Here is a 42112-nt window from a genome sequence, read left to right as displayed (position 1 = left end):
CCTCCAATCGCCCCTACAAGCACGCGTGGCCGTTTCAGGACGCACTGCACTACCTCCAGTCCGAAAGCGGCAAACATTTCGACCCCGCCTGCGTGCGTGCGTTCGAACTGCGCCTCGACGCCGTGGCGGACATCATGCGCGAGCTGGGCGACACCCAGGCGTAATCGGCGCATGAAGGCCATGCTTCAGACGTCATTGCCCGGGTTTTTACAGCGTCTGGTCAAACGGATTCGCAGCCGGCCGGATACGGAGTTTCAGCAAGCGCTGATACGGGTCGTTATCGGGCTTGTCTTTCTGGCGTACTTCTCCAGCGATGTTGCGCCGCTCGATGGTGCCACGCGCGGCACCGCCCAGCTTGTCAGCGTCGTGTTCACCGGGCTGGCGGGGCTGATCGTTGCACTCTCGCTGGTCAGCCTCGCCGCATCACCGTCACGCCGCATTGTCGCGATGTTGATGGACTATGCGACATGCTCATTTCTGCTGACCTACACGGGCGAAGCCGGCAGCCCCCTGCTGGTTGTTTATCTGTGGGTCACGCTTGGCAACGGCTTCAGATATGGTGTTGCTTACCTGTACGCCGCCACGGCCATGGCGATTGCAGGCTTTTTGCTGGTTCTCGCCTACTCGCCTTACTGGAGCACTCACATGTCCATTGGGGTGGCGTTTCTGCTTTCCATGATTGCCGTGCCGCTCTATTCGGCCTCGCTGCTGAAGCAGGTCCATTCTGCGATTCAGCGCGAGCGGAAAGCCAATCAGGCAAAATCCGTTTTCCTTGCCAACATGAGCCACGAGTTGCGTACGCCGCTGAACGGCGTCATCGGCGTCGCCGACCTGCTGGCGGAGACGAAACTCGACAAGGAGCAGCAGGAATTCGCCCAGATCATCCGTGCATCGGCCAACACCCTGCTGGAACTGATCGACAACGTGCTCGACATTTCGCGCATAGAGGCAGGGCGCATCGTCAGCACCGACGAGGACTTCGACCTGCACCGCCTGGTCAACGGCACGGTCGCCATGATGCAAACCCTGGCCCAGGGCAAGGGCATGGTGTTGGCGGCGCATATCGCACCGCAGACGCCGTTTCACCTGCATGGCGATGCGCGCCACCTGCGCCAGATCCTCATCAACCTGATCGGCAATGCCATCAAGTTCACCGAACATGGCCGGATAGACGTGTATGTCCGCCCGGTCGGGCAAAGCCAGCCACAACGGCTGCGCTTCGAAGTCGTCGACACCGGCATCGGCATCCCGGACGCCGCGCAGGCACGCATCTTCGACAGTTTCACCCAGGCCGATCCGTCGGTCACCCGTCGCTTTGGCGGCAGCGGGCTGGGCACCACCATTGCCAAGCAGCTGGTGGAAACCCTGGGCGGGCAAATCGGCCTGCACAGCCGAGAAGGCGAAGGCACGACCTTCTGGTTCGAGCTGCCGTTCGCCCTGCAGGCTGCCCCGGCCACAGCATCCGACGAACATTTCGACGCGCCGATGCGGGTCGCCATCCTGGCGGGGAGCGAACTTGCAACCCGCCTGCAAACGGTCATTCGACACTGGGGCGCCGAAACCGTGACGGTGGACAGCACCAGCCGGCTCGCCGCCGAGCTGTCCGCCAATGTAGGGGGGGAAACGCTGGTGGGCGCGGTGGTGGTGGAACGCTGCGCGCTGCCGGGTGACCCGGTGGCCTTTCTGCGCCTGCTGCACGACGGCCCCAGCCTGGCTGCACTCCCGGTCATCCTGATTGAATCCGACGCCAGCATCGCCCTGCCACACGACGCCCTGCTGATGCGCGAAGGCTATGCCTCGGTGCTGCGTACGCCGGTCAACACCACCCTGCTGTTCAACGCCATCCATGCAGTCGTCAGCCACGGCATGCCGCCCAACGTGGTGTCGCTGGCCAACCGCTTCCAGGCGCAGTCCGGCCAACACGCCCACCTGCGCATCCTGGTGGCGGAAGACAACCCGGTCAACCAGCGGGTAATCCGCGGCCTGCTGGAGCACGCCGGCCACGAGGTCCACCTGGCGCGCGGCGGCGAGGAAGCGCTGGCCATGCTCGAAGCCGCCGAGCAAACCTATCACCTGGCCATTATCGACATGCATATGCCGCAGCTGTCCGGGCCCGAGGTGGTGCAGCGCTGGCGCTTCATGGAAAACGGCCACCTGCCCATCATCATGCTCACCGCCGACGCACGCGCCGAGGCACAGGCTGCCTGTGAAGAGGCGGGGGCCGACGCCTTCCTCACCAAGCCGGTCAACAGCCGCGATCTCATAGATGCCATTGCCCGGCAGGTCGCCCGGCAGACGCCACCGACTGCGGGCAAGGCAGCGTCACCGGAACACTGGGAAGAGGAGCTCGATGAGAGCGTGCTGGACGGTCTGGCGCAATTGGGGGGTGCGGCCTTCGTGGAAGACCTGCTCGCCAGCTTTGAAGAGGAGAGCGGACGCACGCTGCGCGACATCGAACGTGCGCTGGCCGCCCAGGATTACGGCCAATGGCACCATCAACTGCACCTACTGAAAGGCGGTGCCCGCGACGTCGGGGCCAACCCGCTGGCCGAGCGATGCGCCGAAGCCGAGCGCATCAAGGCGTTCGAGCTCGCAACCCGGCTGGCGCATGACAGGCTAGACGCCGTGCGGTCTGCGCTGGTCGCCACGCAGGCCGCACTGGCCGACTATCAGGCCAACAAGCTACGCGCTGACCACAGCTGATCCGCCGCTGTTCACGCTGTCCGCTTTGCCGGTCTGACGCGCAACCAGACGCTCCATCATGCGCAAATCCTTGGCCTCGAGCCGCAGCGCCGCGTCGACCCAGATTTCGGCAATCCGCATCAGCTCCTCATGTGCAATCGGTTGCGACACCTCGCGCGCCGCGCGCAACGCCAATGCCCCGTTGCGCTGGCGAGCCTCTTTGCGAACGAATTCGTTGACTGCCTGCTCGCCGCCCCCCGGTTCGGCAAGAATATCCACCGCGCCCAGTTCGTACATTTCTTCTGCACTGTAAAGCTTGCCGCTCAAGATAACCTTCTCGGCCTTGCTGTAGCCGATCCTTCGGCCAAGCAAGCTCATCGCCCCCATCCCAGGAAACAGATTGAACAGGATTTCCGGAAATCCCATTTTGGATCCGCGCTCGGCAATCAGCACATTCCCTGACAACGCGCACTCGAAGCCCCCGCCCAGCGCATCGCCCTGCACCAGGGTGATGGTCTTCAGATTGGGATGGTTCAAATGCAAGGCATTCAAGAACAGGGGGCGAATGCAGGCTTCCGCATAGGTGTACAAGCCGTCACGATCACGCGCCTCGATCAACTGGCGAAACAAATTGAGATCGCCCCCCAGGTTGTAGATTCCGGGGTGCGCCGAGGCCACCACTGCATAGTTCACATCGGAACATTCCGGGTCATCCAGCCGCTTGCTAATGCTCCCAAACCAGTCAACGATTTCCCGCAGCAACACGTCGGTAAAACAGGGGCGGGGTGCGGCATTCATGTAGCCCCAGGCAACCTGGTTGTGCTCGTCGTAATAGGTCGCGAGTTGGCTGTAATGGTTCTGCTGCGGTTGCAGCATGGGGTGAACGGCTTGCAGTTGTGCCATGTGTATCTCCACGGGTTAGGAAAGCGACCATGCGACTAAAATCGACATGTGTCGAAAGACTAACGCGGGCAACACCGCTGCTCAAGCGCCAAATTGTTACACGCAGCGCAGTTCGATTCGTGCCGGAATCAGGCGCGCAAAGTGTCGCCTAGAACGTCCACACCATGCGCAGCGCCAACGCCAGCAACAGCAGCGCAAAAAACCGCTTCAGCGGCCGCACCGGCAGGCGATGCGCGGTGCGCGCGCCGAGCGGGGCGGTCAGCACGCTGCCGAGGGCGATGCCGGCGAGCGCTGGCAGGTAGACGAAGCCGAGGCTGCCGGCGGGGCGGCCGCCGACGTCCCAGCCGCCCAGCAGGTAACCGGCCGTGCCGGCAATGGCGATCGGGAAGCCGATCGCCGCCGAGGTGGCGATCGCCCGGTGCAGCGGGACGTTGTGCCACAGCATGAATGGCACCGACAGGGTGCCGCCGCCGATGCCGACCCAGCTCGACACCGCGCCGATCACGCCGCCCGCCAGCGTCGTCCCGCCGCGCCCCGGCAATTCGCGATGCGGCGCCGGCTTGAAGTCGAGCCACATCTGGATGGCGGCGTAAAACAGGAAGGCGACAAAAAACAGCTTCAGCACCCGTGCCGGCATCTGCGCCGCCAGCATCGCCCCGGCCAGCGTGCCGAGCACGATGCCGGGCGCGATGCGCCGCACCAGCGGCCACTCGACCGCGCCGTGGCGATGGTGCGCGCGCATGCTGGCGAGCGAGGTGAACAGGATGGAGGCAAGCGAAGTTCCGAGCGCCAGCTGCGGCTCCATACCGGCTGCCAGGCCCTGCGCGTGCAGCAGCAAAATCAGCACCGGCACGATGATGAGCCCGCCGCCGACGCCAAGCAGGCCGGCGACGAAGCCGACCGCCAGCCCGAGGCCGACGTAGGCCGCGAGCAGGGCAGGCGCCAGTTCCGGCATCAGAGGTGCTTGACGATAAAGGCGTATTCGGCCGGATCGATCGGGGTGATCGACAGGCGGTTGCCCGTTTGCAGAATGCGCATATGGGCGAGCTCGGGATAACCGCGGATTTCTGACAGCGGCATCAGCCGCGTCTTCTTCACCAGCTTGACGTCGACGTTGAACCAGCGCGGCGTTTCCGGGGTGGCCTTGGGGTCGAAATACTTGTTCTTCGGATCGAACTGGGTGGCGTCGGGATACGCCGGCACGCCGACTTCGGTTAGCCCGGCGATGCCCGGCTCGGCGCACGACGAATGGTAGAACAGCACCTTGTCGCCGGGCTGCATCTGGTCGCGCATGAAATTGCGCGCCTGGTAGTTGCGCACGCCGTACCAGGCGACGCTTTGGTTCGGCATGGCGGCGAGGTCGTCAATGCTGACGTCGCTGGGTTCGGATTTCATCAGCCAGTAGCGCATGCTCAAACCCGCTTGATCAGGGTGCCGACGCCTTCCGGGGTCAGGATTTCCAGCAGCAGGGCGTGTTCGACCCGACCGTCGATGATGTGCGCGGTCTTCACGCCGCTGTTCACCGCGTCGACCGCGTAGCCGACCTTGGGAATCATGCCGCCGGAGATGGTGCCGTCGGCGATGCGCTCGTCTACCTGCCGCGGCGTCAGGCCGGTGAGGAGGTTGCCCGCCTTGTCCAGCACTCCGGGGGTGTTGGTGAGGAAAATGACCTTCTCCGCCTTCAGCACGCCCGCCAGCTTGCCGGCCGCGACGTCGGCGTTGATGTTGTAGGCGTTGCCTTCGGCGTCGGTGCCGAGCGGCGCGACCACCGGAATGAAATCGCCCGAGTCGAGCAGCTGGATGATTTTCGGGTCGATGCTGGTGATCTCGCCCACCTGGCCGATGTCGAGAAACTTGCCGAGCTCTTCCTGGCTCGCCACCAGCATCTTCTTGGCGTGGATGAAGTTGCCGTCCTTGCCGGTCAGCCCGACCGCCTTGCCGCCGTGCTTGTTGATGAGGGTCACGATGTCCTGGTTGACCAGGCCGCCGAGCACCATTTCCACCACGTCGAGCGTTTCCTCGTCGGTCACCCGCATGCCCTGGATGAAGTCGGACTGCTTGCCGATTTTCTTCAGCAGGTTGGCGATCTGCGGGCCGCCGCCGTGCACCACCACCGGGTTCATCCCCACCAGCTTCAAGAGCACCACGTCCTTGGCGAAGGCCTCCATCAGATGCCGCTCGGTCATGGCATTGCCGCCGTATTTGATGACGATGGTCTTGTCGTAGAAACGCTGGATGTAGGGCAGCGCCTCGGACAGGATGTGGGCCTTCTCGGCGGCGGTATGGAGGGGGATCATGGCGGCTCCGGGTTGAGTTTGGGGCGGATTTTACGCCAATAAAAATGAAGGCGCCCCTCAACCGCGATGGCCGGGGTTGCCGCATTCTGTGGCTACCTCTAAAGTGCCCCCACCTCGCGCATTGCAGACAAGGATCATCGATGGATACGCTCGACACGCACGCCTGGCTGGCCGACCACGGGGACTATCTGTTCCGGATGGCGCGCCGCCAGCTGCATTCGGACGAGCTGGCCGAGGATGCGGTGCAGGAAACCCTGCTCGCCGCGATCTCGGCGCAGGCGCGCTACGCCGGCCATGCCAGCCCGCGCACCTGGCTCACCGGCATCCTCAAACACAAGATCGTCGACCAGATCCGGCGCAATGTGCGCGAAGTCGAACTGCCGCGCGACGAAGACGGCGAGGAAGCCGTCGACAGCCTGTTCAAGCAGGACGGCCACTGGGTCGAGCCGCCACGCCCGTGGGGCAACCCGCACGCCGAGGCCGAATTGAGCCAGCTGCGGCGCGTGCTGGACGAATGCGCCGACCGCCTAAAGCCGGTGATGGCGCAGGTATTCAGCCTGCGCGAGGTGGCCGGAATAGAAACTGAAGAAATCTGTAAGGAACTGGATATCACGCCGACGAATTGCTGGGTACTGCTGCATCGGGCGCGATTGTTCATGCGGCAATGCCTGGAATTGAACGGGTTCTCGAAGGCGGGTGCGGCATGAAATGGATCGTGACATGCAAGGAAACCAGCATGCTCGCCTCGCGCGCCATGGACGAGCGGCTGCCGTTTGCCGACCGCTTGGCGTTGCGAATGCACCTTGCCATCTGCGAAAACTGCGCCCGCTTCAACCGGCAGTTGCAGGAAATGCGCCGCCTGTTTCGGGTGGAGACCGGGGCCGACGAGGATGTCGCCCCGGGCCTCACGTCCGAAGCCCGGCAGCGCATCGAAACCGAAATGCAGAAAAAGCTCGGCGCGTGAGCCTTTCGCATCAAGCCGGATTCGTCCGGTAATTTTTGACCGTCGTTAAACCTGTTAGGAGAGCAACACCATGTCCAGGAAATCCCTGATCGCCGCCGCCGTCGGCACCGCTTTCGTCGCCAGCATGACCGCCGCCCCCATTGCGTCGGCCGCCGGAAACCCCTTCGCCCTATCCGGCCTGACCACCGGCTACCAGGTGGCCGACAATCACGCCGAGATGAAGCCCACCGACAAGAAAATGCCGGAAGGAAAATGTGGCGAAGGCAAGTGCGGCGCTACCAAGAAAGACGCCAAGGCCACCGAGATGAAGCCCAGCGACAAGAAAATGCCGGAAGGCAAGTGCGGCGAAGGCAAGTGCGGCGCCACCAAGCCCGCGCCCAAGAAGTAAGTCGCTCGCCTGATGAACCCCCTGCGCCTTGCCGGCGCGGGGCTGGGGTTTCGGCGCGAACTCATACCCGCGCTGAAATCCCGGGTCCCCGACGCCATCGATTTTTTCGAGCTCGCTCCGGAAAACTGGATCGACCTGGGCGGCGCGTTCGGCCGCGACCTGCGCGGCTTCACCGAACGCTACCCCTTCGTTTGCCACGGCCTGTCGCTATCGCTCGGCGGCCCCTCGCCGCTCGACGAAATGCTGCTGCACAAGACGCGACAATTCATGGATGCCCACGGCATCCAGCTCTACACCGAACATCTGTCGTACTGCTCGGACGACGGGCATCTGTACGACCTGTTGCCGATTCCCTTCACGGAAGAGGCAGTGAAATACGTCGCTGCGCGCATCCGCCGCGCGCAGGACATTCTGGAACGCCGCATCGCGATCGAAAACGCCTCGTACTACACCCCGTCGCCGGTTGCCGAGATGGACGAGATCGCGTTCATCCGCGCAGTGCTGGACGAGGCCGACTGCGACCTGCATCTGGACGTCAACAACGTCTACGTCAACAGCGTGAACCACCGCTACGACCCGCTCGAATTCATCCGCGCGTTGCCGACCGAGCGCATCGTATATATGCACATGGCGGGACATTACAACGAGGCGAACGACCTGCTCGTCGACACCCACGGTGCCGATGTGATCGATCCGGTGTGGGCGCTGCTCGACGCGACCTACTGGCTCCACGGCGTCACCCCGACGCTGCTGGAGCGCGACTTCAACATTCCGCCGCTGGCCGAACTGATGCGCGAGGTCGAGCACATCGCGCGCATCCAGGCGCAACCTCATCGACATGAAAACGCCATCCGCGCTTCCTGAATTCCAGCGCTACCAGCTCGCCTTCACCGCGCACATCCGCGACCCGAAGTCGCACCCGCGGCCGGCCGGGGTGGAAGCGCGGCGGATGAAAATCTACAACGCGCTGCTCTACAACAACATCGAGGGCTTTTTGCTGGCGTGCTTTCCGGTGCTGCGGCAGGTGCTGGGCGCGCGCAAGTGGGCCAAGCTGGTGCGCGCCTTCTTCAGCACGCACCGCAGCCGCACGCCGTACTTCCGGCAGATTCCCGACGAGTTCGTGCAGTTCCTGCAGAACGAATGGACGCCGCCCGAGGGCTATCCGCCGTATCTGCTGGCGCTGGCGCATTACGAATGGATCGAGCTGGTGCTGTCGGTGTCGAATCGAAGCCTGGATCGCGCGGTCGATGCGGCAGGCGACCTCCTCGACGGCGTGCCGCTACTGAACCCGGTGCTGGCCAACCTGCGCTACGACTGGCCGGTGCAGCGCATTGCGCCGCGCCGAAAAGTCGTGCCAATGGAAACCTGTCTGCTGGTGTTTCGCGACGCCGAAGACGCGGTGCAGTTCAGCGAGATCAACGCCTTCACCGCGCGGCTGCTGACGCTGCTGGAACCGGGCACCCTGAGCGGGAACGCGGCGCTGCAAACCATCGCCTCCGAAAGCCGCCATCCCGATCCGGCGCTCGTGGTTCAAGCCGGTGGCACGCTGCTTGACGACTTGCGCGCGCGCGGCGCCATTCTTGGAACGGCTCAGTGATGGTGGTGCTGCATGGGCATGGCGCCGCCCATGGGCGCACGGGCTTCCGCCTTCACCTCGACGGTCTGCCGCTTGCCGCCTGACTCCACCGTCAGGATCAGCGGGATGACGTCGCCGGCGGCAATCGGCTGCGGCAGGTTCATCAGCATGATGTGAAAGCCGCCGGGCTCGAGCGAAACCGTCTTGCCTTTCGGCAGATCGATCGCCTTCACTTCGCGCATCCGCATCACATCGCCGTCCATCCTCATTTCATGCATCTCCACCCGCGGCACCGCCGGGCTGGATGCACTGACGAGACGCGCGTCGGCATCGGACTGAATCCGCATGTAGGCGCCGCTGACTTTCTGCCCCGGCATGGTGGCGCGCGCCCAGGCGTCACTCACGCTGATGGTGGCGGCCCAGGCCGATTGCATGGTCAGGGCGCCGACAGCAGCGAGCATCAAAACCTTCAAGTTCATTTTTTTCTCCATTTGAAAACCGAAACAGAATCGGCGCGCCTGGGTGCAAGGCACGCTGCGCGATCGGATTCTTTAGACCGGTCGTGAACGATATGCAATCGCGACACAAATTACGATGCGGCAAATCGTCGCATCGTAAATTTCACAGCCCGCTCGCGCCTGCACCACAAGTCCCCCGTCATGCGCAGCAATCCTGTCCCCCTGCCGGTTGATGCAATCCCGGAAAACAGTTTGTTGCGGCAATTTGCCACATTCTCGCGCACCAGCGACTTCACTAGACCCGGAAAGGTTTCAACAATTCCGAGAAAAACATGCTGTTATCCCGAAAACCCCTCTCCCTCGCCGTCTCGCTTGCCCTGTCGGCAATGTGGGCGGCCAATGCTGCCGCGCAGGACGCATCCCAGGATACGCCCCTCATGACCGTGGTCGTCGTCGGCTCGGCGCCCACGGACGCCGAGCCCAACAGCCTGACGCTCGACGCGGCCACACTGCTGCCCTTGCGCGCCGCCACCAGCGATACGGCAACCCTGCTGAGGGAGGTCCCCGGGGTCAGCTTCTACGGTGCCGGCGGCGTTTCCAGCCTGCCGGCAATTCGCGGCCTGGCCGACGACCGCCTGCGCATCAAGGTCGACGGCATGGACCTGATCGCGGCCTGTCCGAACCACATGAACCCGGCCCTTTCCTACATCGATCCCGGCCGTGTCGATCAAATCAAGGTCTACGCCGGCATCACGCCCGTTAGCGTCGGCGGCGACAGCATCGGCGGCACGATCCTGGTGGAGTCCCCCGCGCCACAATTTGCCAAGCCCGGCGAGGGACTCCTGACAAAGGGCCAGGCCGGTGCCTTCTACCGCAGCAATGGCAATGCGACAGGCGCCAACCTTTCCGCGACGGTTGCCGGCGAAAACCTGAGCGTGACCTATACCGGATCGACTGCGCAGTCGGACAACTACACGGCGGGTGACAACTTCAAGACGACCACCGCGACAGGCCAGGTCGGGCATACGCTGCCGCTCTACGAAGTCGGCTCCTCCGCCTACAAGTCGATCAACCAGGCGCTCGACATCGCGCTGCGCAACGAGAATCACCTGTTCGACCTAAAGCTGGGGCACCAGCACATCCCCTACGAGAATTTTCCGAACCAGCGCATGGACTTGACCGACAACACGAGCGATCAGGTCAATCTTGGCTATACCGGGCAGTATCAATGGGGCGTCCTGAAGGCGCGCGCCTACCACGAGGAAACCCGGCACGAGATGAATTTCGGCGATGACAAGCAGTTCCAGTACGGCACTGCACCCGGTATGCCGATGAACACCGAGGGAAAAACCAACGGCCTGGCGGTCAACGCCGAGGTCCTGCTTTCCGAGCGCGATACCCTGCGGGTGGGCGGCGAATATCAGGGCTATCGACTGAACGACTGGTGGCCACCGTCGGGGACAGGGGGCATGTCTCCGGGAACCTTCTGGAACATCAACAATGGCCAGCGTGACCGCTACGCCGTGTTCGGGGAATGGGAAGCCAAGCTCAACCCGCAGTGGACAAGCCTCCTTGGCCTGCGCCATGAGACGGTCAAGACGGATGCCGGCGATGTGATGGGGTACTGCACCAGCGGCATGTGCATGGGCAACCAGCTTGTCGACAGCGACAATTTCAACGCCCAGGATCACAGCAAGACCGACCGCAACTGGGACCTGACCGCGCTGGCGCGCTATACCCCGGACGCGACGCAAAACTACGAGATCGGGGTCGCGCAAAAAACCCGCTCGCCCAACCTCTACGAGCGCTACACCTGGTCCACCTGGTCCATGGCGGCAGTCATGAACAACTTCGTCGGCGACGGCAACGGCTATGTGGGCGACATCAATCTGAAACCTGAGGTGGCCCACACGCTGAGCTTCGTCGCCGACTGGCACGATGCCCGGAAAAAGACATGGAGCGTGCGGATCGCACCGTACTACACGCATGTCAGGGATTACATCGATGCCCAGTGCCTGCCGGGCACGACCTGCACAGTCGACAAGTTCAATGTGCTTCAGTATTTCAACCAGTCAGCCCGGTTGTATGGCGTCGATCTCTCCGGTCATTTCCTGGCCGCCAGCACGCCCGCTTATGGCGACTTCACCACAAGCGGTATCGTGAATTACACCCGGGGCGAGAACCGAGACACGGGCGACAACCTTTACAACATCATGCCCTTGAACGCGAAACTGGCCCTGACGCAAAAACGGGGGCGCTGGACCAATACGCTGGAAGCGCAGTTTGTCGCGGCGAAAAATGATGTCTCGGATGTCAGGAACGAGATCGAGACCGATGGCTACAGCCTGTTCAATCTGCGCAGCAGTTACGCGTGGAAGCAGGTTCGTCTGGACGTCGGGATCGATAACCTGTTCGACAAGGGCTATGCGCTGCCGCTGGGCGGCGCCTATCTCGGCCAGAGCATGACGATGTCGATCAACGGGGTTCCTTGGGGAACCGCCGTCCCCGGCCCCGGTCGCTCGATCTATGCCGGGGTGAACGTCCAGTTCTAGGACGCGTCGGCAGAAGCCCCTCCAGTTCCAGAAACCGAAGCCCCATGCGCTCTGCACGGGGCTTTTTCTATTCCACAGCCGCCTGATTCAGCAGTAACAGCCAAAAAAATCCCGCCAGAAGGCGGGAAGGAGCGGAATTGTTACGCGATGAAGCGTTATCACACTGTAGGCGAGACGATCACCGCGCACAATTGGACAAATTGTCGCAGCCCGCAGCCCGCGGCGGCGCGCGCATTACAATGCCGCCATGTTGTCCGCACCCTATTCCCCACTGCTCTCCACCCTGCCCGCGCGTGCCCTGCTGGGGCGCTTGCTGGCCGTTCGCGTGTCGCTGATCGCCGGCTGGGCGGCGGGCATCGCCTGGCTGCACTGGGGTCTCGCCATCCGCATGCCGCTGTTTCCGATGGCCGCGGTGCTGGTGCTGATGGGACTGTTCTCGCTCTCCACCGCGTGGCGGCTGCGGCTCGACGTTCCCGCCACGCAGATGGAATTTCTGGCGCATCTGCTGGCCGACCTCACCGCATTCGCCGTGCTGGTGTTCTTCAGCGGCGGCGCGACCAACCCCTTCGTGTCGCTGATGCTGGTGCCGGTGATCATCGCCGCGATCAGCCTGCGCCCGCGCTGGGTGTGGCTGCTGGCGGCGGTGGCCGGCGGCTATTACGCGCTGCTGCTGTTCGTTTACCAGCCGCTGGCGATCGCCGACCCGGTCGCCGCCTCCCGCATGCACCTGGGCGGCATGTGGTTCAACTTCCTCATCAGCGCGGGCCTGATCGCGTTTTTCGTCACCCGCATGCACGCCGCGCTGCGCGCGCGCGACCGCGAACTCGCCGCCCTGCGTGAAAAGCAGCTGCGCGACGAACGCATCGTCGCGCTCGGCACCCAGGCGGCGCTGGCGGCGCACGAGCTCGCCACCCCGCTCGCCACCATCCAGACTACCGCGCACGAACTCGCCGGCGAATTCGCCAACGACCCCGACATCGGCGCCGACTGCCGCTTGCTCGAACAGCAGGCGCAGGCGTGCAAGCGCATCCTCACCCAGCTCGCCGCGCGCGCGCAGGACAGCGCACCCTCGGCGCAGCCCCTCGACAGCTGGCTCGCCGCACTGATCGAACGCTGGCAGGTGTTGCGCCCCGATGCGCAGATCACGCCGGCGCTGCCGCCCGACCACCGTGCCTTCACGCCGCCCGACGGGCTGGAACAGGCGATCCTGAATGTGCTGAACAATGCCGCCGACGCCTCGCCCGCCGCCGTCGAATTCGGCGCGGAAGCGAAGCATGACGCGCTGGTCATCGACATTGCCGACCGCGGCCCCGGCTTCACCCCCGAGCAGAAAGCGCAGGCCGGCCACGTGCTGTTCAGCGGCAAGCCGGGGCGCGGCTGGGGCATGGGCCTGGCGCTCACCCACGCCACGCTGGAGCGGATGGGCGGCAGTCTCACCCTCATCGAACGTGACGGCGGCGGCACCCGCGTGCGCATCACCCTGCCCTGGAAGCGAGCGGCATGAACCGGAAACTGTTGATCGTCGAGGACGATGTCGATTTTGCTGCCGCCTTGGCGCGCGCCATGAAAAAGCGCGGCTTCGAAGTGGCGCTGGCGCACGACGCCAGCGCAGCCCGCACCGTAGCGAAAGCCTTCGCCCCCAGCCACGCCGTCGTCGACCTGAAGCTGTCCGGCGAATCGGGGCTGAAGGTCGTCGCGATGCTGGCTGCGCGTACGCCCGCCCCCGCCATCGTCGTGCTCACCGGCTATGCCAGCATCGCGACCGCGGTCGAAGCGGTGCGGCTGGGCGCACGGCATTACCTGGCGAAGCCGGCGAACGCCGACGAGGTGCTCGCCGCGCTGCTGCGCGACGAGCCGGATGCTGCGCTGGAAGTCAGCGCCGAACCCCTGTCCGTGGCGCGGCTGGAATGGGAGCACATCCAGAAAGTGCTGAACGCGCACGACGGCAATATCTCGGCCACCGCGCGCGCGCTGAAGATGCACCGCCGCACGCTGCAACGCAAACTCGAAAAAAATCCGCCCAAACCGGGTTGAGGACACCACGGCTCACGCGACGCGTCATTCTGTTGTCAGATTCCGGGAATACGGTGGCACCGTCGGCCTCGCCGATCATCCCCGTCAATCTTCACAGGAGTCTGTATGTTCCCCACCTTTGCTTCCCGGCAGGCCGCCGCTTCCGCCGCATTGCTGATCGTCGCCGCCGCACCCGCCTGGGCTGATGACAGGTATGAGCGCGACGATCAGCGCGGATCCGTCCGCGCCGCACACAGCGTCCAACTCGGCCCGCGCCCATTCTTCCTCGTCGAAGACATGCAGGACAGCAAGCTCAAGCGCAGCTTGCTGCAATGCGCCAACGGCCCGTTCCGCAAAAGCGATTTCTCGATCGGCCACCGCGGCGCGGCGATGCAGTTTCCCGAACACACCCGGCAATCCTATGAAGCCGCCGCGCGCATGGGCGCCGGCATCGTCGAATGCGACGTGACCTTCACCCAGGACAAGGAACTGGTGTGCCGCCATGCGCAGAATGACCTGCATATGACCACCAACATCCTCGCCACGCCGTTGGCCGCCAAGTGCACCACACCGTTCACCCCGGCTGTGTTGGACGCCAACGGCGCGCTTGTCGCACCCGCTACTGCCGAGTGCCGCACCAGCGACATCACCCTGGCCGAGTTCAAAACCCTGCGCGGCAAGATGGATGCGTCGGACCCGCGCGCCCGCACTGTTTCCGAATACCTGGGCGGCACCGCTAACTGGCGCACCGACCTGTACGCCGGCCCCAGCAGCGGCACACTGATGACGCACAAGGAAAGCATTGCGCTGTTCAAGAAGCTCGGCGTAAAAATGACGCCCGAGCTCAAGAGCGCCAGCGTAGCCATGCCGTATGACAGCGACGGCGACGGCGTCGGCGACTACACGCAGGAAGCGTACGCGCAACAGATGATCGACGAATACAAGGCCATGGGCGTGCGTCCGCGCGACGTGTGGGCGCAGTCCTTCGACATCCGCGACATGCGCTACTGGATCGCCAACGAACCGGCTTTCGGCAAGCAGGCCGTCTATCTGGACGACGCCAACGTTCCCGCCGAACTGCCGAACGCTGCCGAACTCGAAAGCTACAAGGCTGAAGGCATCAATATTGTCGCGCCGCCGATGTACGCGCTGCTCGACGTCGACGGCAATGGCAAGATCGTCCCCTCGGCCTATGCGCACAACGTCAAAGCCGCCGGCCTCGACATCATCACCTGGACGCTGGAACGTTCGGGCATCCTGGCCGACGGCAACAACGGCTACTACTACCAGACCATCGACTCGGCAATCAAACGCGAAGGCGACATGATGACCGTGCTCGACGTGCTGGCGAAGGATGTCGGCATCCTCGGCATTTTCAGCGACTGGCCAGCCACCGTGACCTACTACGCCAACTGCATGAACCTGAAATAAGCAGACTGGACTGGATTGCACCGACCGGGTTATCCCGCGTAAATCTTTACACCCCACCCTTCCGGCCGCAATTGCGGCCGGTTTTTTATCTGTGCTCCCTAAATCAATCCGGCCTGAACCATCGCGCCTGAACCATCGCGCCCCGCGCCTCCGGAAAAAACGCTGCTCAGTGCGCCAAACCCCAATCCACCAGCCCAAAATAAGCGGTTGCCAGCACCACCCCGCCAAACACAATGCGATACCAGGCAAACAGCGTGTAATCATGACGGCTGACAAATTTAATCAGCGTGCGCACTGCAATCAACGCGCTCACAAACGCCGCCGCCCCCCCCACCAGAAACAGTGGCACATCGTTGACATTGAACAGCTGCCAGTTCTTGTACAGGTCGTAGGCCGTGGCGGCGAACATGGTGGGGATGGCGAGAAAAAACGAGAACTCCGCCGCCGCCTTGCGCGACAAACCGAGAAACAGCCCGCCGATAATGGTCGCGCCCGAACGCGACGTGCCGGGGATCATCGCCAGCGCCTGCGCAAAACCCACCTTCAGCGCCGTCGCCCAGCCGATGTCGTCAATCGTTTCCGCCGTCACCGTGTGCTGCCGCCGTTCCGCCCACAAAATCAGCACCCCGCCGATCACCAACGCGGACGCCACCACAATAGGGTTGAACAGATAAAACTTGATTTGTTTGTAAAACAGAAACCCCAGCACCGCAGCCGGAAGAAATCCCGCCATTAAATTAGTCGCCAGCCGCCGCGATGCCGGCTCGGTGTACAGCGTCGCCGCCACATGCCCCAGCCGCACCCGGTATTCCCACACCACCGCAAAAATCGCCGCCAGCTGGATGGCGATCATGAACACCTTTTCCTTCTCGCCGTTGAAGCCCAGCAACTGCCCCGCCAGAATCAGGTGCCCGGTGCTGGAGATCGGCAGGAATTCGGTGACGCCTTCAACCAGGCCAAGAATGAGTGCGTACAGCAGTAGAGTAGGGTCGGTCATCGTTGGATACAAAAAAGCGCGCCAGAGCGGCGCGCTTGTGATTATAGGGGCGGCGCGTGTAAGCCCGGTTAACCCGCCTCATGCGCCGCAAATCTCCTTCAATACACCGTGTCGTGATCTCCCACATTCACCGGGATAATCTGTTCGTCCTGAATCAGGATTTCCAGGGTAATCCGGTAAGACAGATTGATGGAAACCGAATGCAGGGTGTGCAGCTTCCCGCTCAGAGAATGCAGGCGCAGCGACGGGTGGTGAGGATTCAGCTCAAGCAGTTGCAGGGTTTTGAGATACTGCTTTTCCAGATCAGGATGCCGCTTGAGAAAACGTGCGGCACGTTTGGTGTACTGATCGGTAAAAATCAGCCGATAACTCATGCCGATGATTTCACGCGCGCCAGATGTTCTTCCGGCGAAGCCTCGGTAAAGCGCCCCGCCGCCAGATCGGCTCGCGTCTCGGCCAACGCCGCCTCCAGTTCGCACTCGCGCAAATAGTGATACTGCGCAATATCCATCACCACAAAGCGCTCTTTGCCGCGCACCGAAACAATCGCTTCGGTATGCTCGGCAAGCGCCGATTCAATCGCGGCTATCCCTTTGGTTTTAAGGTCGTTTGCAGTGAGATGTGACATGGCGCGCACCCTAAAATACTGTTAATAATGTGCTGAATAATGCCCCGCACAATGCGATTAATCAAGCGGTAATTTGCAGACGAGGCCGAATCACTTCCCCCCTGCCGCGTCCGCCTTCACAAACGCCAGAATCACCTCGCGCACCACCTTGCGTTGCGCCACCGGCAGTTTGAGAAACGCCTCGAACACCTCGCGCTCCTGATAGCCGATGCCTTCGTCCCAGCGTTTACGCTGCTGCTGTATGCGTTTTCCTATCTCCTTGCCGTCGCGCAACTCCTCCGGCAACACACGTAACCACTCAGCCAGCGTCAGCAACTTGTCATGCGCAGGGAAGGTTTCGCCCAGTAACCAGCGACGCACCCCATGAAGCGTAACCGCCCGCCCCCAATATCGCTGGTTGAACTCTCGTTCGAGTACCGCGGGCTTGGCTTCGTAGCCCGCCGCTTCCATCGCATGACGTAACCGAAGCGCAAACTCTGCCTTAGATTTTTCCATGGAGTTACGTTAAGACGGCAGTGCAGCCCCGTATTTAACCGGTTATCATGGTTACGTTTTATGCGTAACTTTTGATTAACTTTCCTCCATGCCCAAGTCCCTGCTCGAACAACTGCCCGAAATCGCCACTAATGAGCCAGCCGATTTCCATGCCATTTATAACGGCCTCGTAGCGGACGTTCGCAGTGAATATCTTTCGAGTAGTCAAACCTTCCCTTGGATCGTTGGGTTTTCCGGCGGCAAGGACAGCACGTTGGTTGCACACCTGGTTTTTTCAGCGCTTTTGGATGTTTCACCCAGCCGTCAGATACGCCCGGTGCATATCGTCGCCAATGACACACTGGTGGAAAGCCCATTGGTTTCAGCTCACCTGCACCAGTCTTTACAAGAAATTCGCAATGCCGCAGACACGCTCAAACTGCCGATTACTGTCGCCACCACGACCCCCAAAGATGAACATACTTTCTGGGTTCTGCTGATTGGTAAAGGCTACCCCAGCCCAAACTCACAAATGCGCTGGTGTACCGACCGCCTGAAAATCCAGCCGACCAGTAATTACATTCGTAACCAAGTTGCGGCCTGCGGCTCAGCCATCATCCTGCTGGGGGTGCGGCGCGATGAATCCGAGGCACGCCGCAAGCGCATTGATAGTTACGGCAATGGGATGGATTCACGTTTGCACCCGCACAAAGACCTGCAAGGTGCTTTCGTCTACCGCCCGATTGTTGACCTCTCAACCGACCATGTGTGGGAGATTCTTGCCAGTCACGAGCCGCCCTGGGGCGGTACGCACGACCGTCTTATCAAACTTTATCGAGATGCCGCAGGCGGTGAATGCCCAATCGTTTTATCGCAGGAAGATGCGCCGGGCTGCGGCACTAATTCCAGTCGGTTCGGATGCTGGACTTGCACCGTGGTGGAAAAAGACAAGAGCCTGCAAGGCTTTGTGGATAGCGGAAATCGTCAGTACTCGCCGTTGATTGAATTTCGCGACTGGCTGCGTGAAATCCGTAACGACCCCACCCTGCGCCAAGGCAGACGCCGCAACGGCAAGATCACCGTCATCAATGACAAGCTGATTCCCGGCCCTTTCACGCTGGATGCGCGCCGCATGATTCTTGAGCGACTCCTGCAAACCCAACAGGCATACGGCGACACCCTCATCACCGAACACGAAATCGACACCATCCAGCGCATCTGGGTCAACGACCTGCTTGCCATGAATACACCGGGAGACGACGCATGACCCAAAACCCCAACGCCATTGCCCAGCAACACGAAGTCGATGACTTACCGCTGTGGAGGGATGCAGACGCCCACCAGGTATTGCAGCAAACACTTACACAACACGGCGTGGATGAAGAAGTCTTTGCCCGCTTGCTGTCAGCTTGCCGGGAGCGCGCTCACCAACAGCGTCATCGTGGCATCACGGCTGACTTCGATGAAATCTTCCAATCCATTGGTGTCGAGGTTTAATCCATGTGGCTTTCACGCGTCGAGCTACTAAATTTCAAAAGCTATCGCCAGCAGGTTTTTACATTTCCCCAACCGGGAAGTGGCAAGAATCTGGTCCTGATTGGCGGAATTAATGGCTACGGCAAAACCACCCTACTCGAAGCGCTATATGTCGGCCTGTATGGCGAAGAGGCCTTCAAACATAAGGCACTTGATAGCGCAGGGTTGAAGGCAAAAAGCTACGGTAGTTTTCTCGAAGTTGCCTTTCACCGGCTGGCACCGAACAACGGCGATGACCGCATGGAAGTTCAAGTCGAATTTACACGCGAAGATGGCGGCGCATTGCGCGTCACCCGCAAATGGTTTTTCAACGGACGGGGCAAATACAACGACCAGAAAGTGATAGTCGAAACATGCGCCCAAACCGGCGCGTGGATGCACCGCGCAGAAGACGAGTTGCCAGAACTCCTGGAGAGCTATGCCACCCCGCCTTGGCTTGCGCCTTTCTTCTTTTTCGACGGCGAAAAAATTGCCGGCCTGGCCGATGAAGATCGCACCGGCTGGGTTCTGTCTGGGCTGGAGAACCTGTTGGGCGTCAAGTTGGTGAAAGAGTTACGCGAGCAACTAACCGCCTATATCGACAAAAAGCTGCGTGAAGCGGGCGGGGTCGATGAGCAACGTATCGAGCAGATGAAAAACACTCTGGAAAAAGACAAGTCCAAGGAATCGGCGCTACGCGAATCCATGGCTGAGCTGAGACAACGACACGGCAACGCCAAGGATGAACGTGATCGTTTCAGCAACCAGCTTGCCGGGCTAGCCCAAGGTAGCGATGCACGTACCGTGGCAGAAGTCGCCCAAAGCCGCAGCCGCGCCGAGGCTGAGGTGGCGAAAAGCTGGAAACGGCTACGCGATTTGTATGCCGGACCATTGCCCTTGCAGTTGATTCGCCGCGAGTTGCAGGACTCACTTGCGAACACATTGGAAAGAGAAGACTCACTAAGCGAATGGGAACAAAGCAAATCGCGTATGCAGCCTAACTGGGAAAAGTTTCGTAACACATTCTTTAGCTCGCCCTGGATTGGCGGGCTCTGCCACCTACCCGGTGCACGGGATTCATTGGATAAAACGCTGTCCGAAGCGTGGGAAAGCCTGCATTACCCCCGCCCGGAAAACTGTTCAGATACCGTCTGGCACAGCTATCTTCAGTCCAATGAGCGCCGAAAGCTGGAAGACATGCGCGCGAAAAGCCAAGTTTCGTCAGCTCAGTTGCGTCAGGCGTTGGAAGCTTTTCAACATGCAAAAGCCGAAGAATGGCGCTTGCGGCAAGAGTTGATTGCATTAGAAGGTGTTGGTGGTGACGACAAAGCACAACAGATCGAAACGCTGAAATTGGAAATGAAAGAGGCACAGGATCAGTACGACGAGCTTGGGCGGCAACTGAACACCCACGAAAACGAGCTCACGGCTTTACTCGCGGAAATCAAGAATCAGGATTCGGTTTACGAACGCGAACGTAAGAAACTGGCGGCTGGTCACCCCGAACGGCAGGCAGCAGGCGAAGCCGAGAAGGTGGTAGAGATGATAGACAGCCTGTTACCAGCACTTTTCAACCTCAAATTACAGGCATTGTCAGAAGCTGTGACGCGAATTTTCAGGGCGTTGCACCACAAGGATCAAATCGCGCGAATCGATATTTCCAGAGAAGGCCGCACCACGCTGTACAGCCATGACGGCACGGAAATCAATCTGCCGAAATCCTCCGGCGAATCGCAGTTGTTCGTGCTGGCGCTGGTCGGCGCACTGGCCGAGGTCACGGGCTATCGGGTGCCGATGATTATTGACACGCCGCTGGCGCGACTTTCCGAGACGCATTGCCAAAATCTGTTGCGTTACTGGACATCCGACCCCGAACGCCAGGTGATTCTGCTGGCGCAGGACAAGGAAATCAGCGCGCAAGATTATGTTGGTTTGAACGGCTCGGTGAATAAAACTTACCTGCTACGTCACAAACAGATCAGCCAGGGCGTCGGCCAAAGCGAGGCGGTCGAGAATGCCTATTTTGGGGAAATGGCATGAGCACGATCAGTGAGGTCATCACAGCGAGCTATTCGACAAGCAAGGATGCCGAGCAGCTTAGTAAAGAAATCAAAAAATGGCTGGGATGTGAAACCAATTACGAAATCGCCCGCCTTGCATTGGGTCGCTCCATGATGCTGGAGGCTGCCCCGGACGCAGCCCCCGATGCCAAAGGCTTACCACTGAAGGGCACACAGCTTTTTGGCAGCGAGGCAGATGCCAGCTATCTGTGGATCGCTTTGCTGGGTGAGCAGTTACGCATTTACGGCCATCCAAAATTTACGCTGGTAGGTTTGCAGCAACTGGTTCGTGACCACTGGCATCGCGGTGTACTCGAACTGGAAAAAGACTGGTGGGTAGCCGGAGAGGATGAAGCGAAATTTATTAACAATTTGGCGCGCCGTGCAGCGTTGCCGGAAAACCTATCCCCGATACCGGTTGATGATGAATTCGATGGTGTTGCCATCACCCCGAATGCTGCGAGTGAAGCCGAGTGCAGCGGCCTGATCAAAAAACTGAAAGGCCTGGGCGTAATGGCTGAAATCCGTGATTCCGTGGTGGGGCCGCGCCTGACCCGTTACCGGCTATATCTATCCGACACAGGGGACTTTTCACAACTCGAAAACAAGCTGGATGAACTTGGGTTTTCTCTCGGCGTCCAACAGGGGAGCATCACCCTAAGCCAAGCGGATGAGCCGCAGACCTGTTTCCTCGCTCTACCGCGAAAACCTGCCGAATGGCTACCTGTTGACGTTCAGTATTTCGAATCCGCAGCGCGAAAATTTGCCGACTCGAACATGGTTTTGCCCGTCACGCCTGGACTAGATGTCGTCGGCGCACCTGTCATTTTCGACCTGGCGGATGCCCCGCATTTATTAATCGGTGGCACGACGGGTAGCGGCAAAAGTGTATGCGTTAACGCACTGTTGTTGAGCTTGTTACTGTCCGCGCGCAAGCAGCCGATCCAGCTTGCGTTGATCGACCCGAAACAAGTCGAGTTCAGCTTGTGGCAGGACTGTGGGATTTTGTATGCGGATATCGCCACCTCCGTTTCTGCGGCAACCCACTTGCTGGATGAGTTGATAGAGGAAATGGATAGCCGCTATGCGCAATTCGCCGACATGGGCGTCAAGAATTTGATGGAGGCGCGAACGCGCGGTTTTGAAGGCGGCTGGATTGTCGTTGCCGTAGACGAAATGGCCGAATTGGTGATGCAAGGAAAACCCGGCAAGGCGGCTGAAGAAAAGCTGGTACGTCTGGCACAAAAAGCCCGCGCCGCAGGCATACACCTTATTCTTGCAACCCAGCGTCCTGAGGCCGCCACATTTTCCGGGTTGCTACGCAGCAATTGCCCCGCCCGCATCGCGCTCCGCGTTCAAAAATCAACTGAGTCAAAAATCATTCTGGATGAGACAGGTGCCGAGTCCCTACTGGGAAAGGGGGACATGATGCTCAAAGGAACAGGCTTACAGACCCAACGGGCACACGGCTATCTGCTCAATGCGAATGACATTACAAAGCACTTCAGCCGTGCCTAAGCTGCGTCGATCGGTCGGTAAATCTTTATGCGATTTCCTGTTTGCTCTTGTTCAGCAATTCGATTTCAGCCGCCGTCAGATTGCGTGGTTGCGGGTTCTCCCCACCATTTTAGTCAGTTTCCGCGTTGATAGCGTAAGCGGGTCTTGGTCGTTTATTGGTTGCTGCTTCATTTCGATGCGCTCGCTTACGTTCCGATTATTTCCCACACTGCGGCAAAGCGTCCTTCATCTCAGCGGCAGCAACTTTCAGGTCGTAGGCGGTTTGCAGGTTGAGCCAATACTGCGGGGTTTGCCCCAGCACACGCCCCAGACGTAATGCCATATCGGCGGTCACGGGACGTTCTTCTCGGACAAGGCGCAAGATACGCATGGGAGAAACGCCGATCTTTTCTGCAAACGCGACTTGGGTCAGGCTCAGCGCCTCCAGTGCCTCGCGCAGATACTCGCCGGGATGGATGGGGGGCAAGCCGTTAACAGGTATTTTGATTTGCATGGTTTCGTTCCATGGATAGTAAATTTTCAACACTTCGTTGCACGCAGGCCTGTTTTAATCCCGCATCACCTGTAACGCCATTACAAGCCTTCGCGCGTTTGTGGCAGCGTGTCCTGACGGCCTTCGGAAAAGAAACCCTCCGGCATGCGCGCGGGATGCCCGGTCAAGCTGGCAGTTACCCGATCCCGGCCTTGCTGCTTGGACTGATACAGACACTCGTCGGCCGAGGCAATCAGGGCGTCCAGCGTGCTGTGGCCGCTCCTCTTTTGGGCGACCCCGAAACTGGCGGTGACGGCGGTTTTTCCCGTTGCGTAAGGAACACGCATTCCGGCTATCGCCGTGCGCAGCCTTTCCGCCAGTGCAGTCGCTTCATCCTGACTGGTTTCGGGCAGGAACACGATGAATTCCTCGCCGCCCCATCGGGCCAGGATGTCGCCCTGGCGGATGGATTGCTTGAGGATATTTGCCAGGGCCTTGAGCACCTCGTCGCCGTGTGCGTGACCATGGGCGTCGTTGATCTGCTTGAACAGGTCGAGGTCGAGCAGCATGACCGCGCTGTGATGTCCATGTCGAATTGCCTGACTCCACAGCGGGCTGGTCTTGTCGTAAAAGGCGCGCCGGTTGTTCAGGCCCGTCAGCGGATCCTGCTGTGCCAGGCGTTCGGCCAGGATCCGTTCTTCCTGCCCCATGCGCAACTGATAGGCCAGCGCCAGGGCAAGCAGGGTGGCATCGATCAGCATGCCGATTTCCACGGCGCGGAAGGTCCAGGTGTTATGCGGGATGAAGCCCCAGGTGGACAGCGTCGTCAACATCGCGCCCAGCATGGCGGCAAGGGCGGCGATGAGAAAGTATTTCGCCGGCTTCTGCCCGGCGCGCACCGAGATGACGCCGAGGAACAGCATGAGGCCGGAGAACAGGAACGCGAAGCTGAACGACGCGAGCAGCGCGACTGTCTGGCTGCCCGACAGGGTAGCCGCGCCCAGCAGGATGCCGAATGTCGCGCAAAAGCCAATGACAACCTTGCGAACGCGTGGGAAATACACCTGCAAATCCAGAAACCGGCTGGCGAACAGCAAGCCGCTGGCGCCGAAAAGGAACATCAGGACGGGGTTGGACCACTGCTGCCAATTCACCGAAATCGGCCAGAGCCAGGCGAAGCCATGACCGGTGTAGGCGACGTTCATCAGCACGAACATGCCCAGATAGACGGCATACAGCAGGTATTGCGAACCGCGCAGGCTGATGAAGAGGATGGCGTTGTAGGCCATCAAGGCCAGCAGGAACCCGTAGACGACGCCGTAACTCAGCTCCTGTTGCATTTGCCGGATCCGCGACGCCTCCAGACTCAACAAGCTGATGGGGACGACCATGGGATCGGGCGTTTCCACGCGGAGGAACACATCGGTGACGCCGGCCTCGAAAGCCTGATCAAACACAAAGTAGCGGCTCGCGACCGGACGCTGCGTGTAAGCCTGTTTGTCACCCACGCGGTAGGTCGCGGTGGTCCTGCCTTGGCGCTGAAAATAGACCTCCACCTGGTCGAGCCAGGCGGTCTCGATGGACAGCCGTCTTGGCTGGGCAGTCGCGGTCGGGTTGTCCACCGCGAAATGGATCCATACAGGCTTCGCGCCGATACCAAAACTCAACACCGGGCTTGTCCCGGGCAGGAATTTTCCCGCCTGGTAGGCGGCTATCGCATCGGGCAGCTTAAGCCGGCCGTGCTGCTCTTGCAGAAACTGCGTGGACAAGCCAATGGCGGATGCGTGATCCAGGGCTGCCGACAGCGGCGCGGCGGCAACCAGTGTGCTGCACAAAAAGGTGAGCAAACTAATGAGGCTGAACACAAGCCTGAAAATGGCGCGGCGCATTGCTGACATCTACGTCTGCGGTTGCTTGCCCTGCCTGATGTGCAATATTTGCCGCAGCCACGCCAGTCCGCCGCTTCGTTCCCAGATGTCCAGGTTGTCTTCGCGATAAAACCAGGCTTCGTCCTTGCCGCCCACGCTCACCATTCCTTCCCGAATCTGCGGGCGACGTGGGTTGGCTGCGACCAGCATTTTTCCAACTTCGGGAAAATCTGCATGGGTTTGTTTCAGCAGGGCAAGCGCTTCGTCCATACGCCCTGCCATGTAGAGCGCGAGGATATGACCGTATTGCATGATGGCCATGTCGCGGGGAAAGCGCGCAGCCAGGCGGAGCGCGTCGTCGATGCGATTGACGCGCAGGTAATGATGGATCAGCGGGTCGCGCAAGCCCTGATTGTCGTTGGGGTTGAGCGTGAGCACGCACCACTCCATCAAATCGATGGCGCGTTGCAGGTCGTCATGTGCGGCGTGATAGAAGGCCAGGCTGGCGAGCAGCCCGAGTGCCGGACGGTTTTCGCGCCAGCCCCACTCCAGCATCCGGCCTTCGGCGTGATGCTGCCCGATGACGAGCCGCAGCAAGGCTTCGGCGCGCAGGAGCAGCGGCAGCACAATGTCATCTTCCATCCCGCTGATGCGTGGCTCGGTGTCGTTTAGCGCCTGAACGATATCCCGCAGGATCTCGAAACTTTGCCAGGCCAGCGGTTGCTGCTCCAGCCAGGTCAGCCAGGGCAAGCGATCTTGCCAGTTGATGGCGGGGCTAGATTCCAGCAAGGCACGCGAATACGGTTCCCATTGCGCAAACAGCCGCTGCAATAATGCGTCCGGGTCAAGCGGGCCCGTGCTGTTTTCGGCAGGGTTGAGCGTGTAATGGCAGACAGGGGCAGGCAGACGCGTCATCAAATCAGCAAACTGCTGTAATGCGGGATGGTGTTCCTGCATGACGTTCAGCATGGAGCCGCCCAGATCGTCGGTGGCCTGGCGCAGGAACGCGATCAGATCCGCGTATTGCCCCGTCTTGTCTTTGGACAGACGGGCAATCCAGAACGCGGCACGCTCCTTGGCACGCGCATGTTCGCCCTGGCTTTTGAGTATCAGGATTTCGAGATGCGACAGGCCGGGATCATCGGGAGCAAGGCGCTGCGCCTGTTGAAACAAGGTCCAGGCCTGGTCGTATTCGCCACGGTCGGCATAAATGGTGCATTGCCGCTGCATAGCGGCGGCGCGCAGCGCTTTGTCGGGCGCGGCCATGGCGCGCGCCAGCAGGCGTTTCTTCTTGAGCGGGTTGTTCAGCCGCTCGTAACAGTCCAGCAGACAATAGAGCGCTGGCTCGGCGCGTTCGTCAAGCTTCTCCCAATCGGCAAACAGGCCTTCCAGCAGTTTGGCGGCTTCTTTGGCACTGCCATTGCTCATCCAGGTATTCGCCACATAGGCCAGCTCGTCCAGATTCATGTGCGCGAAGGGTAAATCCGCAAACTGTTTGGCGGGCACGGTCTCCAGCACATATAGCAGCATGCTGAATTCAGGCAAGCCCTGCTCCAGCCCTTCCACCGCCTGGCAACAGTGCTTGTATTTTTTGCCCGACCCGCACAGGCAGGGCTGGTTGCGCTCTGGCCTGGGCAGGGGACGCGGCCGGTAATGATTGCCGGGCAGCGGCGTCTTGTTCCAGATGGTTCTGGCAAACTGCATCAGGAAGCCGCGCCGAAAAACCGGGTCGTCCGGCAACTGGTCCATAAATTGCGGCGCAAGCAGCGGGGCATAAATCCGGAACCAGCCCATAAAACCCGCTGCTTCCTCGTCGAGCCCAATTCGCTGGGCAGCGCTATCGAGCAGAAACTCCAGCTCATCCACAATTCCGCCGGCATCGCCAGCGTGGAAATTTTCCACCGTTTCCCCCCTCTCACACTTTCCGATAGACCTCGGCGCCCTGCTTCACGAACTCCACCGCCTTCACCTCCATGCCTTTGGCCAGTGCGTCGGTTTCGCTCAGGCCTTCCTTGGCCGCATATTCGCGCACGTCCTGGGTGATTTTCATCGAGCAGAAATGCGGGCCGCACATCGAGCAGAAGTGCGCGACCTTGGCCGATTCCTTGGGCAGGGTTTCGTCGTGGAAGGACTTCGCCTTGTCGGGGTCGAGGCCGAGGTTGAACTGGTCGTCCCAGCGGAACTCGAAACGCGCCTTGCTCAATGCGTTGTCGCGAATCTGCACGCCCGGATGGCCCTTGGCCAGGTCGGCAGCGTGGGCGGCGAGTTTGTAAGTGATGATGCCTTCCTTGACGTCATCCTTGTTCGGCAGGCCGAGGTGCTCTTTCGGCGTAACGTAGCAGAGCATCGCAGTGCCGTACCAGCCGATCATGGCGGCGCCGATGCCACTGGTAATGTGGTCGTAGCCGGGCGCGATGTCGGTGGTGAGCGGGCCCAGCGTATAGAAAGGCGCTTCGTGGCATTGGTCGAGCTGGATGTCCATGTTCTCCTTGATCAACTGCATCGGCACGTGGCCGGGGCCTTCGATCATCACCTGTACGTCGTGCTTCCACGCCACCTGGGTCAGCTCGCCCAGCGTTTTCAGTTCGCCCAGTTGCGCATCGTCGTTAGCGTCGTAGATCGAGCCGGGACGCAGGCCATCGCCGAGCGAGAAGGCCACGTCGTAGGCCTTCATGATGTCGCAGATGTCTTCGAAGTGGGTGTAGAGGAAGCTCTCCTTGTGATGCGCAAGACACCACTTGGCCATGATCGAGCCGCCGCGCGACACGATGCCGGTCATGCGGTTGGCGGTCATCGGCACGTAGCGCAACAGCACGCCGGCGTGGATGGTGAAGTAATCGACGCCCTGCTCGGCCTGCTCGATGAGGGTGTCGCGGAACATTTCCCAGGTCAGCTCTTCGGCGCGGCCGTCGACCTTTTCCAGCGCCTGATAGATCGGCACCGTGCCGATCGGCACCGGCGAATTGCGGATGATCCACTCGCGCGTCTCGTGGATGTTCTTGCCGGTCGACAGGTCCATCACCGTATCGCCACCCCAGCGGATCGCCCAGGTCATCTTCTCGACTTCTTCCTGGATGCTGGAGCCGAGTGCGGAGTTGCCGATGTTGGCGTTGATCTTCACCAGGAAGTTGCGGCCGATGATCATCGGCTCGGATTCCGGGTGGTTGATGTTGTTGGGGATGATGGCACGGCCGCGGGCGATTTCGCTGCGCACGAATTCGGGGGTGATTTCGTTCTGCAGGCTGGCGCCGAAGTTCTGCCCCGGATGCTGCCGATTCATCATGGCGGCGAGCTTCTCGCCCAGTGGGCCGGATTGCTTCAGCGATTCCAGATAGGCGGCGCGGTTGTTGTTCTCGCGGATGGCGATGAATTCCATCTCCGGCGTGATGATGCCCTGGCGCGCGTAGTGCATCTGGCTGACGTTCATGCCCGCCCTGGCGCGGCGCGGGGTGCGGGCGAGATCGGGGAAACGCATCGCGGCGAGCGCCGGATTGGCGGCCTGCTGGCGGCCGTATTCCGAGCTCAGGTCACCCAGCACTTCGGTGTCGCCACGCGCCTCGATCCAGCGGGTGCGCAGCGCGGGCAGGCCCTGGCGAATGTCGATCTTCGCCGCCGGGTCGGAGTAGGGGCCCGAGCAGTCGTAGACGAAAATCGGCGGATTCTTCTCACCGCCCATGCTGGTGGGCGTGTCGTCCTGGCTAATCTCACGCATCGGCACGCGGATGTCGGGCTGGCTGCCCTGCACGTAAACCTTGCGCGAATTGGGCAGCGGCTGCACCGCGGCCTCGTCGACGTGGGCGGCGGCGGCGGTAAATGGGGCGGCTTGAGTGGGGATGGCGGCGTTCATGGTGGCGCTCCGGAAATCAGGAGGCGTCAGACGCGCCTCGCTGGTATTAAAGTCTGGAGGCTGTTGAACAGCCTCGCTGAAATAAAACGGAGGCCGGGAACGGCCTCCCTACGGCGGTTTCAACCGCATCAGGTTCAAAGGGTATGTCTCACTCCATCCGGAACAACATCCGGCTGGAGACCCCTGGCAAGCGGCTCAAGTTAGCCGAAATGTGGAATAATTGCAAGGCAAGACCCCATCTAACTTATTGATAATCAAGGGTACCGCATGGACATCGAGCAAGCGCGCTACAACATGGTGGAACAGCAGATCCGTCCCTGGGATGTGCTGGATCAGGACGTGCTGAACCTGCTGTTCAAGGTGCGCCGTGAGGATTTCGTTCCCGAAGCGCATCAGGCGCTGGCCTTCGTCGACATGGAAATCCCGCTCGGCCACGGACAGGCGATGTGGACGCCCAAGCTCGAGGCACGCATCCTCCAGGAACTCGCCATCCGCCCCACCGACCGCGTGCTGGAAATCGGCACCGGCAGCGGCTACCTCACCGCCCTGCTGGCCGCCCAGGCGGCCGGCGTGGTGTCGGTGGACATCCTCCCCGAATTCACCGCCGACGCGACGCACAAACTGCGCGCGCACGGCTTCGACAACGTGACGCTGCACACCGCCGACGCCGCCCGCGACTGGCCCGACGAAGCCGGCTTCGACGTCATCGTGCTGACCGGCTCGACGCCGCTGCTGTCGGATGCGTGGCTGCGCCGCCTCAAGGTCGGCGGACGGCTGTTCGCCATCACCGGCGTTGCGCCGGTGATGCTGGCGCAGCTGATCACCCGCACCGCGCCGGATGCCACCCGCAGCGTGACGCTGTTCGAAACCTGCGTGGCGTCGCTGGTCAATGCGCCGCAACCCGCCGCGTTCGTGTTCTGAGTCCGCTGCCATGCGCCAGTTCCGTCCCGCCGATCTCGCCGCCCATATCGAAACCGGACACACCCCGGTGCTGCTCGACGTGCGCGAACCGTGGGAATGGAACCTGTGCCGCCTGCCCGGCGCCATCCTGATTCCGATGCACGAACTGCCCGCACGTGTCGCGGAATTGAACAAGCAAGCGGAAACGGTGGTCATCTGCCATCATGGCGTGCGCAGTTTCCACGCGGCGCGCTATCTTGAAACCGTAGGGTTTGGCGACGTCATTAATCTGTCGGGCGGCGTCGCCGCCTGGGCCGACGAGGTCGATCCGGCCATGCCGCGCTACTGACCCAAACTTCAAGGACTGGATTCACCACCATGCAACTCAAGCCGCTTTTTATCGCACTGACGCTGGCGCTGGCGCCCGCCGCCCACGCAACGAACCTGGCCGATGTTTTGCGCGACGCGCAGGCCTACGATGCGCAGTACGCCGCCGCCCGCGCCGCCCGCCAGGCTGGCCAGGAAAAGGCGGTGCAGGGCCGCGCCGGCCTGCTGCCCAACGTCAATCTGGGCGGCAACGTGCGCTACAACAGCCTCGAATCCAGCCTGCCCGGCGGCGACGCCGATTATGATTCCAACGGCCTGTCGCTGACCGCCGCGCAACCCATCTACCGCAAGCAGAATCAGGTGCAGTACGCGCAGGCCAAGGAACAGGTGAAGATCGCCGACATGCAGTTCAGAGTCGCCGAGCAGGACCTGATCCTGCGTGTCGCGCAAGCCTATTTCGACGTGCTGGAGTCGCAGGACAACATCGCCTTCATCGATGCGCAAAAATCCGCCATCACCGAACAGCTGGCTTTTGCCAAACGCAACTTCGAGGTCGGCACCGCCACCATCACCGACACCCATGAAGCGCAAGCGCGCTTCGACCTCGCAGTCGCGCAGGAAATCGCCGAGCTGAACAGCCTCAACATCCGCCTGCGCGCACTGGAAAAACTCATCGGCAAGCCGGCCGGCACGCTCGACACGCTGGTCGACCCGGCACAGCTGAAAGCCGGGTCCGGCAACATCGACGATTGGGCCGCACGCGCCGCCGAAGGCAACCTGCAGGCCGAAATCCAGCGCATCGCCAAGACCATCGCCGACCAGGAAGTCGACCGCAACCGCGCCGGCCACCATCCCACGCTGGATGCCGTCGCCAGCTACGCCATCAACAACGGCCAGAATTTTGGCCCGCAGCAGGTGGACACCCGGGTCGCCAGCGTCGGCGTGGAGCTCAATCTGCCGATTTACCAGGGCGGGCTGACCAGCTCGCGCGTGCGCGAAGCCGTCTCCAACCAGGAAAAGGCGCGTCAGGAAGTTGAAGTCGCCACCCGCGAAGCCGGCCTGCAGGCCCGCCAGGCCTGGCTCAACGTCAACAGCGGCGTCGCCCGCGTGCGTGCGCTGGAACAAGCGCTGGTCTCGACCAAAGCGCAGCTCGATTCCACCAAGCTCGGCCTGGAGGTCGGCGTGCGCACCAACCTCGACGTGCTGAACGCCGAGCAGCAGGTGCTGTCCGCCCAACGCGACCTGGCCGGCGCGCGCTACGCCTCCCTGCTGTCGGGCCTGTCGCTCAAGGCCGCCGTCGGCAGCCTCAGCCCCGAGGACCTGGCCGAGATCGACCAGCACCTGCGTCCGCCAGCAGCGGTGCGATAAGCCCCGCCACCCGCGCCGCCGCGCCGCGGTGGCGCGCGGCGAAGGCCAGGCCGGCCTCGCCCATGCGGGCGCGCATCGACGCATCATTCAACAGTTTCAACGCATTCGCCAGCAGGTCGGCGGCGTCACTCACCCGCACCGCTGCGCCGGCTTTGATCGCCAGCCGCGTCGCCTCCTCGAAATTGAAGGTGTGCGGCCCCACCAGCACCGGGCGCCCCACGCTCGCCGCCTCGATCAGGTTCTGCCCGCCCAGCGGCATCAGGCTGCCGCCGACAAAGGCCACATCGCACGCCGCGTAATACGCGAACAGTTCGCCCAGGCTGTCGCCCAGCAGCACCCGCGTTTTCACACTCATTGCGGCGCCATCCAGCGCGCTGCGGCGCTGGTACGGCAAACCCACCGCTTCGATCAGCCCTGCCACCGCGTCGAACCGCTGCGGATGGCGCGGCACCAGCACCAGCAACACCTCCGACGGCGCCCTGTCGGCAAAGGCGCGCAACAGCGGCGCCTCTTCGCCCTCGCGCGTGCTGGCAGCAAGCAGCACCGGGCGCGGTCCCCATTTCGCTTTCCAGGCCGCGCCGCGTTCGAGTTGCGCTTCCGGCGGCGTGATGTCGAACTTGAGATTGCCGGCAACCTGGGGGGAAGCCGCGCCCCGTTTTTCCAGACGCGCGGCGTCGGCGTCAGTCTGCGCGGCAACGACCGCGATCCGCTGCAGGCAGGCCCGCGTCAGCGCCGGCAGCCGCGCGTAGCCGTGCGCCGAACGTTCGGACAGCCGCGCGTTCGCCAGCACCAGCGGCACGCCTGCCCGTGCGGCCGCATGGATGAGGTTGGGCCACAGCTCGGTTTCCATCAGGATGCCGACGCGCGGCCGCAGGCGGCGCATGAAGCGGCGCGTCGAACCGGCGTAGTCGTAGGGCAGATAGACGATGTGGGCAAAATCGCCGTAGAGCGACTCGGCAGTGGCGCGCCCGGTTGGCGTCATGCAGGTGAGCAGCACGGGGGCATCCGGATGCGCGTCGCGCAGCGCGGCAATCAGCGGCTCCGCCGCGCGCATCTCGCCGACCGACACCGCATGAATCCACAGCGCGCCGGTGACCGGCGCGGGGCCGAGCGCCAGCCGCTCATTCCAGTGCTGCCAATAACCGCGCTCGCGCCGACCGTGCCACAGCAGACGCAGCGGAATCAGCGGCGCGGCCAGCAGCAGGGCCAGCCGATACAGACTCCAGTCGAGTAACAGGCGCAGGGTGGGCATCGCCGGATTGTAAAGGGCGCGGTGCTAGAATCGATGCGACTTTGGAGGACCAACAATGAAAATCCTGCTCACCGGCGCCGCCGGGTTTATCGGCATGCACGTCGCGCAAATCCTGTTGAAGCGCGGCGACGAGGTCGTCGGCATCGACAACCTCAACGACTACTACGACCCGGCGCTCAAACTCGCGCGGCTGGAACAGCTGAAGCCCTACCCCAACTTCCGCTTCCTCAAGGACGACATCTCCGACCGCATGGTGATGGAAGACCTGTTCGAAAAGGGTCACTTCGACGCCGTCATCAACCTCGCCGCGCAGGCCGGCGTGCGCTACTCGCTGAAGAATCCGCACGCCTACGTGCAGTCGAACATCGTCGGCTTTGCCCACCTGCTCGAAGGCTGCCGCCACCACGGCGTCAAGCACTTCGTCTACGCCAGCTCCTCCAGCGTGTACGGCGCCAACACCAAGATCCCGTTCTCCACCCACGACCCGGTCAACCACCCGGTGAGCCTGTACGCCGCGAGCAAGAAGGCCAACGAGCTGATGGCGCACACCTACTCGCACCTCTACGGCCTGCCCACCACCGGCCTGCGCTACTTCACCGTCTACGGCCCGTGGGGCCGGCCCGACATGTCGCCGTGGCTATTCACCTCCGCCATCCTGGAAAACCGCACCATCGACGTCTTCAACCACGGCGACATGATGCGCGACTTCACCTACATCGACGACATTGCCGACGGCACCGTCAAAGTGCTCGACCGCATCCCGCAGCCGAATCCAAACTTCGACCACAAGAATCCCGACCCGGCATCGAGCCACGCGCCCTACCGCCTCTACAACATCGGCAACCACACCCCGGTGCAGCTGATGGACTTCATCGGCACCATCGAAGCCGCGCTCGGTCAGACCGCGAAGAAGAACTTCCTGCCGATGCAGGACGGCGACGTGCAGGCGACCTACGCCGATATCGACGAGCTGGTTCGCGACACCGGCTTCAAGCCGGCGACGACGCTGGAATACGGGATCGGGAAATGGGTGGAGTGGTATCGGGGATACAAGCGGCTGGGGTGATCCCCTGCTCGCCCTCGCTTCAAACAAATGGGATTAGAATCCCCTGACCGTATCCAACGATAGTGAGGTGTGCCATGCAAAAAGCGCTATTCATTCGTGCCGAGTGGGACGACGAAGCGTCCGTCTGGGTTGCCACGTCCGATGACGTGCCCGGACTCGCCACCGAAGCCGATACCCTGGAAGCCCTGTCCACCAAGCTGGAAAGCCTGGTGCCCGAACTGCTGGAGGCCAATGGATACCTGAATGTTGGCGATATCCCCTTTGAACTGCTTGCCAGAAAATACTCCGTCGCTCACGGCATCCACTGCTGATGGGTAGCAGCTTCACCCCGGAACTCATTCGCCTGCTACGCGAGGCGAGCTGCAAATTCGAACGGCCCGGCAAGGGCGACCACGATATTTGGTTTTCCCCCATCACCGGCGTGCGCTTTCCGGTCGACCACAAAATCAAGTCACGTCATACCGCGAACGCGGTGCTCAAACAGGCTGGTTTACCGAAGGGATTTTGAAACTATCGTGTCTGACCCTGAATCTCTGTCGGTACGCAAACGAACCAAGATAGGTGACACGATGAGCAAGAAGCAGACAGCACACGACGACGATATGCCAGCTGAGGTCGATTTCTCAAAGGGCGCGCGCGGGAAGTTTTACCACCCCGGCGCGAAATTCAATCTGCCGGTGTATCTCGATGATCAGGTGCAAACCCGCCTCACGGCGCTGGCCAGCGCCAAGGGGGTCGATCTGTCGACATTGGTCAATGATCTGCTCAGGAAGGATATCGAGCTGATCGAGATGGCGCGGTAGGGAATTAATGTGTGCCTGGCCCCTTTGATTTTATCAGGTGCAAACCCGCCTCACAGCGCTAGCCAACGCCAAGGGGGTCGAGTTGTCGACATTGGTCAATGATCTGCTCAGGAAGGATATCGAACTGATCGAGATGGCGCGGTAGTGCGTAATAAGGATAGCGTCCCTGCCCCTTCAGCATAGCCACGCCATGCAGATTTTTAATTCATGGAAATGTTGCATTGAAAGGCCTGACCCTGAACTTTTTTGGTTGCCCTATTGATTCTGAGTCCCCAGGCAAAGCCAGAGGGTTACTTCACGGAGTTAATGTGTGCCTGGCCCCTTTGATTCGATATTGACAGATTGATAAATTATCACCGAACATTAAAGGAAAAACCATGAATACCGCTGTGATCAAATCTTCGAAACTGACCCGCTTGAGCGGGGCCTTGGTGCTGGCGACGGCCGCGATGTTGGCGCTGCCAGGTTGCGTAGGGGTGGTCCATATGTTGAAGGCTGACATGGACCCCGTTGCCGGCAAGGTGTACCGATTTAAGCTGTATGACATCGGAGGCTATTACGACGAGGCCGGCTACGAGAAATCCGACACAGGACTCACACTTTATAAAACGGCCCAACTCGGGTTCAAAGTATTCGGTGGCGCCGCAACCCTAGAGCAGGCCGCGCCCTACCGGTGGACGGTCCCCGGGTCGGACGGCGCCTGGGAGGGGGTCAACGCGTTCAATAACGGGCCCATTGGAAAAATGGGCGCCTTCGTCAACGAAGGCGTTCCGTTGCTGAAGGCTGGCGATCTGGTAGACGTCTACGTCCCGGCAGCCTTGACCCTGAAAGACCGCAAAGGCCTGACGGTGATCCGCCTAGTCTGCATGGCCGAAGACAAAGCCTGCATCAAGCGTGAAAAAGGCAACCATCGCAAGGCCTACGGCTGGGTGGTCCAGCCCAAGGGGCAGTTCGACGAACGGCTCCTGAACGTAACTCCGCACATGGACCTGACCGGACACTGGCTGCCGGGGAAGGAACCTAAACGCCCCGTCTTGCCGGCCGGCGCGACGGGCGCGGCCCCCAAGGCCAGCGGCTGGGGGAGCTGACCCCGTCTTTATTGCTGGAGGTCCACGCCTCTGTCGTAAGGAAAATGGGGTCGAAGGAAAATGGGGTCGGACACGATTGTTAAACTTGCGATTGTTAAACTTGAATATCGTGTCTGACCCTATTTTGACTATTCCCTATTTTGACTATTTTGACGAGCGATGGAGCATCGAGACCGCATTTGCCGAAATCAAGACCACGCTCAAAGGCGCAGACATTGTGCTGCGTAGCAAAACGCCAGAGTTGGTGCGCCAGGAGTTCTGGGGGTTGTTGTTAGCCCACCATGTGGTGCGCAAACTGATGCTGGAGGCAGCGCTCTCACGCCAGCGAACGCCGGATACGCTCAGCTTCAAACACAGCCTGTCATTGATCCGCCGCAAACTTCCAGACAGCGGCGCCGTTCCCCCCAGAGGACTTCCAGAAGTGGTGGTTGGCGTTGATTAAAGCCGCAGCCAGCGGCAGGCTGACCAGTCCAAAAGGACGATCAAATCCTCGCGTGGTCAAGCGACGAACCAAGCAACATCCGCCGCGCAAGGGCGATGAAATTATGAATATCCGTCAGGATTGGACACCGGTGATTGTTAAGTGAACAGCATTGGGTCTGACCCCAATGCTGTTCCTATTTGGGTGTGGTGACCTGGCCCGGTGGGGCAGATATGGATCCAGCCTGGATGTATGAACAGATCAGGGAGAATAAATCGTGGTCTGTCCCGTTTTGATTATAACGACATGGAAATGGATTCCGGCGTGGGGACGTGTGGCAAGGAAGGGCAGAGCGTGCCGGTCGGCGTGGGGCAGCCGACGCTGAGGATCGATGGGTTGACGGTGGGTGGGACGGCGTAAGGTTGGCTTTGAGAAACATGTGGCGCATGCCCGTTGGTTATTGCCTTACGCTGGCTGGGCGTTTACGACTACTATTCGGCTTCAAACGTTCGGCGCATTACGCTTACGGCTAATGCGTTCTATGCGAGCTTCCGCAATCACATGAGGAAAAAACATGCCTAGAACAATCCGTTCCCGAAATCTCGATTTAATCCGCTGGCTCGATTGTGGGCATAAACATACAGCGAAGAAACTTGATGCGATTACAAATACAAATTACCTATCCAAGATGGCCACTGGCGAAATGGAGATCAGTGATCGGAAGGCTCGTTCAATAGAAAAGACGCTCGACTTTCCTGTTGGCTGGTTGGATCGGGACAATGTAGCCCTGATAATGACAGCTGCTATTGATTTTGAACTTCACCGACTGCTTGTGGATTACCCTGAGGACGCGAAGGCTGGGCTGGTGAAATTCCTCATAGCAGGGCCAAAACAGTAGAAGGGGCATGTTCGATTCTGGTCGATCCATTTTTAAACGTATCCCTGTTAGCCACGACGTACCGCACATGTCACACATTGAAGGTGGGAGAAAACTATGTTGAGCTTTAATAAGCGCGTTGGCCTCGTTGTGATGGTTGTTTCTGTGGTTGCCTCTGTAATAGCGTTTTTGATTTCGGGTTCGAACTGTCAATTCTGTGATTATAGCGACGTGAGCATGTTGAAGCTCGTGATGGATGTCTTCACCATCCATCTGTCAGAAGATATTGCTATCCCTACAAAGTACTTTCTCTTTTTTTTCCTAAGCACATTCGGAACTGGTCTTCTTTTCTATCTTGAAGCGTTGGATTTACTGTCGTGGTTAGCTCCCTCTGCGGAGACAGAGAACATAGAAAACAAATAGGGTTGCCAATAAACGAAACAACATGGGACAGACCACGACTTTCCGCATTCGACGAGAGCAATGACCATGCAGACCCCGCCATCGCCAGAAGTGAAAGTGCCTTCCCTCACTCGCGCAGTTGTTCTCGCGATACTTTTAATCATAATCGATGCGCTCTGGTTGAACCAAGGTGTCATAGCTATCCTGGTTGGCCTCGGCCTTTTGTTTATCGGGCTGCCACGCACGCTCCTTCGCAAATTTGTACCCGTTCGTTCGCAGCGTCTGAGAAACCTCGGTGTTTACCTGTCGGCTGTCGCCCTCGTTTTTCTCCTCAATACCTTGAACAACCGGCTCGCCCAAAGCCGCGCCGAAGTTCTGGTTTCTGCTGTGAAATCGTTTCACTCCGAGAATCAGCGTTATCCCCAATCACTTGAAGAACTCGTGCCCAGATATATCGAACAAGTTCCTCTTGCAAAATACACTTTGATGTTCAATCAGTTCGGGTATATCGCCTCTGATAACGGCACATATTTGGAATACATGGATATGCCACCGTTCGGCCGCCCGGTTTACTCTTTCTCTAGGAATGAATGGTTTTACCTCGATTAGCGGCTACTAATTAACATGAACGGGGACACGATTCTGCGCACTACTCGCGGGACGCCGTCTGGCCGCTCGACCCGGCAAAACGCATTCTTGAGCCAGCTCGTTATACGGCATAAAATCCCTAAGCAGCTTGCGCACAAAGGGACTCCGACCCATGATGGGATGAAGCCCATGCGGAATCGTATGCGCCACCTCAAAGGAAGCGACCATGTTGATAGCTACGGAAAATCTCTCGCGTATCGAAAAGCTTCGCATCATCGAACAGCTCTGGGACGAGCTTTCCCGCGATCCCGGGGATATCGAATCGCCCGCGTGGCATGCGGATGCCTTGCGTGAGGCCGAAAGGGCGGTTGCGAACGGAGAAACCGGGTTTTTGGACTGGGAACAGGCCAAAGCACGTTTGCGCCAAGGCGGGGCATGAAAATACGCATTCTCAGCCTGGCCGTCGGTGATCTTGAAGCGGGCAGAGATTTTTACGAGCGCCAACAACCCAACCTGGGCGTTTATTTCCTGGATACGCTGTTCTCCGACATCGAAGCCTTGTTGTTGCATGCAGGTGTTCACGCGCAATTTTTTGGCTATTTTCGTGCCCTGTCCAAGCGGTTTCCGTATGCCATTTACTACAAGTTCAACGGCGACGACATCGAAATCTGGCGGGTGCTGGATTGCCGTCAAAACCCCAAACGGACTGCGACCGCTTTACGCGGGTAAGCCATGGCCCCATTTGCTTCCTTCGACGCTGCCAATCACCTCAGTGGGATGAAAGCTTCGACCCGGCCGAGGATTTATCGAACCAGGGCAAGCATGGCGTTTCGCTGGCACTGGCGGTCGAGCTCGATTGGGAAGCCGCGCGGGTGTGGGTGGATGAACGGATCGAATACGGCGAAGCGCGCATGATCGCGCTTGCTCCGAAAACCGGCATCCTTTACTACGTGGCCTTTGTTGATCGCAGCAGGGCAAGACGCATCATCAGCCTGCGCCACGCCAATCGTCGTGAGGTGAAACATTATGTCCAAAGGTTCTAAGCGTCCTGCCATGGCAATGCCCACAGTGGAAGAAGACAAGGCGATCACCGCCGCTGCCCGCAGCGATCCGGATGTGCAACCACTCACGCCGAAGCAGTTGAAAAGCATGGTGCCTCTGCGCACGCTGCGTGGCCGGCCCAAGTCGGACAACAAGAAGCTGCTGGTTTCGGTGCGCTACAGCCCCGAGGTTGTGGCGTATTTCAAATCCACGGGTGAAGGCTGGCAGTCGCGCATGGACGAAGCCTTGCGCGAGTACGTTGAGCAACACCGCGCAGCGTAGTCAGCGCCCAGGCATTGGGTACAAAACATCACGATGCGTACTACGGTCAATCTCGATGATGCTCTGCTGGAACACGCCCAGGCGCTGACCGGCGTGCAGGAGCGCTCCGCTTTGCTGCGCGAGGCCTTGAACGCGCTCATTCAACGCGAAAACGCGCGCCGGCTGGCGCAACTTGGTGGTAGCCAACCCGATCTGAGCCCCATCTCCCGACGCCGCAACTCCGTGAAGTCGTGATCCAGGAACCGGGGACAAATCACGGTTTCCTGCACGTAAACCGAGTTGTTCAGAACCGACCATTTCACTCCCACAAATGAACCCTTCCACGGTTAAAACCTACCTGCCCTGGGTCGTGGCCGTGGCGCTGTTCATGGAGCAGCTGGATACCACCATCGTCAATACGGCGGTGCCGGCGATGGCGGAGAGCCTGCAGGTGGCGCCGTTGAGCCTGAAGGCGGTGGTGACGAGCTACATCCTGAGCCTGGCGGTGTGCATTCCGGTGAGCGGCTGGATGGCGGACCGCTTCGGCACGCGCCGCGTGTTCTCAATCGCGGTCGCGATCTTCACCTTTGCCTCGATCCTGTGCGGCCTGGCGCAGAACGCGCCGATGCTGGTGGCGGGGCGCATTCTGCAGGGCGTGGGCGCGGCGATGATGATGCCGGTGGGGCGATTGGCGATCATCCGCACCTTTCCCAAATCGGAACTGTTGCGGGCGATGAACTTCGTCATCATCCCGGCGCTGATCGGGCCCCTGCTCGGGCCCACGGTCGGCGGGCTGATCGTGCACTGGCTGACGTGGCGCTATATCTTTTTCATCAATGTGCCGGTGGGACTGGTGGCGCTGTGGCTGGCGCAGCGCCACATGCCGGACTATCGCGGCGATGCGAAGCGGCCGCTGGACGTCGTCGGCCTGGTGCTGTTCGGCAGCGGCGCGGCGCTACTGTCCTGGTTGCTGGAAATCTTTGGCGAGCATCAACTCGACGCGACCTCGGGTGCGCTTCTGCTGGCGCTCAGCCTCGGCCTGCTGGCCGCGTATGTCTGGCATGCCCGCCGCACGTCGCATCCGCTGCTGCGTCTTTCGCTGTTTCGGGTGCGCACGTTTCGCGTCTCGGTGATGGGCGGTTTCATCACGCGCCTGGGGGTGGGGGGACTTCCGTTTCTGCTGCCGCTCCTCTACCAGCTCGGCCTCGGCATGCCGGCCTGGCAGTCGGGCCTGCTGATGATGCCCATCGCTGCGGCGGCGATGGGGATGAAGCTCGTCTCCTCGCGGGTGCTGGCGCGCTTTGGCTACCGGCGAATCCTGATCGTGAACACCGTCATGATCGGCGCCGTCGTCAGCCTCTTCTCGCTGATGACCCCGGCCACGCCGATCCTGCTGATCGTGCTGTTGGGCCTGGCGTTCGGTTTCTTCAATTCGCTGCAATACACCAGCATGAATTCGATGGCCTTTGCCGACATCGACACGCCCGACTCGAGCATGGCCAGCACCATCGCCAGTTCGCTGCAGCAGATGTCGATGAGCTTCGGGCTGGCGTGTGGATCGCTGATCGCCGGCTGGTATCTGGGCGACCTGCCGCAGACCGACCGCACGGCGGTGACGACCGCGCTGCACTACGCCTTTCTGACGCTGGGCGGCCTGACCGTGCTGTCGTCACTGTCGTTCTGGTCGCTCCGCCCCCGGGATGGTGAAAGTGTCAGCCGGGGAAAGGTGCTCGAGGTGGAATAAGCGCAGGCCGGCATTTGTACATCTGCGCGTGTCGCCATCTGACGACACGCGCAACCCGTCCTAACTTTCTGTTTTATTGAGTCATTCTCAAAACCCGCTTATTTCAACGTCGCCATCAGGCGACATTCGGCGCGGTCCGCTGCCCTGAACGACCCAAACAATTTCATTATCTGGTTGTTTATTAACAGATTTATTCTGTTGGCCCGGATATTGCTGAGTGGGTCGTGTTGCGGCCATTTCCATGGCCGCAACCGCGCTATGGCGTTTCCGCAACCCAGCTCACCGAAAGAGTCCCTTCCCATGCTCAAAAACTTTATGCACCCCGGCAACGTAAAAACCGATTCGAACAGGGCGAGCCATTCGGCGCACGAACCCGCCAAGCGAGCCGAGCCCGTCAAGCCGGTCGAGGCCGCCAAGGCAGAAGCCTACCCGGAAGCCACAAAGAACGCGCCGAGCGAAGATGGCAACAAGCTCATCGTCGGGCCGAACATCAAGCTGAAGGGCTCTGAAATCACCGATTGCGAGATTCTGGTGGTGGAAGGCCGCGTGGAAGCGTCGATGAACAGCCGCGATATTCGCATTGCCGAAGGTGGCGTGTTTTCGGGCAAGGCCGAGATCGACGTGGCGGAAGTGCGCGGCACCTTTGAAGGCGAGCTGACCGCCCGCAAACGGCTGGTGATTTACGCCACGGGCAAGGTCTCCGGTGTAATCCGCTACGGGGCGCTGATGGTCGAGGAAGGCGGCAGCATCGCCGGTGACGTGGCGACGCTTTCAGCCACCGCACGCCTGACCAAAGTACCGGAAACGCCTGCGCAAACCCCGGCGGCGGAACCGGTTCAAGAAAAGGCAGCAGGGCTGGAACAGATCCAGTTCGGCTCCACCCTGGCCCGAAACCAGGCGGGGAAACGTCAGGGCTGATCGCGGCCTGAAGGGGACTGTCTGCGATGAGAGACATTCTCCTCCGACGCGGCCATGCCGAATCGGCTCACTTCAGGATCAGGCGCTAAACAGCGCCAGCTTTTGCGCCTGATCAACGCGTTCCCAGTTGAAGTCCGGCTCGGCCCGCCCAAAATGTCCGTACGCGGCAGTCTGCCGATAGATGGGTCGGCGTAAGTCGAGGCTGTCGATGATGCCGCGCGGGGTCAGCTTGAAGGTGCCGCGCACCATCGCTTCCAGCTTTTCATCCGGCACGGTTCCGGTGCCGTAGGTTTCGATCAGCAGGGAAACCGGCTCGGCCACGCCGATGGCATACGCCAGCTGAACCAAGCAACGCCTGGCATAGCCCGCCGCCACCAGATTCTTGGCAATATATCGCGCCATATAGGCCGCCG

Annotated in this window: 48 protein-coding genes and 1 riboswitch; of the genes, 33 read left to right on the top strand and 15 right to left on the bottom strand. The window is 60.8% G+C overall.

Annotated features, from left to right (window positions below; all coding sequences use genetic code 11):
• The first annotated feature begins 171 nt into the window (after positions 1-171).
• The gene (locus ABW22_RS15565; RefSeq protein ID WP_059758950.1) at positions 172-2703 is read left to right on the top strand and encodes an ATP-binding protein; all 2532 of its coding nucleotides are present in this window, start codon (positions 172-174) and stop codon (positions 2701-2703) included.
• Here ABW22_RS15565 and ABW22_RS15560 read toward each other — a convergent pair.
• From ABW22_RS15560 to argB, 4 genes are all read right to left on the bottom strand, one after another.
• Complete coding sequence (locus tag ABW22_RS15560; RefSeq protein WP_059758945.1) at positions 2683-3585, bottom strand: crotonase/enoyl-CoA hydratase family protein; 903 nt, start codon at positions 3583-3585, stop codon at positions 2683-2685. The genes ABW22_RS15565 and ABW22_RS15560 overlap by 21 nt on opposite strands.
• A gap of 148 nt (positions 3586-3733) precedes the next feature.
• Positions 3734-4540 (bottom strand): sulfite exporter TauE/SafE family protein, encoded by an 807-nt coding sequence (locus ABW22_RS15555; protein ID WP_059758942.1) that lies wholly within the window; start codon positions 4538-4540, stop codon positions 3734-3736.
• Positions 4540-4995: an EVE domain-containing protein gene (locus tag ABW22_RS15550; RefSeq protein ID WP_059758940.1), complete on the bottom strand. Its 456-nt coding sequence runs from the start codon at positions 4993-4995 to the stop codon at positions 4540-4542. Before ABW22_RS15550 ends, ABW22_RS15555 begins: the two co-directional genes overlap by 1 nt.
• A gap of 2 nt (positions 4996-4997) precedes the next feature.
• The gene (argB, locus tag ABW22_RS15545) at positions 4998-5882 is read right to left on the bottom strand and encodes an acetylglutamate kinase (RefSeq protein ID WP_059758938.1); all 885 of its coding nucleotides are present in this window, start codon (positions 5880-5882) and stop codon (positions 4998-5000) included.
• 140 nt (positions 5883-6022) lie between these two features.
• Between argB and ABW22_RS15540 the strand changes: the two genes are divergently transcribed.
• From ABW22_RS15540 to ABW22_RS15520, 5 genes are all read left to right on the top strand, one after another.
• On the top strand, positions 6023-6589 hold the full coding sequence (locus ABW22_RS15540; RefSeq protein ID WP_059758935.1) for a sigma-70 family RNA polymerase sigma factor: 567 nt from the start codon (positions 6023-6025) through the stop codon (positions 6587-6589).
• Positions 6586-6846, top strand: a complete 261-nt coding sequence (locus ABW22_RS17075) for a zf-HC2 domain-containing protein (protein ID WP_088178797.1) — start codon at positions 6586-6588, stop codon at positions 6844-6846. Before ABW22_RS15540 ends, ABW22_RS17075 begins: the two co-directional genes overlap by 4 nt.
• Positions 6847-6916: 70 nt before the next feature.
• The gene (locus ABW22_RS15530) at positions 6917-7234 is read left to right on the top strand and encodes a hypothetical protein (protein WP_059758931.1); all 318 of its coding nucleotides are present in this window, start codon (positions 6917-6919) and stop codon (positions 7232-7234) included.
• A gap of 12 nt (positions 7235-7246) precedes the next feature.
• Complete coding sequence (locus tag ABW22_RS15525; RefSeq protein WP_059758927.1) at positions 7247-8098, top strand: DUF692 domain-containing protein; 852 nt, start codon at positions 7247-7249, stop codon at positions 8096-8098.
• On the top strand, positions 8073-8831 hold the full coding sequence (locus ABW22_RS15520; RefSeq protein ID WP_059758922.1) for a DNA-binding domain-containing protein: 759 nt from the start codon (positions 8073-8075) through the stop codon (positions 8829-8831). Before ABW22_RS15525 ends, ABW22_RS15520 begins: the two co-directional genes overlap by 26 nt.
• Here the strand turns inward: ABW22_RS15520 and ABW22_RS15515 are convergent.
• Entirely contained in the window at positions 8825-9289 is a 465-nt protein-coding gene (locus ABW22_RS15515) for a copper chaperone PCu(A)C (protein ID WP_419184931.1), read from the bottom strand. The two genes, ABW22_RS15520 and ABW22_RS15515, sit on opposite strands and share 7 nt — an antisense overlap.
• A gap of 311 nt (positions 9290-9600) precedes the next feature.
• Here ABW22_RS15515 and ABW22_RS15510 point away from each other — a divergent pair, with 311 nt between their 5' ends.
• The 4 genes from ABW22_RS15510 (at position 9601) to ABW22_RS15495 (ending at position 15264) form a co-directional block, all read left to right on the top strand.
• On the top strand, positions 9601-11820 hold the full coding sequence (locus ABW22_RS15510; protein ID WP_059758913.1) for a TonB-dependent receptor: 2220 nt from the start codon (positions 9601-9603) through the stop codon (positions 11818-11820).
• Positions 11821-12067: 247 nt separating this feature from the next.
• Positions 12068-13324 (top strand): ATP-binding protein, encoded by a 1257-nt coding sequence (locus ABW22_RS15505; protein ID WP_059758910.1) that lies wholly within the window; start codon positions 12068-12070, stop codon positions 13322-13324.
• A complete protein-coding gene (locus ABW22_RS15500; RefSeq protein ID WP_059758907.1) occupies positions 13321-13854 on the top strand; it encodes a response regulator transcription factor in 534 nt (177 codons plus the stop codon). The genes ABW22_RS15505 and ABW22_RS15500 overlap by 4 nt, the downstream gene beginning before the upstream one ends.
• A 105-nt stretch (positions 13855-13959) precedes the next feature.
• The gene (locus ABW22_RS15495; RefSeq protein ID WP_059758904.1) at positions 13960-15264 is read left to right on the top strand and encodes a glycerophosphodiester phosphodiesterase family protein; all 1305 of its coding nucleotides are present in this window, start codon (positions 13960-13962) and stop codon (positions 15262-15264) included.
• A gap of 166 nt (positions 15265-15430) precedes the next feature.
• Here the strand turns inward: ABW22_RS15495 and ABW22_RS15490 are convergent, their stop codons facing one another.
• The 4 genes from ABW22_RS15490 to ABW22_RS15475 all read right to left on the bottom strand — a co-directional run bounded on the left by ABW22_RS15490 (position 15431) and on the right by ABW22_RS15475 (position 17384).
• Positions 15431-16261: an undecaprenyl-diphosphate phosphatase gene (locus ABW22_RS15490; RefSeq protein ID WP_059758900.1), complete on the bottom strand. Its 831-nt coding sequence runs from the start codon at positions 16259-16261 to the stop codon at positions 15431-15433.
• Positions 16262-16359: 98 nt separating this feature from the next.
• Positions 16360-16635, bottom strand: a complete 276-nt coding sequence (locus ABW22_RS15485) for a type II toxin-antitoxin system YafQ family toxin (protein ID WP_059758898.1) — start codon at positions 16633-16635, stop codon at positions 16360-16362.
• Entirely contained in the window at positions 16632-16889 is a 258-nt protein-coding gene (locus ABW22_RS15480; protein ID WP_059758895.1) for a prevent-host-death protein, read from the bottom strand. The genes ABW22_RS15485 and ABW22_RS15480 overlap by 4 nt, the downstream gene beginning before the upstream one ends.
• Positions 16890-16979: 90 nt before the next feature.
• Complete coding sequence (locus tag ABW22_RS15475; protein ID WP_059758894.1) at positions 16980-17384, bottom strand: hypothetical protein; 405 nt, start codon at positions 17382-17384, stop codon at positions 16980-16982.
• A gap of 88 nt (positions 17385-17472) precedes the next feature.
• On the opposite strand from ABW22_RS15475, the gene dndC reads away from it, so the two are divergent.
• Genes dndC through ABW22_RS15455 form a run of 4 tightly spaced genes read left to right on the top strand, consistent with a single transcriptional unit; the run spans position 17473 to position 22456 of the window.
• Positions 17473-18630, top strand: a complete 1158-nt coding sequence (gene dndC, locus ABW22_RS15470) for a DNA phosphorothioation system sulfurtransferase DndC (RefSeq protein WP_082708941.1) — start codon at positions 17473-17475, stop codon at positions 18628-18630.
• Positions 18627-18860 (top strand): DNA modification system-associated small protein, encoded by a 234-nt coding sequence (locus tag ABW22_RS15465; RefSeq protein WP_059758891.1) that lies wholly within the window; start codon positions 18627-18629, stop codon positions 18858-18860. Before dndC ends, ABW22_RS15465 begins: the two co-directional genes overlap by 4 nt.
• A gap of 3 nt (positions 18861-18863) precedes the next feature.
• Complete coding sequence (dndD, locus tag ABW22_RS15460) at positions 18864-20918, top strand: DNA sulfur modification protein DndD (protein ID WP_059758888.1); 2055 nt, start codon at positions 18864-18866, stop codon at positions 20916-20918.
• The gene (locus ABW22_RS15455; RefSeq protein ID WP_059758885.1) at positions 20915-22456 is read left to right on the top strand and encodes an FtsK/SpoIIIE domain-containing protein; all 1542 of its coding nucleotides are present in this window, start codon (positions 20915-20917) and stop codon (positions 22454-22456) included. The genes dndD and ABW22_RS15455 overlap by 4 nt, the downstream gene beginning before the upstream one ends.
• 196 nt (positions 22457-22652) lie before the next feature.
• Here ABW22_RS15455 and ABW22_RS15450 read toward each other — a convergent pair whose 3' ends face one another.
• From ABW22_RS15450 to thiC, 4 genes are read right to left on the bottom strand one after another with little or no spacing between them, the layout of a single operon-like run.
• Positions 22653-22979: a HigA family addiction module antitoxin gene (locus ABW22_RS15450; RefSeq protein ID WP_237763381.1), complete on the bottom strand. Its 327-nt coding sequence runs from the start codon at positions 22977-22979 to the stop codon at positions 22653-22655.
• A 50-nt stretch (positions 22980-23029) separates the two neighbouring features.
• Entirely contained in the window at positions 23030-24826 is a 1797-nt protein-coding gene (locus ABW22_RS15445; protein WP_237763380.1) for a sensor domain-containing diguanylate cyclase, read from the bottom strand.
• A complete protein-coding gene (locus tag ABW22_RS15440; RefSeq protein ID WP_059758880.1) occupies positions 24827-26698 on the bottom strand; it encodes an SEC-C metal-binding domain-containing protein in 1872 nt (623 codons plus the stop codon).
• Between the two features lie 13 nt (positions 26699-26711).
• Positions 26712-28643 (bottom strand): phosphomethylpyrimidine synthase ThiC, encoded by a 1932-nt coding sequence (gene thiC, locus ABW22_RS15435; RefSeq protein ID WP_059758877.1) that lies wholly within the window; start codon positions 28641-28643, stop codon positions 26712-26714.
• 88 nt (positions 28644-28731) lie between these two features.
• A riboswitch (TPP riboswitch) is annotated at positions 28732-28838 on the bottom strand.
• A gap of 72 nt (positions 28839-28910) precedes the next feature.
• On the opposite strand from thiC, the gene ABW22_RS15430 reads away from it, so the two are divergent.
• The 3 genes from ABW22_RS15430 to ABW22_RS15420 are packed head-to-tail and all read left to right on the top strand — an operon-like array spanning position 28911 to position 31238.
• Complete coding sequence (locus ABW22_RS15430; RefSeq protein ID WP_059758873.1) at positions 28911-29564, top strand: protein-L-isoaspartate O-methyltransferase family protein; 654 nt, start codon at positions 28911-28913, stop codon at positions 29562-29564.
• Between the two features lie 10 nt (positions 29565-29574).
• Complete coding sequence (locus tag ABW22_RS15425) at positions 29575-29892, top strand: rhodanese-like domain-containing protein (RefSeq protein WP_059758869.1); 318 nt, start codon at positions 29575-29577, stop codon at positions 29890-29892.
• A gap of 29 nt (positions 29893-29921) precedes the next feature.
• Positions 29922-31238, top strand: a complete 1317-nt coding sequence (locus ABW22_RS15420; RefSeq protein ID WP_059758864.1) for a TolC family outer membrane protein — start codon at positions 29922-29924, stop codon at positions 31236-31238.
• Here ABW22_RS15420 and waaA read toward each other — a convergent pair.
• Positions 31177-32490, bottom strand: coding sequence for a lipid IV(A) 3-deoxy-D-manno-octulosonic acid transferase (waaA, locus tag ABW22_RS15415; RefSeq protein WP_059758861.1), 1314 nt, complete (start codon positions 32488-32490; stop codon positions 31177-31179). The genes ABW22_RS15420 and waaA overlap by 62 nt on opposite strands.
• Before the next feature lie 55 nt (positions 32491-32545).
• Here waaA and ABW22_RS15410 point away from each other — a divergent pair, with 55 nt between their 5' ends.
• From ABW22_RS15410 to ABW22_RS15335, 16 genes are all read left to right on the top strand, one after another.
• Positions 32546-33556: an NAD-dependent epimerase gene (locus ABW22_RS15410; protein WP_059758858.1), complete on the top strand. Its 1011-nt coding sequence runs from the start codon at positions 32546-32548 to the stop codon at positions 33554-33556.
• 74 nt (positions 33557-33630) lie between these two features.
• Positions 33631-33867, top strand: a complete 237-nt coding sequence (locus ABW22_RS15405) for a DUF1902 domain-containing protein (protein ID WP_059758855.1) — start codon at positions 33631-33633, stop codon at positions 33865-33867.
• Positions 33867-34064, top strand: a complete 198-nt coding sequence (locus ABW22_RS15400; protein ID WP_059758850.1) for a type II toxin-antitoxin system HicA family toxin — start codon at positions 33867-33869, stop codon at positions 34062-34064. Before ABW22_RS15405 ends, ABW22_RS15400 begins: the two co-directional genes overlap by 1 nt.
• 61 nt (positions 34065-34125) lie before the next feature.
• On the top strand, positions 34126-34359 hold the full coding sequence (locus ABW22_RS15395; RefSeq protein ID WP_202813971.1) for a hypothetical protein: 234 nt from the start codon (positions 34126-34128) through the stop codon (positions 34357-34359).
• Positions 34360-34736: 377 nt separating this feature from the next.
• Positions 34737-35447, top strand: a complete 711-nt coding sequence (locus ABW22_RS15390; RefSeq protein ID WP_059758846.1) for a hypothetical protein — start codon at positions 34737-34739, stop codon at positions 35445-35447.
• A gap of 100 nt (positions 35448-35547) precedes the next feature.
• Positions 35548-35889, top strand: a complete 342-nt coding sequence (locus ABW22_RS15385; RefSeq protein WP_162264497.1) for a transposase — start codon at positions 35548-35550, stop codon at positions 35887-35889.
• Positions 35876-36034 carry a hypothetical protein gene (locus ABW22_RS17500; protein WP_157648596.1) on the top strand — a complete coding sequence of 53 codons (159 nt, stop codon included), beginning with the start codon at positions 35876-35878 and terminating at the stop codon, positions 36032-36034. The genes ABW22_RS15385 and ABW22_RS17500 overlap by 14 nt, the downstream gene beginning before the upstream one ends.
• A 408-nt stretch (positions 36035-36442) precedes the next feature.
• Positions 36443-36766 (top strand): hypothetical protein, encoded by a 324-nt coding sequence (locus ABW22_RS17490; protein WP_157648677.1) that lies wholly within the window; start codon positions 36443-36445, stop codon positions 36764-36766.
• Between the two features lie 462 nt (positions 36767-37228).
• Positions 37229-37756 (top strand): hypothetical protein, encoded by a 528-nt coding sequence (locus ABW22_RS17485; protein ID WP_157648676.1) that lies wholly within the window; start codon positions 37229-37231, stop codon positions 37754-37756.
• A gap of 205 nt (positions 37757-37961) precedes the next feature.
• Complete coding sequence (locus ABW22_RS15365) at positions 37962-38174, top strand: addiction module protein (protein WP_193393319.1); 213 nt, start codon at positions 37962-37964, stop codon at positions 38172-38174.
• The gene (locus ABW22_RS15360) at positions 38171-38464 is read left to right on the top strand and encodes a type II toxin-antitoxin system RelE/ParE family toxin (RefSeq protein WP_059758830.1); all 294 of its coding nucleotides are present in this window, start codon (positions 38171-38173) and stop codon (positions 38462-38464) included. The genes ABW22_RS15365 and ABW22_RS15360 overlap by 4 nt, the downstream gene beginning before the upstream one ends.
• Positions 38419-38778 carry a BrnT family toxin gene (locus ABW22_RS15355; protein WP_237763379.1) on the top strand — a complete coding sequence of 120 codons (360 nt, stop codon included), beginning with the start codon at positions 38419-38421 and terminating at the stop codon, positions 38776-38778. The genes ABW22_RS15360 and ABW22_RS15355 overlap by 46 nt, the downstream gene beginning before the upstream one ends.
• 10 nt (positions 38779-38788) lie before the next feature.
• Positions 38789-39058, top strand: a complete 270-nt coding sequence (locus ABW22_RS15350; protein WP_237763378.1) for a BrnA antitoxin family protein — start codon at positions 38789-38791, stop codon at positions 39056-39058.
• Between the two features lie 33 nt (positions 39059-39091).
• Positions 39092-39292: a type II toxin-antitoxin system VapB family antitoxin gene (locus tag ABW22_RS15345; protein WP_059758824.1), complete on the top strand. Its 201-nt coding sequence runs from the start codon at positions 39092-39094 to the stop codon at positions 39290-39292.
• A 76-nt stretch (positions 39293-39368) separates the two neighbouring features.
• On the top strand, positions 39369-40781 hold the full coding sequence (locus tag ABW22_RS15340; protein WP_059758821.1) for a DHA2 family efflux MFS transporter permease subunit: 1413 nt from the start codon (positions 39369-39371) through the stop codon (positions 40779-40781).
• A 300-nt stretch (positions 40782-41081) separates the two neighbouring features.
• Positions 41082-41699 (top strand): bactofilin family protein, encoded by a 618-nt coding sequence (locus ABW22_RS15335; RefSeq protein ID WP_059758818.1) that lies wholly within the window; start codon positions 41082-41084, stop codon positions 41697-41699.
• A 78-nt stretch (positions 41700-41777) separates the two neighbouring features.
• Here ABW22_RS15335 and ABW22_RS15330 read toward each other — a convergent pair.
• Positions 41778-42112: methionine adenosyltransferase domain-containing protein (locus tag ABW22_RS15330; protein ID WP_162264496.1), on the bottom strand; the 335-nt coding region annotated here is incomplete at its 5' end.

This window comes from Thiobacillus denitrificans (genome assembly GCF_001530125.1).
Lineage (GTDB): Bacteria > Pseudomonadota > Gammaproteobacteria > Burkholderiales > Thiobacillaceae > Thiobacillus > Thiobacillus denitrificans_C.
Note: the sequence above shows the minus strand (reverse complement) of the source record. Positions and strands in the feature narration are given on the sequence as shown.

What these genes read in the sequence shown, in the direction of transcription:
- ABW22_RS15550 (WP_059758940.1), bottom strand. Translation starts at nt 4,995, where the DNA reads ATGCGCTACTGGCTGATGAAATCCGAACCCAGCGACGTCAGCATTGAC.
- ABW22_RS15495 (WP_059758904.1), top strand. Translation starts at nt 13,960, where the DNA reads ATGTTCCCCACCTTTGCTTCCCGGCAGGCCGCCGCTTCCGCCGCATTG.
- ABW22_RS17485 (WP_157648676.1), top strand. Translation starts at nt 37,229, where the DNA reads ATGACCATGCAGACCCCGCCATCGCCAGAAGTGAAAGTGCCTTCCCTC.
- ABW22_RS15445 (WP_237763380.1), bottom strand. Translation starts at nt 24,826, where the DNA reads ATGTCAGCAATGCGCCGCGCCATTTTCAGGCTTGTGTTCAGCCTCATT.
- ABW22_RS15480 (WP_059758895.1), bottom strand. Translation starts at nt 16,889, where the DNA reads ATGTCACATCTCACTGCAAACGACCTTAAAACCAAAGGGATAGCCGCG.
- ABW22_RS15420 (WP_059758864.1), top strand. Translation starts at nt 29,922, where the DNA reads ATGCAACTCAAGCCGCTTTTTATCGCACTGACGCTGGCGCTGGCGCCC.
- ABW22_RS15455 (WP_059758885.1), top strand. Translation starts at nt 20,915, where the DNA reads ATGAGCACGATCAGTGAGGTCATCACAGCGAGCTATTCGACAAGCAAG.
- ABW22_RS15475 (WP_059758894.1), bottom strand. Translation starts at nt 17,384, where the DNA reads ATGGAAAAATCTAAGGCAGAGTTTGCGCTTCGGTTACGTCATGCGATG.
- argB (WP_059758938.1), bottom strand. Translation starts at nt 5,882, where the DNA reads ATGATCCCCCTCCATACCGCCGCCGAGAAGGCCCACATCCTGTCCGAG.
- ABW22_RS15395 (WP_202813971.1), top strand. Translation starts at nt 34,126, where the DNA reads ATGAGCAAGAAGCAGACAGCACACGACGACGATATGCCAGCTGAGGTC.
- ABW22_RS15340 (WP_059758821.1), top strand. Translation starts at nt 39,369, where the DNA reads ATGAACCCTTCCACGGTTAAAACCTACCTGCCCTGGGTCGTGGCCGTG.
- dndD (WP_059758888.1), top strand. Translation starts at nt 18,864, where the DNA reads ATGTGGCTTTCACGCGTCGAGCTACTAAATTTCAAAAGCTATCGCCAG.
- ABW22_RS15555 (WP_059758942.1), bottom strand. Translation starts at nt 4,540, where the DNA reads ATGCCGGAACTGGCGCCTGCCCTGCTCGCGGCCTACGTCGGCCTCGGG.
- ABW22_RS15490 (WP_059758900.1), bottom strand. Translation starts at nt 16,261, where the DNA reads ATGACCGACCCTACTCTACTGCTGTACGCACTCATTCTTGGCCTGGTT.
- ABW22_RS15400 (WP_059758850.1), top strand. Translation starts at nt 33,867, where the DNA reads ATGGGTAGCAGCTTCACCCCGGAACTCATTCGCCTGCTACGCGAGGCG.
- ABW22_RS15505 (WP_059758910.1), top strand. Translation starts at nt 12,068, where the DNA reads ATGTTGTCCGCACCCTATTCCCCACTGCTCTCCACCCTGCCCGCGCGT.
- ABW22_RS15525 (WP_059758927.1), top strand. Translation starts at nt 7,247, where the DNA reads ATGAACCCCCTGCGCCTTGCCGGCGCGGGGCTGGGGTTTCGGCGCGAA.
- ABW22_RS15410 (WP_059758858.1), top strand. Translation starts at nt 32,546, where the DNA reads ATGAAAATCCTGCTCACCGGCGCCGCCGGGTTTATCGGCATGCACGTC.
- waaA (WP_059758861.1), bottom strand. Translation starts at nt 32,490, where the DNA reads ATGCCCACCCTGCGCCTGTTACTCGACTGGAGTCTGTATCGGCTGGCC.
- ABW22_RS15390 (WP_059758846.1), top strand. Translation starts at nt 34,737, where the DNA reads ATGAATACCGCTGTGATCAAATCTTCGAAACTGACCCGCTTGAGCGGG.
- ABW22_RS15465 (WP_059758891.1), top strand. Translation starts at nt 18,627, where the DNA reads ATGACCCAAAACCCCAACGCCATTGCCCAGCAACACGAAGTCGATGAC.
- ABW22_RS15335 (WP_059758818.1), top strand. Translation starts at nt 41,082, where the DNA reads ATGCTCAAAAACTTTATGCACCCCGGCAACGTAAAAACCGATTCGAAC.
- thiC (WP_059758877.1), bottom strand. Translation starts at nt 28,643, where the DNA reads ATGAACGCCGCCATCCCCACTCAAGCCGCCCCATTTACCGCCGCCGCC.
- ABW22_RS15425 (WP_059758869.1), top strand. Translation starts at nt 29,575, where the DNA reads ATGCGCCAGTTCCGTCCCGCCGATCTCGCCGCCCATATCGAAACCGGA.
- ABW22_RS15510 (WP_059758913.1), top strand. Translation starts at nt 9,601, where the DNA reads ATGCTGTTATCCCGAAAACCCCTCTCCCTCGCCGTCTCGCTTGCCCTG.
- dndC (WP_082708941.1), top strand. Translation starts at nt 17,473, where the DNA reads ATGCCCAAGTCCCTGCTCGAACAACTGCCCGAAATCGCCACTAATGAG.
- ABW22_RS15360 (WP_059758830.1), top strand. Translation starts at nt 38,171, where the DNA reads ATGAAAATACGCATTCTCAGCCTGGCCGTCGGTGATCTTGAAGCGGGC.
- ABW22_RS17075 (WP_088178797.1), top strand. Translation starts at nt 6,586, where the DNA reads ATGAAATGGATCGTGACATGCAAGGAAACCAGCATGCTCGCCTCGCGC.
- ABW22_RS15485 (WP_059758898.1), bottom strand. Translation starts at nt 16,635, where the DNA reads ATGAGTTATCGGCTGATTTTTACCGATCAGTACACCAAACGTGCCGCA.
- ABW22_RS15565 (WP_059758950.1), top strand. Translation starts at nt 172, where the DNA reads ATGAAGGCCATGCTTCAGACGTCATTGCCCGGGTTTTTACAGCGTCTG.
- ABW22_RS15345 (WP_059758824.1), top strand. Translation starts at nt 39,092, where the DNA reads ATGCGTACTACGGTCAATCTCGATGATGCTCTGCTGGAACACGCCCAG.
- ABW22_RS17490 (WP_157648677.1), top strand. Translation starts at nt 36,443, where the DNA reads ATGCCTAGAACAATCCGTTCCCGAAATCTCGATTTAATCCGCTGGCTC.
- ABW22_RS15540 (WP_059758935.1), top strand. Translation starts at nt 6,023, where the DNA reads ATGGATACGCTCGACACGCACGCCTGGCTGGCCGACCACGGGGACTAT.
- ABW22_RS15500 (WP_059758907.1), top strand. Translation starts at nt 13,321, where the DNA reads ATGAACCGGAAACTGTTGATCGTCGAGGACGATGTCGATTTTGCTGCC.
- ABW22_RS15430 (WP_059758873.1), top strand. Translation starts at nt 28,911, where the DNA reads ATGGACATCGAGCAAGCGCGCTACAACATGGTGGAACAGCAGATCCGT.
- ABW22_RS15560 (WP_059758945.1), bottom strand. Translation starts at nt 3,585, where the DNA reads ATGGCACAACTGCAAGCCGTTCACCCCATGCTGCAACCGCAGCAGAAC.
- ABW22_RS15350 (WP_237763378.1), top strand. Translation starts at nt 38,789, where the DNA reads ATGGCAATGCCCACAGTGGAAGAAGACAAGGCGATCACCGCCGCTGCC.
- ABW22_RS15515 (WP_419184931.1), bottom strand. Translation starts at nt 9,289, where the DNA reads ATGAACTTGAAGGTTTTGATGCTCGCTGCTGTCGGCGCCCTGACCATG.
- ABW22_RS15530 (WP_059758931.1), top strand. Translation starts at nt 6,917, where the DNA reads ATGTCCAGGAAATCCCTGATCGCCGCCGCCGTCGGCACCGCTTTCGTC.
- ABW22_RS15365 (WP_193393319.1), top strand. Translation starts at nt 37,962, where the DNA reads ATGTTGATAGCTACGGAAAATCTCTCGCGTATCGAAAAGCTTCGCATC.
- ABW22_RS15520 (WP_059758922.1), top strand. Translation starts at nt 8,073, where the DNA reads ATGAAAACGCCATCCGCGCTTCCTGAATTCCAGCGCTACCAGCTCGCC.
- ABW22_RS15405 (WP_059758855.1), top strand. Translation starts at nt 33,631, where the DNA reads ATGCAAAAAGCGCTATTCATTCGTGCCGAGTGGGACGACGAAGCGTCC.